The organism is Hymenobacter daeguensis (assembly GCF_054780555.1).
Genome location: NZ_BAAGWC010000001.1, coordinates 682723 through 740393 on the forward strand (window position 1 = coordinate 682723; position 57671 = coordinate 740393).

The window sequence follows — 57671 nt, forward strand, 5'->3', positions numbered from 1 at the left end:
CCAGGCCATGGCCCTGGGCCTGGCCGAAGCCGGCGCCGACATCATCGGCGTATCGGCCACGCTGGCCCTGACCGGCAGCGACACCGCCCAAAAAGTGGAAGCCCTGGGCCGGAAATTCACCGCCTACCAGGCCGATTTCAGCCAGCGCCCCGCCGTGGATGCCTTCCTCACGCAGGTGCAGCAGGATTTCCCGCGCATCGACATCCTGGTGAACAACGCCGGCACCATCAAGCGCGCCCCTGCCGCCGAGCACGCCGACGAGCTGTGGGACGAGGTGCTGCACATCAACCTCGACGCGCCCTTCCGCATTGCCCGCGCCATCGGCGGGCAGATGCTGGCCAGCGGCTCCGGCAAAATCATTTTCACGGCCTCGCTGCTCACCTTTCAGGGCGGCATCAACGTGCCGGGCTACGCGGCCAGCAAGGGCGCCATCGGCAGCCTGGTGAAGGCCCTGGCCAACGAGTGGGGCGGCCGGGGCGTGAACGTGAATGCCATCGCGCCGGGCTACATCGCCACCGACAACACCACCGCCCTGCGCAACGACCCCGACCGCTCCCAGAGCATCCTGGGCCGCATTCCGGCCGGCCGCTGGGGCGAAACCGCCGACTTCAAAGGCCCCACCGTCTTCCTGGCCTCGGCCGCGTCCGACTACGTGCACGGCACCATCCTCACCGTCGACGGCGGCTGGATGGGACGCTAGGTGAATGAGCGAATGGGGGAATGGGTGAATGACTCCAGTTAGTTTGTTCATCGGTTTTACTCCGTTCGCATTTCTCATTCACCCATTCACTCATTCGCTCATTCACCCATTGACCACCATGACCCAGCGCTTTGCCATTGGCCCCCGCGAAACGGCCACGCTCAACACCACCGGAATCCGGGAGCACTTTCTGATTGAGAACATCTTCACCGCCGGTGAAATCGAGCTGACCTACACGCACTACGACCGCATGATTGTGGGCGGCGCGCAGCCCACCGGCGCGGCCCTCGCGCTGCCCTGCCCGGAGTCGCTGAAAGCCAGCTTCTTTCTGGAGCGCCGCGAGCTGGGCGCCCTCAACGTGGGCGGCGCCGGCACCGTGACGGTGGACGGCACCGTGTACGAGCTGGGCAACCAGGACTGCATTTACGTGGGCATGGGCGCGAAGGACGTGCAGTTTGCCAGCGCCGACGCCGCCCAGCCGGCCAAGTTCTACCTGCTCTCGGCCCCGGCGCACCACGCCCACCCCACCACCGTGCGCACCCAGGCCGAGGCCACGCCCGTGGAAATGGGCGCTTCGGAAACCGCCAACGAGCGCACCATCTTCAAGTACATCTACGCCGAGGGCATTCAGAGCTGCCAGCTGGTGATGGGCCTCACCCAGCTCAAAGCCGGCAGCGTGTGGAACACCATGCCCAGCCACACCCACGACCGCCGCATGGAGGCCTACCTCTACTTCAACATGAACCAGGGCCAGCGCGTGCTGCACCTGCTGGGCGAGCCCACCGATACCCGCCCGCTGTGGGTGAGCAACGAGCAGGCCATCCTGTCGCCGCCGTGGTCCATCCACACGGGCTGCGGCACGGCGGCCTATGCCTTCATCTGGGGCATGGCCGGCGAAAACCGCGAGTACACCGACATGGACGCCGTGCCGCTCGACACGCTGCGCTAAGGCGAAGCTTTACCAAAACCGATGCGCCCCGACATGGCGCCCGGCCGCTGGCCCTGCTGAATTCAGCAGGGCCAGCGGCCGGGCGCCAGGTTTTTTTTGCTCAAATCGGTTGCTCTGGAAAAATTTAATACCCTTGGCTGCATTCATTAATAAAATAAATATCTAAATTGCACAATATAAACCTCACTCACTGGCAGAAGCTGCGGCGCTCCACACGCTACCGGCGCGACTGCAACCGCAAATCGAGAGAGGCTTAGGAGGCCGCCCGGGCCTGATGCGTAACCGTTGAGAAGGAAAGCTACCCTCATTCCAGCCAAACGATATGCTGCTGCACGCGCTCAAAATCATTCAGACCGAACTCGAAACGCACCTGGCGGCCTACAGCCCGACGGGCGACGAAGAGAAGGTGCTGCTGGAAAACCTCTCGGAGGGCCTGGCCAGCAGCGGCGGCACCGTGACGCGCGACCGGCTGATATTCTCCTTCGTGAACTACCGGGAAGAAAAGGCCCTCAAGAACCTGCCCACCTACGCCCGCAACGACGCCACGCTCACGGCCCGCTACGAAAACCCGCCCGTGTTCCTCAACTTCCTGCTGCTGGTGACGGCCACTCACGTCAGCTACGAAAAGGCGCTGCTGTACCTCTCGCGGAGCATCCGGTTTTTTCAGTCGAAAAACGTGTTTACGCCCGACACGGTGGCCCCGGCCACGCTGCTGGCCGCGCAGCCGCTCAATGCGCTCGACCGGCTGGCAACCTTCAAGCTCATTCTCGACATCTACTCGCCTTCGCTGGAGGAAGTCAACCACTTATGGGGCACGCTGGGCGGCAAGCAATACCCGCACGTGCTCTACCTGCTGCGCCTGCTCGACCTCCGGTACGAGGCCATTGAGCGCGAAAGCGGGCTGATTACGGAAGTCGTCAGCGAATTCTACCACCGCAACCCCAGCACCAACTGACATGGCCGAGCGCGTGCGAAAGGGCTACCAGCGCCTGTTTGAAGTGCGGCTGCTCCACCACTACTGGCTGGACGAGGGCGGCACGCTGTTCGACCTGCTGCCCGATGCCACGCGCCGCCTGCTCACCTACGACCATCGGCCTTTTCTGCACCTCGCGCCCACGCCCGCCACGGCCCGGGTGCTGGCCGGCCTGGGCGGCGTGTACCGCGAAACGGCGCTGGGCGGCCTGGTAGCCGCGCCCGACGAGGCCGTGATTCCCGATGAGGCCGTGTTCGAGCTGGTGCTGACGGTGCGGCAGGCCGCTTTCCAGCACTACACGGCCCTGACGCTGCCGCCCCGCCGGATTTACGAGCTGTACTACGCGGCCGAGGACACCATTTACCGCTACAAGGAAAACGTGCCCGTGCTCTCGAACCTGACCGGCGTGCCGCGCGGCGCGGGCCCGACGCAGGCGCTGTACCTGTCGAGCGAGGTGCCCGCCCCCGCCCCTACCGACCGGGTGGAGGCGCTGGTGGCCGTGGCTGGCGCCCTGCAGCAGCTCACCAGCGACCCGCCCGGCGCAAGCACGCAGCAGGTAGCGGCAGCCGTGGGCAACGCGCCCGTGTTTGTGCACCAGGCCGATGCGCCGGTGCTGGTGCCGCCGCCCGGGCTGGCCGGCGTGCCCGGGCGCGGCCTGCGGCTCACGGCCGGCATTCCCGACGACGTGTTTGCGCTCGTGCGCATTGCGGCGGTGCGGCCCGGCAATGCCGCTTTCAGCTGCACGGTGGGCGGCAAGGCCCGCCCCGACTACCCGGTTTTTCAGGTGCGCTTCAAGAACCGCTCAACGGTGCGCCACTATTTCAACCGCGTGACGGGCGCGCCCACCACCACCGACGCCGGCCCGCTGCCGCTCACTTTTTCCGGCAACGCCGGCACCAGGCAAAAGCCCGCACCCGAGGCCATCCGCCTGACGCTCGACCCGGTGATGGCCGGCCGCATTACGGGCATTCAGTCGAACATCTACGAGTAGCTACTTCATCCCCAACCCTTTAAAAACAGATGGCATGGCAACACTATATAAAACGCCGGGTGTTTACATCGAGGAAATCCCGAAGTTTCCGCCCTCGGTAGCGCCGGTCGAGACGGCCATTCCCGCTTTCATCGGGTACACGGAACAGGCCAAGGAGTTCATGGCCGGCGACCTCACGCTGAAGCCGACGCGCATCAGCTCGCTGGTGGAATACAGCCGCCTGTTCGGCGGCCCGCAGCCCGAAACCGGCATCGACGTGAGCATCGTCGAGAAGCAGGATACCAGCGGGGCCGTCACGTCGCTGAGCACCTCGGCCACGCTCACGGAGGCCAACCGCTCGAAGCACATCATGTACTACGCCCTGCAGATGTTCTTCGCCAACGGCGGCGGGCCGTGCTACATCGTGTCGGTGGGCGGGTACAAGGCGCTGGGGGGAGCACTGGTAGAGAGCGAGCTGGAAGACGGCCTCGATACGCTGCAGAAGGTGGATGAGCCCACGCTGCTGGTGTTTCCGGAGGCGCAGTTTCTAGGGGCCATTGCCGATTTCAAGACCCTGCACGACCTGGCGCTGGCCCAGTGCCAGCTGCTGAAGGACCGGTTTGTGATTATGGACGTGCACGGCGACGACGTTTCGCTGGACGACCCGACGGCCAACCTGCTCAGCGCCATCGGCAACTTCCGCGACGACGGCATCGGCACCAACAACCTGAAGTACGGCGCCGCCTACGCGCCCAACCTGGAAACCGTGCTCGACTTTGCGGTGGACGAAACGGCCATCGACGTGAGCTACACGCTGAACACGAACCCGCCCGCCGCGGCCAAGCTCAACACCCTGGCCACCACCGACAACCGCAAGTACGAGCTGGCCCGGGCCGCCATTCGGGACATGGCCTGCAAGCTGCCGCCCAGCTCCACCATCGCGGGCATCTACGCGGCCGTCGACAACAGCCGCGGCGTGTGGAAGGCGCCCGCCAACGTGAGCGTGACGGCCGTCGTCAGGCCCACCATCGACTTCACCAACGCCGAGCAGGACGTGATGAACGTGGATGCCACGGCCGGCAAATCGGTGAATGCCATCCGGCCCTTCACGGGCAAGGGCACGCTGGTGTGGGGCGCCCGCACCCTGGCCGGCAACGACAACGAGTGGCGCTACGTGAGCGTGCGCCGGCTGTTCATCTTCGTGGAAGAATCGGTGAAGAAAGCCACCGAGCAGTTCGTGTTCGAGCCCAACGACGCCAACACCTGGGTGCGCGTGCAGGCCATGATTGAGAACTTCCTGAACACGCTCTGGCGGCAGGGCGCGCTGCAGGGCATCAAGCCCGAGCACGCCTTTTACGTGGCCGTGGGCCTGGGCAAAACCATGACGGCGCTCGACATTCTGGAAGGCCGCATGCTGGTCGAAATCGGCATGGCTGCGGTGCGCCCGGCCGAGTTCATCGTGCTGAAATTCTCGCACAAGATGGCGGAATCCTGATTCGGTTAGAACGCCACCGTGGGCCGTCATGCTGAGCGGAGGCGCAGCCGCAGTCGAAGCATCTCTACCGCGCCAGTAAATCAATGCCGCTGCAATGAAGCGGTAGAGATGCTTCGGCTGCGCTCAGCAGACCGTTCTTATTCAGCAGCCCGCCCTTCTCCATTCACCTCCAAATCCTCTCATTCTCATGGCACAAGAATATCCATTGCCCCGCTTCCACTTTCAGGTGGACTGGGGCGGCGCCAAAATCAGCTTCACCGAAATCACGGGCCTCGACATGCAGGTGGAGGTGATTGAGTACCGGCACAGCGACAGCAAGGACTTCAACAAAATCAAGATGCCGGGGCTGCGCAAGTTCAGCAACATCACCATGAAGCGCGGCAAGTTCGAGGCCGATTTCGACTACAACGACTGGCTCGACGCCATTTCGAACGACCGGGTGGGCGGCCGGCGCGACGTCGTGATTCGGCTGCTGAACGAGAAGCACGTGCCGGTGGCGGCGTGGTCGGCCACGCGCTGCTTTCCGGTGAAGGTGACCGCGCCCGACCTCAAATCCGACGCCAACGAAATTGCCGTGGAGACGATTGAAATCGCGCACGAAGGGCTGAAGCTGATGAAAATCTAACGCGCCGCTACCGTCATGGTCGACTACTACCCGCCCTGGGGCTTCTACTACAAAGTGGAGTTCAGCATCAGCAAAAACAAGAACGACGTGCGGTTTCAATCGGTGTCGGGCCTGTCGGTGGAGTACGATGTGGAGGAGTACAAGGAAGGCGGCGAGAACCGCTTCACCCACAAGCTCCCCGGCCGCACCAAGTACGCCGACCTGGTGCTGAAGCGCGGCATGCTCACCGACTCGGAAGTGACCAGCTGGTGCCTGGCCGCCTTCCGCGACCGGGACTTCAAGCCCGCCGACATCAACGTGATTCTGATGAACGAGCAAGGCGAGCCGCTGCGCACCTGGAACGTGGCCCACGCCATCCCTAAGAAATGGCTGGTGACGGATTTGAATGCCAACGACAATGCCGTGGTGATTGAAACGCTGGAATTGATTTACCAATACTTCACCATTAAGTAACCTCACCCCCGGCCCCTCTCCCGCGGAGAGGGGAGCCAGACGCGAGAATCGTTGAACGCACCCCCTCTCCGCGGGAGAGGGGCCGGGGGTGAGGTGAAACGTCAGAACATACCAATGCCCATCGAAATCAAAGAGCTGCACATTCGCGTCACGGTGAATGCCCCCGCAGGCGGCGCGGCCGGCGCGGGCGCACCCGCGGCCCCGGGTGCCGCCGCGCCCGCGCCGGCCGGTGGCGGGGCGGGCGATAAGGAAGCCCTGGTGGCCGAGTGCGTGGAACAAGTCCTGGCTATTCTTCACGAAAAAATGGAACGCTGATGGCTGCCGGGGGAAAACTCGAAAAGATGCTCATTCTGGGCTTCGCGGACTCGAAGAAGGCCGAAACCGGCGGCAAGGCCGACGCGGTGGGCTTCGTCGAGGTGCTGATTAACCCGGAAACCTACGCGCACGAGTACAAGCTCAAGTACGCCGAATCGGGCCAGGGCCAGGGCACCAGCGGCAAGGAGTTGAAGTACGACAAGACCGAGCCGGAGGAAATGACCTTCGAGTTTCTGTTCGACAACACGGGCATCATCGACGGCAAGCCGCGCGAAAGCATTGCCGACGAGCTGGCCGCTTTCAAAGCCCTGCTCATTGAGTTCAAGGGCGACGCCCACCAGCCCAACATCATCAAGCTGGTGTGGGGCGACAACCCGGTTTTCAAGGGCCGGGTGCTGGAGCTGAGCATCACCTACAAGCTCTTCACGCCCAACGGCCAGCCCATTCGGGCGGTGGCGAAAGTCAAGCTGCAGGGCACCGTGGAGGAAGAAAAGCGGGCCCGCAAGGAAGACCGCCGCTCGCCCGACCTCACCCACATCCGGCAGGTGAAAGCCGGCGACACCCTGCCCCTGCTCTGCCACCGCATCTACGGCGACTCGCGCTACTACCTGCAAGTGGCGGCGGTGAACAAGCTCGGCAATTTCCGGAAGCTGGCGCCGGGGATGCAGCTGGTTTTTCCGCCGGTGGCGGGGTGATAATGGAACGTCAGGCAGAGCGCAGCGAAGCATCTCGCTCGCGCCGCCTGACGCCGGAACCTCACCCCTGGCCCCTCTCCCCAGGAGAGGGGAGCCTGATGAAATTTCTTCCATTTCTACTCTCCCACCAAACTTACCCGCGCCGCCGCGGCTCCCCTCTCCTGGGGAGAGGGGCCGGGGGTGAGGTCAAACATCAGCACATGCAACCCACCGCCGCTCCTGCCACCATCCCAACTCCCGCCACGCCGGACGTGTGCACGGCGCGGCTGCTGGTGGACGGCACCGAAGTGCCCGGCACGGTACAACTCGTGTCCATTGCCGTGGTGCGGGAGCTGAACCGGATACCGTCGGCCACGCTGCACATTGCGGATGGCGAGGCGGCCAGCGGCACGTTTGCGGTGGGCAATGCCGACTATTTCATCCCCGGCAAGAAGGTGGAAATCAGGCTCGGCTACCGGGCACAGGAGGAAACGGTTTTCAAGGGGCTGGTCATCAAATACAGTGTCAAGATTCGGAATAGCGGCAGCTTCCTGATTGTGGAATGCCGCGACGAAGCCGTAAAAATGACTTCGGGCCGCAAGAGCCACTACTACACCGACCAGAAGGACAGCGACATTCTGGAGGAAATAATCGGACGCTACAGCCTCACGGCCGACGTGGCCGCCACCAGCGCCACGCTGCCCGAAGTGGTGCAGTACGACGCCACCGACTGGGATTTTGCCCTCTGCCGCGCCGAGGCCAACGGCCTGCTGGTGATGGTGGAAGACGGCACCGTGCGTATGGCCGCGCCCGATGCCGGCCAGTCGCCGGTGCTCGCCGTGGCCTTCGGGACCACGCTGCTCGAATTCGATGCCGAAGTGGATGCGCGCCTGCAAAGCCCCGGCATTAAGGCGCACAGCTGGAACGCCGCCGACCAGGAGCTGATTGAAGCCGACGCCGCCGAGCCCAACCTGCCCGGCCCCGGCAACCTCACGCCCACCGACCTGGCCGATGTGCTGGGCGGCACCCCGCACAACCTGCGCCACGGCGGCCACCTCGCCGCGCCCGAACTGCAGGCCTGGGCCGACAGCCGCCTGCTGCGCGAGCGACTGGCCAAGGTGCGCGGCCGGGCCCGGTTTCAGGGATTTGCGGGGGTGCTGCCGGGCAAGGTGATTGAGCTTGGCGGGGTGGGCGACCGGCTGCAGGGCAAGGTGCTGGTGGCCGGCGTGCGCCACCAGGTTGTGGGCGGCAACTGGGAAACCGACGTGCAGTTCGGCCTCAATCCTGAGCCGTTTGCCGAAACCTTCAACCTGCGGCCCATGCCCGCCGCCGGCCTGCTGCCCGCCGTGAGCGGCCTGCACACCGGCATCGTGACCAAGCTGGAAGGCGACCCCGACGGCGAGGACCGCATCAAGGTGCGGCTGCCGCTCATCGGCGCGCAGGACGAGGGCACGTGGGCCCGCATTGCCACCCTCGATGCCGGCAAGGACCGGGGCACCTATTTCCGGCCCGAAATCGGCGACGAGGTCATCGTCGGCTTTATGCACGACGACCCGCGCCACCCTGTGGTGCTGGGTATGTGCCACAGCAGCAATAAGCCCGCCCCCAAGCCGCCCGCCGACGACAACCACGAAAAAGGCTACGTGTCGCGCGCGAAGCTGAAAATGACCTTCGACGACGACAAGAAAGTCATCGCCTTCGAAACGCCCGCCGGCAATAAGCTCACGCTGTCGGAAGATAATAAAAGCATCACTCTCGAGGACCAGAACGGCAACAAGCTCATCCTCGACGACAGCGGCATCACCCTGGACAGCAGCAAAGACATCATCCTCAAAGCCGCCAAAGACCTAAAAATCGAAGGCCAGAACCTCGGCCTGAAAGCCCAGATGAGCTTCAAGGCCGAGGGCAGCAGCAGCGCCGAACTGTCGTCGGGCGCGAGTGCCACGGTGAAGGGCGGCGCGACGACGACGATTAAAGGCGGCATTGTGCAAATCAATTGATGACCAACCCATGCGGGGGCATCACCCCCGGCCCCTCTCCCGCGGAGAGGGGAGCCTGACGATTGAAGCCGCCTGCGCCGCCGTGGCTCCCCTCTCCATCGGAGAGGGGCCGGGGGTGAGGTCCCCTGCCAGAACGAAAACCCCAGAACAACCACTATGCTCCCAGCGGCCCGCGTTTCCGACCTCATCATCAGCCCCGCCACCGTCGGGGTTCCCACGCCCATCATCCCACCCGGCGCGCCCACGGTACTCATCGGCGGGCTGCCTGCCGCCCGCATGGGCGATAGTTGCGGGGCCGATATCATCGTGAAAGGCTCGGCCACGGTACTGATTGGCGGACTGCCCGCCGCCCGCATTGCCGATATCACGGCGAGCGGCGGAACGGTGATGCCACCGGGCTGCCCCACGGTGCTCATTGGCGGTTGAAATCCAGTCTTACTACTTGCTACCAACTACTTATTACTTCCCATGAACAAGCCCTTTCTCGGTCGTGGCTGGTCGTTTCCGCCCTCGTTCACTGCGGGGCTGGGCGGCGTGGAAATGCTGGAAGAAGAGGCCGACATTGCCTCCAGCCTGGAAATTCTGCTCACCACCATGCCCGGCGAGCGGGTGATGTTTCCCGACTACGGCTGCAACACCGAGGAGCTGGTGTTTGAGAGCCTCGACACCACTACCAAAACCCTGATGGCCGACAAAATCGAGTCGGCCATTCTGTACTACGAGCCGCGCATTGCGCTCGAAAAAGTGCGCCTCGATACCAGCCGCGAGCTGGAAGGCGTCATCCTCATCGAGGCCATTTACCGGGTTCGCACCACGAACTCGCGGTTCAACTTCGTCTTCCCCTTCTACAAGCAGGAAGGCACCGACATCAACCAGCCCGGCGGCCCCGCCGAGGCCACCCTCACGCCCCTCCCCGACCTGCGCTAGCCATGCCCGCCGACTGCACCCAGAACACCGACCCGCTCAAGCTCGTGCGCGAAGGCACCAGCCAGCAGCAGCGCGTGCTGGCGGCGCTGGCGCCCGCCTCGGCGCCGCTCAACGAGCGCACGCCCGCGCACAGCATGTTGTTTGCGCAGGCCTACGCCCGCTACCTGAACTACGACGACGGCAGCGGCGCACTGCCGCTGGGCACCTGGGAGAAGTTTTTCGGCGACGACGTGTCGGTGCAGCTGGCCGTGGCCGCTGTGCAGGATGTGGAGCAGTACAAAGTCCGCAACACCGAGGCGTTTGGCTTTCTGAACAACCTCGATAATCAGGGCGACGCGGTGGGTTTGCAGCAGCGGCTGGGCTTTCTGTTCAGCGCCGTGGGCACGCTGGCGGCGCGGCTCGATGCCCTGCAAACAGCTTTGCCGAACGATATTTCGCTCAAGGGGCTGCTGTTGAATCTGATTCAAAGCCAGCTGGCGACGGGCCTGGGACGGCTCATTGCTTACCACAAGGGCGGCGTGGCGCTGGGCTTGATTGACGAGTCAGCCTTGCCGGCGGAGGTGGCCATTCTGGGCGGGCCGCTGGGGTCGTTTCTGTCGGTCAGGACCAAGGGCCTGTCGGCCGCCTGGTGGCCGGCGGGCGCTACCGATTGGGCTGGCTACGAAGCCGGCATTGCCGCCGACCAGGGCACGTATGGCGTGGGTTCCGACTTCGAGCGCATCAACCGGCTGTCGACGCACAACCTGTTTACCAGCGTCTTCGACCAGTTCCTGAAAGTGTATGCCCGCGTGGCCGCCGAAGGCCGGGCGGCGCTGGAAAACACCCTCACCAACTGGGACGGGCACGCGCCGCACTACGCGCTGTTTCTGGCGTTTTTGCGGCTGAACGAGTACGCCCGGCAGGAAACCAACACCCTCACCCAGCGCCACCTCGACTTCTACTACCGCGACATTCTGCGGCTGCGCGAAAAGCCCGCCGAGCCCAGCCACGCCCACCTGCTGCTGGAGCTGGCCAGGCACGTCAAAGCCTACGCGCTGGAGCCGGGCGAGCTGTTCAAGGCCGGCAAAGACGCCCTGGGCAAACCCGCGTTTTTTGCCAGCGACCAGGAATTGGTGGCCAACCAGGCCCAGGTCACGGCCCTGAAAACGCTGTACCGCCACGGCCCCGAAGCGCCCGGCAGCGGCTGGACCGGCGGCCCCGCGCCCACCGGCCGCCTCTACGCCGAGCCCGTCAGCAATTCCGACGACGGTTTGGGCGCGCCCCTGATTTCACCAGACGGCTCATGGCACCCGTTCTACCACAAAATCTACGTTGATGGCGTCTTGACCGAAATCAGGATGCCCACGGCGGAAGTGGGTTTGGCCCTGGCCTCGCACTACCTGTTTCTGGCCGAGGGCACCCGCACCGTCACGGTTGATTTCACCGTTACCGGCACCTTCCCTGACCTGGCCGGCGACGTAGTTTGCCAGCTCACCACGGCCGAGGGCTGGTTTGAAAAGCCCGCTTCGAGCTTCGAAACTGTAAGCGGTAAGCTGCGGCTGGTCATCGAGCTGACGGGTGCCGACCCGGCCATTGTGGCATACAGCGCCAAAACCCACGGCTACACCTTCGCCACCGCGCTACCGCTGCTGCTGCTGAAGCTCAAGCAACAGGCCACGACTTACCAATACGCGCAGCTGCAGGACGCGAAGCTGAGCGCCATCACGCTGAGCGTGGCGGTGACGGGGCTGCGCACGCTGGCCGTGTCCAACGACTTTGGGCCGGTGGATACGTCCAAGCCGTTTCAGCCGTTCGGCGCCCTGCCGGTGGCGGGCAGCTCGCTCACCATCGGCTCGGCCGAGGCGTTCCAGAAAACCCTGACCAGCGCCTCGCTCGACGTGACCTGGCAGACCGCACCCGCGCCCTACGGCACCGCCCCAACCGTAGCCGTCGATTTCCTGACCGAAGGGCAATGGGCCGCTTCCGGCGCAGCCGCCAGCGCCGTGAGCGCCACGCACTTCGCCCTGGCGAATGGACTGGACAGCACCGTGGTGGAACAGCCCAATGCCCAGCCCACGGAGCCCTACAACACGACTTCCCGAAACGGCTTCGCCCGCCTGCGGCTGACCGGGAGCTTCGGGCAGGTGGCCTACCAGACGGCGCTGCTGGCTTTCCTCAGCAAAACCAGCACCACCAATCCCGGCGCCCCACCCACCGGCCCGGTGATGAGCGCGCTGGTGCTGAACTACGAAGCCAGTCAGACCATTCCGCTGGCCTCGGCCGATGCGGCGGCGTTTGGGGCGCGGGTGGCGCGGTTCTACCACGTCGCGCCGTTTGGGCAGGCTGAGCAGCATCCGTTTTTAAAGATTGATGCGCCGGATAACGCGCTGTATCTGCTGCCGCAGTTCAAGCACTTCAACGCCAACGACCCCAGGCTGCCGGCCCGCCAGCCGGTGCCGCACGAGGCCGAATTCTACATCGGCATCAGCGCCCTCACGCCGCCCCAGAATCTGGCCCTGCTCTTCCAGGTGGCCGATGGCACGGCCGACCCGCTCACCCAAAAGCCCTCACCGCACCTGAACTGGAGCTACCTGCGCCGCAACGAGTGGGTGGAATTTCCGCGCGATGCCGTGGCCGACACCACCGGCGAGCTGACCCGCTCCGGCATCGTGACGCTGGCCGTGCCCCGCGACGCCAGCGCCGACAACACCCTGCTGCCCGGCGGCCAGCACTGGCTGCGCGTGGCCGTGGCCGAAAAAAGCGCCGCCGTGTGCCAGCTGCTGCGCGTGGCGGCCCAGGCCGTGCGCGTCACCTTCCGGGACCAGGGCAACGACCCGGCTTTTCCGGCCCAGGTGACGCCGGCCGGCACCATCACGAAAATGGCCCAGCCAGTAGTCGCCGTGAAGAAAGTCGAGCAGCCGTTCGACTCGTTTGGCGGGCGCGGCAGCGAGGCTTCCGACGCCTTTTACACCCGCATCAGCGAGCGGCTGCGGCACAAGGACCGCGCCATCGCGCTCTGGGACTACGAGCATCTGGTGCTGGAGGCTTTTCCGCAGCTCTACAAGGTGAAGTGCCTGAACCACACGCACTACGAATCGAGCGCCGACGGCACGGGCATCTACCGCGAGCTGGCGGCCGGCCACGTCACGCTGGTGGCCATTCCGAGCCAGCAGCTGTGCAACCTGCGCGACCCGCTGCGGCCCTACACCAGCCTGGGCCTGCTGCAGGAAATCAGCGCCTTCTTGCAGCAGCGGCTGTCGTGCTTCGTGAAGCTGCACGTCAAAAACCCCGAGTTTGAGGAAGTGCGCGTGGCGTTTCGGGTGCGGCTGCGCGAGGGGTTCGATGAAACCTTCGCCGTGAAGCAGCTGCAGCAAAGTATCACGCGGTTTTTGTCGCCCTGGGCCTTTGCCGAAGGGGCGGGGCCGTCGTTCGGTGGCAAAATCTACAAGTCGGTGCTCATCAACTTCATCGAAGACCAGCCCAGCGTCGATTACGTCACCGATTTTCAGCTGTTCCACCCAGTTTCCGGTCCGGCCGACCGCACCGAAGTAAGCGGCACGAAGGCCGTTTCCATCCTGGTTTCGGTGCCCGCCACGCAGCATAGCGTTCTGGTAATCAACCCCGCGGAGGAAGAAGCGCCCCACGAAAACTGCCCCTGCACCGCATGAGCCGCCAACCCGTCGTCCTGCTGAAACAGCCCACGCTGAAGCCCGCCGAAGACTTTTTCCGCCTTCGCCGGGAAGGTATTGGCTTTATCGAGCAGATGGGCAGCCAGCAGTGGACGGATTACAACGCCCACGACCCCGGCATCACCATTCTGGACCAGCTGTGCTATGCCATCACGGACCTGGCCTACCGCCTCGGCTGGGACATCAAGGACCTGCTGGCCCCGGCCGTGCCCGCGGCCGACCCCGCGCAGCCATACCCGCACCAGGCGTTTTTCACGGCGCGCAATATCCTGACCGTCAACCCGGTCACGCCCGACGATTTCCGCCGCCTGCTCATCGACCTGGACCGCGTGCGCAACGCCTGGGTGCTGTGCAAAGCCTGCGGCTGCGACCTGCCCTACTACGCCTGGTGCGAAAACGACGAGTTGCACCTCTCCTACCGCAAGCCCGCCAACCCCGCCCTCGCGCCCCAACCCGTGGAGCCGCTGGGCCTTTACGAAATCCGCGTGGAGCTGGAAGCCGACCCGGATTTGGGCGATTTGAACGACCGGAAAATCGAGCAGACCTACACCGTGTTCGACGACGACGGCCAGCCGCAGCCCGTGACGGTGGAGCTGCATTTTCCGGAATGGGGCCTCGAAAAAGGCGCGGAATGGGACCTGTTTCTGGCCAGCGAGGATGCGTTTGCAGGTGCTAATGGCGAAAGTATCAGCCTCACGCTCATCAAGTTCAACCGCAGCAACAACCCCGCCGACCAAAGCGCGCTGACCGACGACGCGCTGCGGCGCAACTGGAACAACCTGTTCTACGCTACTTTCGAGCTGGAATTGCTGCCCGGCGGGCCGAAGCTAACCATTGAAAACGTGACCTTGCGCCTGTTCGGCAGCATGGCGGCCAAAAACCTGACCACCGTAGCCCCCGGCGGCGCGCCCGGCACCGTGGGCCTGCAAGCGCTGCTGGCCGATGCCACCGCCACCGGCCCGCTGCCGCGCTACCGCCGCAAGCAGCTGCGCGTAGCCGCCGCCGTGCAAACCGCCAAAGCCGCCCTGCACCAGCACCGCAACCTCGACGAAGACTACTGCCGCGTGAGCCGCGTGGATGTGGAGGACGTGGCCGTGTGCGCCGACGTGGAAGTAGCGCCCGACGCGGATATTGAGCGCATTCAGGCCCACATCTGGTTTGAGATTGAGCGGTATTTCAACCCACCGGTGCCGTTCTACTCGCTGCCGGAGCTGCTGGCCGAGGGCTTACCGGTGGAGGAAATTTTCAACGGTCCCGAGCTGGCCAACGGTTTTATCAAGGCTGAAGAGCTGGCGGCGGCTGGCCTGAAAAGCGTGCTGCGCGTGTCCGACCTCATCAACAGGCTGATGGACATCGACGGCGTGGTGGCGGTGAACAACCTGCTGCTGAGCAAGTACGACGCCGCCGGCAACCAGGTAAAGGGCGCAGCCGACCCCATCTGGACCAACGGCCTGCCGGTGTTCGACCCCACCAAAGCCAGCGCGGCCTGGCTGCTGTTTGTGAGCAACCAGCACCAGCCCCGGCTGCATTTCCACCTGTCGCGCTTCCTGTTTTACAAGAACGGGCTGCCGTTTTTGCCGCGCCGGGCCGAGGCGCGGGCCACCCTCACCCAGCTGCGCGGCGAGGCTGAGCGCGCCAAAGTGGCCCACGCGCCCACGGATTTGGACGTGCCGCCCGGCAATTTCCGCGACCCCGAGGGCGATTACTCGCCGCTGCAAAACAGCTTCCCGCGCACCTACGGCATCGGGCCGGAGGGCCTGCCGTCCACGGCCTCGCCGCTACGCCGGGCCCAGGCCAAGCAGCTGAAGGCGTACCTGTTGGCTTTTGAGCAGCTGCTCGGCAACGCATTCGCGCAGGTGGCGCACACCGCCGACTTATTCTCGCTCGACCCCGCCATTTCGCAGACCTACTTCAGCCGGCAGTTTAGCGACGCCGTGCTGGGCGGCTACTCCGATTTGGTGAACGGGCTGACGCCGGCCGTGCTGGGGAATCTGACCGAGACGCCGGCCGAGTTCCGGGAGCGCCGCAACCGCTTCCTCGACCACTTGCTGGCCCGGTTTGGCGAGTCGTTTCAGGACTATGCGCTGCTGCTCACCAGTCTGGAAGGCCAGCAGGTGAGCCAGCAGCAGCTCATTGCCGATAAAATTGCCTTCCTGGAAGCCTACCCCGTTATCAGCCACGACCGGTTCCGGGCCTTCAACTACGCCGAAAATCCCGCCGACCCGGCCAACGTGCCGGGCCTGAAGCGCCGGGTGAGCCTGCTGCTGGGCTTCGCGCCGGGCTCTGATTTGGACCGGTTTATCGTGGTGGAGCACCTGCTGCTGCGGCCCAAGTTTCCCGGCGATGCGCTGTTTCCGGCCTGCTCCGATGGCGGCTGCACCACCTGCGGCGACGAGGACCCGTACTCGTTCCGGCTCACGTTTGTGATGGCGGGCTGGGCCGCGCCGTTCAGCGAAAACCTGGATTTGCGCGGATTTGCCGACCGCACCGTACGGCAGGAAACACCCGCGCATCTGCTGGCCAAAATCTGCTGGGTGGGCAATGACGGCTTTGTCGAAAACCCCTGCGACCCGGTGGTGGCCGAGCTGGCCGACCTGCTGGAAGCCAGGGGCCTGACTGCCGACGGAACGCGGCCCGATTCGGCCGAGGCCTGCGCCTGTTCGCTGGCCATCTACACGGCGTTCAGCGCGGCGTTCCGCACTTGGTACGAAGACAAAACGCTGACCTACACCCAGGCCGATGCCCTGCGGGCCGCGCTGGAGCAGGAATTCACCGACCAGATTACGCCGGCCGGGCTGAGTTGCGCCACCGTGCTGGACGCCGCGCTGTGGGCCGAAATCATGCCCCGGATGGTGAAGCATTTTCAGTTCATTGCGCTGTACGGCTGGCAGTTCGAGCGGTTTGAGGACGCCTGGCGGGGCTGGCTGACGGCCAACGCCGCCCTCGACTGGCCGGCCGAGCGGCTGTCGGAGCGCGTGGAGGCCATTTTGCGCAGCAACCTGCTGGCCGCCCCGCCCACCACGAACGTGGACGACGAGCTGTGCCGCCGCGCCACGGCCATCCTCACGCAGTTTGGCCTGAATTTCTACGACTGGCTGGAGGCCAACCTCACGGCCGGGCGCACCCTGCAAAATCTCACGGCTTTCGCGCCGCAGCCGGTGGTGCTGGCGCCCGGCCTCAGCTTCCGGCCCGGCACGGCGGCGGCCCTCGAAACGCTGCTGAAAGCGCGCTACGCTACTTACGTGGAAGTTTCGTACCGCCTGCGCATGGTGGTGAGCCTGCTTGGCAAGCTGCGCAATACCTACCCCGGCGCCACCCTGCACGACTGCGACGACGGCAGCGACCAGAATCCCGTGCGTCTGGGCAGCACCGCCCTCGGCAACTACCCGCTGCGCCGCCAGCTGGTGCCCGCGCCCGACACGCCAGCCGCTACCGACCCCGAGGCCTCGCCCTCGACGCCGGCCCCGGCCGCGAAAACGCCCAAGCCGCGCCGGCCCCGCAACGCCTGATTCGTCATCCTAACTGTTTGAATAACCGCCACCTGCCATGCAAGCGCTACAAGATACTTACCCCGTCTTTGAGGCCAACCAGGTGCTCACCAACGCCCACCTGAACCAGGTTTTCGACTACCTCGACGAGCAGGAGCGCCTGACGCGGGCCAACCTCATTGGCATCGGCATTGTGTGCGGACTGGAAATCCGGCTCGAAACCACGGCCGGCGTCAGCACCATTCACCTCGGGCACGGCTGCGGCATCACCTCGGCAGGCTACCTGATGCTGGAGCCGGACGACGTGGCGCTGGTGGCGTACCGCGACAATTACACGGTGCCGCCGGAGCCCGGCTACGCGCCCTTTCTCGACCCGGTGACGCACGCGCAGTACCCGCTGTGGGAGCTGTTTCCGGCCGGCGAGCCCAACGTGAAGCCGCTGGCCACGCCCGCCAATTTCCTGCAGGACAAGGCCGTATTGCTGTTTCTGGAGCTGAAAAAGGAAGACCTGCGCAATTGCAGCCCCATCAACTGCGACGACAAGGGCGCGTCCGTGAGCGTGACCGTGCGCCGGCTGCTGGTCACGGTTTCGGACCTGGCCAAAATCATTGCCGCCGCCAATCAGCTCAGCACCACGCTCACCGGGGCCGACCTGGAAAGCGCCCTGCTCGGCCGCCTCAACCTGCCCGACCTGCGCCTGCCGCGCTTCGACGTGCCCAACACCCTCCCGGTGACGAGCGAGGAAGTGCTGAGCGGCTTCCACTCCGTTTTCTATGAGGAAAAACTGGTGCAGCGCACGGCCGCGGCCCTCACGGCGGCTTACAATGCTTTCCGGCCGGTGGTGCAGGCTGATTTTGGCACCAATCCGTTTGCCGGCTTCAGCGCGAAGTTTGGCTTTCTGGATGCGGCCCCAGCCACGACGGCGCAGGTGCGCTTTCTGCCCTATTACTACGACTTTTTTGGCGACCTGCTGCAGGCCTACGACGAGTTTCGGTGGAAGGGCGCGGAGCTGCTGTGCGCCTGCTGCCCCGACGAGGACCTGTTTCCGCGCCACCTGATGGCGGGCGTGCTGGTGCCGGCCTCGGTGCCCAATCCGGGCCTGTACCGGCAGCGGTTTCTGGGGTCGGCGGCGGTGAGCGGCTGCGAGGAGCTGAGCGCCGAGCTGCTGCAGCTGTTTCGGCGGCTGGTGGAAATGGTGGCGCGCTTCACGGCCACGCCCCCCCTCACGCCGGCCAACGCGGCAGCGGAGCAGATTCGCCTCACGCCCAGCAAGCTGGCCGACGTGCCGCTCTCGGACAAGGCCATTCCCTATTACTACCTGCAAACCGGCACGCCGCCGCTCTACCAGCTCTGGAACCCGCAGCGCACCCGCCGCAACCGCGCCAACCAGAACCTGGGCTACCGCGCCGCCGAGTACCAGCCCACGCCGCCCGCCTTCGTCACCAACCCGCTGCGCTACGACCTGGAGCCCTACAACTTCCTGCGCGTGGAAGGCCACCTGGGCAAGGGCTACCAGAGCACCCTGGCCACGCTGCTCACCCTGAAGGAGCGCCACCGCCTGCCCATCGACATCATCGCGCTGCGCACCGGCGCTTTCGATGAGAAGATGACGGTGGACCTGACCAGGGAATCGGCGAAGTTTCAGGACCTGGAGGCGCTGTATGACACGCTCCGCGAGGAAATGCTGACCGGCCTGGCCGAGGGAGCCCGGCATTTCTACGGCGTGCTGATGCCCAAAGGCGTGGACCTGGCCGGCGTGGCCAGGCTGCCGCTGCTGGCGAAATACGCGCCGGGCCTGCCCTACGCGAAGGGCTCGGTGGGCGCGTGGTTCGAGAAAAACCTGACCACGCTGCTGGGCCTGCCCTACATCGACGTGGACCAGACCCGCGTGAGCGACAACACCATCTGGACGGTGTTCTGCCTGCTGTTTCAGCACGCCGCCGCGCCGCAGCCGGAGTTTTACCCGCACGTCGTGGCCATCTACTACTTCCAGAAGCTGGCCGATGTGCTGCCCGCCAGCCTGAACGCCGTGGGCTTTGAGGACCTGCAGAACAAGTACGAAGACCTGCTGGCCCTGGCCCGCTACTTCCGCAGCGAGGCCGTGGAGAACTTCCCCACCGACCTGGCCAGATTCCTGCCCCAGGAAGACCTGATTGACCAGTTCGATGCCGTGCTCTACTCAGCCCGGCTGAGCGCGCTGCTGGCCCTGCGCGAAGAGTACAAGCGCCGCCTGCGCGAGCTGAAGCAGCAGCAGTTCCTGAGCTATTTTCTGAGCCAGCACCCCGGCATTCAGCACAAAGCCGGCGTGCCGATGGGCGGCACCCTCATCCTCGTGTACCACGACGACCCCGACCCGGTAACAGCCGGCACGGCAATAATTGGAACGCTGGGCGGGCTGCTGACGGGTGCGGGCACCGGCATCAGTGTGCTCAACGCCGCGCCAGGCACCGTGCTGACGCAGCCCGCCCTGCCCAATCTGAGCCAGCCCGGTGTGCGCCTGCTGGAACGCCGCGAGACCGGCCCGGCTGAGGAAGTGGCGGCGGAGAAAGACACGTTGGACATCAACGAGAAAAACCCCTCGGCCACCGACAGAAAAGGCGTGCTGGAAGCCGCACTGGAAGCCGCGCTGGACCGCATCGGGGCCAACGCGGCCTTCAAGGACGACCCCGATGTGCGCCTGCTGCTCGGTGCCCTGACCGGCGGGGCCGCGCCGCCCATCCGGCTGCAGCTGCCGGGCCTGCGCGGCGCGGCGGCCGATAAAATCATCCGGCAGGCGGTGGACGAGCTGGCCGACGGCACCATCATTGCCGATTTTTACCTGCCCTACCTGGTGAGCAGCGGCGGCGGGGTGCAGTTTGTGCTGCCCAAGCCGCCGCCCACGTTCACGTTCACCATCGGCTGCACCGGTGCCGACCAGCAGGCCGCCGTCACGCTGGCGCCGGCCGGGGGCATGCCGCCCTACAGCTACAAAACCGACGACGGCACCTTCCAGCCGCTGAAAGGCTCGTTCCCGCTGGGCGCGGGCGAGCACCAGGTGGTGGTGCGCGATGCCGAGGCCAGCGAATCGGCGCCGCAGACGGTGGCGGTGATGGGGCCGCTGGCGCTGGGCGAGGCCAGCTTCGAGTGCGTGGGCGACGGCAACGAGTACCTGCTCACGGCGAACATCAGCGGCGGCACGGCGCCCTACACGGCCAGCCGGGGCAGCGTGGCGGGCACGCAGTACCAGAGCGACCTGCTGCCCGGCAACCAGGACGTGGCCATCACCATCACCGACAGCAGGCAGTGCAGCATCACGCAAAGCTTCAGCCATTCGTGCCTGCCGCCGCTGGGATTCACCACCCAGGCGGGCTGCACTGCCGGCAACGAGGCCTCGGTGCAGGTGTTGCCGACGGGCGGCACCGCGCCCTACGGGGTGCGCGTAGATTCCACCAACGGACGGTTTACGCCCCTGACCGGGCCGCTGACGCTGACCGTGGGCACGCACACGGTGTATGTGCGCGACGCGGCCGGGGTGGTGACGCCGCCGCAGTCGGTGGTGGTATTTCCGCCGCTCACGCTCACGGCCTCCGATTTCGTTTGCGAAGAGCTGGCCACCTACACGGCCACTGTTCAGATTTCGGGCGGGCAGCCACCCTACCTTTTCAACGGCGCGGCTGTGGCGGGCATCACCGTTACCACCGCCCCCACGCCCAGCGGCCAAACCGTGCGCGTGGAGGTGATGGACGCCAACAAATGCACCGCTCAGCTCGAACTGACGCACACCTGCCAGGAGCCCTGCAACCTGCCCTGCGACGGGCAGTCGCGCCGCTGCGCCTACCGCCTGTGGGTGCAGCCCCCCGCGAAGGGCCACGAGTACGAAGCCTACGACACGGCCAACTCCCGCATCATTTTGCGCTACAACGGCACGGCCTTCACCCTGCCCGGCAGCCTGGTGGCCATGCCGACGCAGGGCCTGAACGGAGATTTCGACAACACCGTTGGCAGCATGGTGAAGCGGCTGAACGAGGCCATTGCCCAGGAAATAGGCCCGGGCCGGGTAGAGCTGAGCTTCCGGCCCGATGCGAAAGACCCGTTTGCGCTGCTTCGCATTGAGCATTTCGTGTGCGAAACCTTCAGCCTGGGTTTCAACTACCTGGCCGCTACGCCCCAGCCGCTGCTCACGCTGAGCGTGGAATACACCAACGAGCCGGAGCCCAGCGGCGCGCCCTTCGACGGCGTGACGTTCCTCAACCGCCGCGCCAACAACCAGCGCACCCAGGTGCCCGCCTTCGACTGCGCCGAGCGCAACCAGTGCACCGGCACCGAGTTGGAGCCGCTGTGCAAGGGCTCGAAGGCCCGGGCCGACATCAAGGAAGCTTCGCTGACGTTCACCGGCGGCGTGGGCGGCGTGGCCGAAAGCACCATCGTGGCTTGGGTGTGGGACTTCACGAGCGCACCCGCCGGCAGCACCTTCTTCACCGGCAAGGTGGTGACGCCCGGCGTGAGCAGCGACGGCACGGCCCGCCTCACGGCCATCACCAACCGGGGCTGCTTCGCGGTGGCCGAAGCGGAGTATAAAGCCGGGAAGCCATGACGCACCACATTCGGCAATACCACCTGCACGTGGCCCTGCACGGCACCGAGGCCGACGGGCTGATGCTGCAAAGCCAGCTCAGCCGCCTCTGCGCCGACTACCTGCTGCCCGCCCTGGCGCAGGTGCTGGACCGCTGCGCCCCGCCCGGTGTGCACCTCGTCCTCGACCGGCTCGACCTCGAAGCCGGCCCCCTCGCGCTCGACCGGCTGGAGCAGGACGCGCCCGCCCTCCTCGCGCAGGCCGTCGAAAAAGCCCTGCAGGAAAAAACGGCGCAGCTGCCGCTGGCACCGCAGCCGGCGGCGGCCGACCTGCAAGTAAAAACCACGCCCCAGACCGTGGAGGAGGCCTTTTTTCACTTCCTGAACACCGGCCAGCTGCCCTGGGCCTTCCGCCTGCCGGAAGGCCGGCAACTCGAGCAGGCCGTGCTCGGCGCCTGGGCGGCCGTGGCCGGGCCGGCGGCCATTACCGGCCGCGTGCGGGAGGCATTGCGGCGGGCGCTGGCGGCGGCCACGGTGCGGCAGCGGCTGGCGTGGCAGTTTTCGGCTGCTTTTCGGGAGAAGCTGATGGCTACGCTCTGGCCGGAAAGCCAGCGGACCCTGGCCGCGGTTGGCGGGGTGCTGCAGCTGGCCGGCAAGGCATTCGGGCCGGCTTTGGATGAAGCGGTGAGCGGGTTCGAACGGCTGCTGTGGGAGGTCGCGCTGACGCACATTGCCCGAGGCGCAGCCCCGAACGCCGATGAGGCAGTGCGTGAAGCCTGGCTGCGGCTGCCCGCTTCGGCGCGGCAGCAGACGGGGCTGCAAGCCGTGCTGGAAAAGCACTGGCCCGGCAGCACGCAGCCACCAGCTGCGGCTGGTTCGGCGGCGGCAGCGGCGGCTACGCGGGCGGCAAGCCCTGAAGCCGGGCCCGCCGAAACGCCAGCCACCGGGGCAGGAAACCTCCCGGAGCTCAAACAGATTTCCTACCTCGACAACGCCGGCCTGGTGCTGCTGCACCCCTTTCTGCCGCGCTTTTTCGAAGGGCTGGGCCTGACGAAAAACAACCAGCTGCTGCAGCCCGAGCGGGCGCTGTGCCTGCTGCATTTCCTGGCCACCGGCCAGCGCAGCGCCCCCGAATACGCCCTGGCCCTACCCAAGCTGCTGTGCGCCGTGCCGCTGGGCCAGCCCGTGGCTACCGACCTGCCCCTGACCGCGGCCGAAATCGACGAAGCCGAAGTGCTGCTCCAAGCCGTGGTGCAACACTGGACGGCGCTGCGCAGCACCTCGCCCGACGCCCTGCGCGGCACCTTCCTGGCCCGCGCCGGCAAGCTCGCCTACCGCCCCCAAAGCGCCGACTGGCTGCTGCAGGTAGAGCCCATGAGCTACGACATCCTGCTCGACCAGCTGCCCTGGGGCGTTTCGATGATACAGCTGCCCTGGATGCCCCGGCTGCTGCGCGTGGAATGGGGCTGACGTCCGCTCAACCCCTCATCCTGAGTGCAGCGAAGGACCTTATGCTTGATGAACCGCTTACAGCAAGCCAAACGTGATAAGGTCCTTCATCGCGCTCAGGATGACAGGTGACATTACGACCACCTGACGGTCTGACCACCTCGCTACCACATACCCCGTGCCAACAGCACCATGAAAGCCACCGCCGAAAAATCGCCCACCACCACCCCGACGCCTGCGAAGCAGCCGTCGGGCCAGCCCTTCTTTGCGAAGGCAGGCGGGGGCAATTTCTTCGAGCCGGCCCCGACTACGACCACCGCCGCGCCGCCCGTGCAGCTGAAGCTGACGGTGAACAAGCCCGGCGACAAGTTTGAGCAGGAAGCCGACCGCATGGCCGACAAAGTGATGCGAATGCCTGCCCCCGACGCACCCGCCGACAAGCTCCAGCGCGCCCCCGAAGAAAAGCTGCAGAAAAAGGACGACGACAAGCTTCAGAAAGCGCCCACCCCGGAGGAAAAAATTCAGCGGGCGGAGCTGAAAGACGATAAAATCCAGAAAAAGGAGGAGGACAAGCTGATGCGCAAGGGCGACGGCACGCCCGCCGTGGCGGCCACTACGCAGTCGGCCATCCGGCAGAAAACCAGCGGCGGGCAGCCCCTTTCGGCCGACGTGCGCAGCTACATGGAGCCGCGCTTCGGGGCCGATTTCAGCCAGGTGCGGATTCACAGCGACCCCGAGGCCGCCAGCCTGAGCAACCACCTGAGCGCCCGCGCCTTCACCCACCAGAACCACGTCTTTTTCTCGCGCGGCCAGTACCAGCCCGGCACCAGCGAGGGCAAGCAGCTGCTGGCTCACGAGCTCACGCACACCATTCAGCAGGGCCACGCCGTGCAGCGCAGCGCCGCGCCGGTGAGCACCACGGCCACGCCGCCGCCCGTGCAGCGCCTGGGCGTGCAGGACGCCCTCGACTACTTCGCCGATAAGGCCTACCACATTCCCGGCTACCGCCTGCTGACCATTGTGATAGGCTTCAACCCCATCAATATGCGCTCGACGGACCGGAGCGCGGCCAACATCCTGCGGGCCCTGGTAGAAGTGGTGCCGGGCGGCCACCTCGTGTCGCAGGCCCTCGACAACCACGGCGTGTTCAACAAGGCCGGGGCCTGGGTCGAGCAGAAAATGGCGGCCTTCGGCGACATCGGCGCGGAAATCGTGAGCGGGCTGAAACGCTTCATCGACTCGCTGAGCTGGACCGATATCTTCGACCTCGGCGGCGTGTGGGACCGCGCCGTTGGCATTTTTTCCGGCCCCGTGGGCCGGCTCATTTCCTTCGCGGGCAGCGTGGTGCTGGAGCTGCTGAAGATGGTGAAAGATGCCATTCTGAAGCCGCTGGCCGCCCTGGCACAGGGCACGGCCGGCTACGACCTGCTCCGCGTGGTGCTCGGCGAAGACCCCATCACCGGCGAGCCCGTGCCGCAAACCGCCGACGCGCTGATTGGCGGCTTCATGAAGCTCATCGGGCAGGAAGAAATCTACCAGAACCTCAAGAAGGGCAACGCGCTGGCCCGCGCCTACGCCTGGTTCCAGGGCGCGCTGGCGGGGCTGATGGGTTTCGTGCGCAGCATTCCGGGCCGCATCGTGCAGACCGTTTCCTCGCTCACGTTCCAGGATATCATTACGGTGGCGGGCGCGTTCTCCAAAATCGTGGGCAGCTTCGCCAGCATTGCCAGCGACTTTTTCAGCTGGGGCTTCCAGCAGATTATCGGCCTGCTCGAAATTCTGTTCTCGGTGGTGGCGCCGGGCGCCGTGCCCTACATCAAAAAGGCCCAGGGCGCGTTCCAGTCCATCATCAAGAACCCGGTGGGGTTTGTGGGCAACCTGGTGGCGGCCGGCAAGCTGGGCTTCCAGCTATTTGCGGCCAACATTGGCGAGCACCTGAAAAATGCCCTCATCAAGTGGATAACCGGGCCACTTGGCGAGGCCGGCGTGTACATCCCCAAATCCTTCACACTCACCGAAATCCTGAAGCTAGTGCTCTCGGTGCTGGGCCTGACGTGGCAAAATATTCGCGGTAAGCTGGTCAAAATCATTCCCGAGCCGGTGCTGGCGGGATTGGAAAAAACGGCCGGCATCCTCGTTACGCTGGTGAAAGACGGCCCTGCCGCCGCCTGGGAGCAGATAAAAGCCGAGCTGAGCGAGCTGAAAGACCAGCTCATCGCGCAGGTGACCCAGATGGTGACCAGCGAAATCGTGAAGGCCGCCATCACCAAGCTGGTGAGCATGCTAAACCCGGCCGGGGCCGTCATCCAGGCCATCATCGCCATCTACAACACCATCACCTTCTTCATCCAGAAAATCAGCCAGATTGGCGCGGTGGTCGGCGCGTTTATCGACTCCATCGCGGCCATTGCCGCCGGGCAGATTTCCGGCGCGGCTAAGAAAGTGGAGGCCACCATGGCCAGCACGCTCACCATTGTCATTGGCTTCCTGGCCAAGTTTGCCGGGCTGGGCAACGTGCCCGACAAGCTGGTGGGCATCGTGAAACGCATCCGGCAGCCTATTGATAAGGGGCTCGATAAGATTGTGGCCTGGCTGGGGGCTATGCTGAAGAAGGCCGGCAATGCAATTTCCAGCGCGGTCAAGTCCTTCTTCGCGCCCAAATCCTTCAAGGTAGAGGGCGACGACCACAGCCTCTACCCCGACGGCGCGGGCGAGCCGATGGTGGCCAGCAGCAACCCGCAGCGCCTGGCCAACGCGCTAACGGAGCTGGGCGGCGACGTCGGGCTGGCCACGGAGCTGAGCCGAATTAACAAGCGCCTGGCCGCCGCAACCGACCCAACCAGGCAAGCCGAAATTCAGAAGGAAGCCGACAAGCAAACCAGTAAAATTGTCACCGTGCTGGTGCAGCTGAAATATGGCAGAGGCACCAAGGACACGATGCCATTGGCAACGGTAGCGTTCAGCATTTCCGGCAATGCCGTTGAGTTCCGCCGCCAGATTGCCATGCAGGAAGCCGAGCTCAAAAGCATGAAAGTGGGCGACTGGCAGCGCAACCGGGCCAAATTCGTAGGTTTCGGCCGCGAAAGCCGGAGCATTGACACCGACGCCAAACGGGCCCAGGAATTTGCCAGCAAAATAATTGCCGACGTGAATGCCATCACCGGCCTTTCTACCGGCGACCGAAATTCGCTACTGAAATACGCCAATTCCAAAGGTCGAATTACGCAGCAAACCGGCAAGGATTTGGCGCTTTCCATTGCTGAGCGCCTGATTGGCCGGCGCTCCTCGTCGGGCAAAGCCGTGCTGCACACCGTGGACCAGGTGGCCGGCGGCAGCGCCACCGTGTATGGCGACGAAACCGGGGTTTTGGGCAGCTCGGCGGTAAATTCATCCATCGGCTCGCAGTGGAAAGATAAAATTGCCGATGTTGACACCAAAGCGAAAGGCGTGAAGGCAACCGCAACGGTCAATGTAAAACTAAGTGCCTAACTATGTGTAACCTCGACGACTTTCTGGCCACGAATCCCAGAACCAGAAAAATTAAATCGATTGACGAATCTGCTATTTCGGAATTAGCTGAATACCACACGCCGCCCGATATTATTGCGTTTTTACATACGGAGGGAATTGCGACTTTTCGCGACGATTTTTTCTGCTCTACCCTGCCCCGGGAGCATTTCGAAACCCTCTCGGAATGGGGACTAAAAGGCGAAGAATGCCACACGTTTTTAAAAACTGCTTTGGGTAGTCTCTGCTTTTCGCTGAAAGGAAAAATTTATCAATTAGAGCCCCTGAAAGGCATTGTGTATAAAGGCCGGTTTCCCTTCTGCGAATTCATGAATCTATTGGTTCCAATGGATTCCTTTATGGAAGGGTCTTATTTCGACATTTATCAGAAAATTAAGAGCAAGGTCAAGCTTCGGCCCGATGAAATTTATGGATTAACCCCTGCCCTGCCGTTGGGCGGCAGCCTGGAAACGTCAACATTTGAAGTAGTGAAACTGCGGGAGCATTTGGCGTTTCTGGCCCAGTTATTTGATAACAAGGCGCGGAAATTATAACGCAAATCCAGCATGTTTTCAACTGAATTTCAGACAACTGCACATGGCCTACTCTTTCAACATCAGCTCCAGCGTGTTACCGAATGGCCGCACGGCGTATTACGGCACGCGCCTGAATTCACCGGAAACCCGTTTTGTAATTGGCTATCGCACCAAATACGAGGATAATTTCGGGCTATTTAATATCGACACCGCGCCGGGACTGGTGTATTTGCCCGCCGATTACCGGGCTGCGCACGACGTTTGGGCCGACTTTATTTATCCCACGGCTTACGTGGAAAGCAAGGGCTCTTTTTTCTGCCTGAATACCTACGACCGGGCCCGGTTTACGTTCGGCTTTATGCAGTATGCGGCGCACGTGCCCAACGGCGACTTTGTGCGCCTGCTGCGGATGCTGCTGCAATTGCCGCTGGCTCCGGACTATTTTCCCCGGCTGGAGCTGAAAAACAAGCACATTTTCTATCGTAGCGACGAGCAGATTCTGACCCAACTGGAAGACGATAATTCCACGATGGGACTGATGAATTACCTTAACCCCACGCTGCTCGACATTGAAACCCAGGAAACCATTTGCGCGGCGCGCATGGTGCACTGGGCGCAGCACGACGCCAGGCACCGGGCCGCGCAGGTACAGTTGGCCATTGCCTTTTTTCAGGCCAATCTGCCGTACTACCACCAGCGCCTGGGCCTGGCCGGTGCGCCCATGAAAGTGTGCGCGGTGGTGTGCGATATTCTGCACCAGGGCCGGGGCACGTTTGCGCGCATGGCCGCCGCCCTCGACACCGGCGGCAACTGGGAGCGCGCCTACACCAACCTGCTCACCGTTGGCGCGGCCAACTACGCCGAGCGCATCACCGCGCTGAAGCGCAAAATAGCCGAAGGCGTGAGCTCCGGCGTGTTTAACAAGACCTACGATGCCGCCCACAACACTTTCGTATAAGCTATATGAGTGCTGAAAGTGGCCGGATTCCCAACTTCGCCAACCTGACCACGGCCCTCGCCTACCTGCGCACGGTGGTGGCCGGGCAGCTGCAGCAACGGGGTGGCCCGGCCGCAACCGTGCCCGACGACGGCCCGGCCTACCTGCGCGATGGCTCGCCGTTTGCCGAGTTCATGGCCCGGCACGAGCCCACGTTTGCCGAGTACGTGCTGCTGCTGCTGGCGCTGGCACCGCACGTGCAGCCGGCGTTTTTCAGCGCGTTATTGGCCGAGCATCTGCCCGAGGGCGGCGACTTTCCGGAGTTTGGCGGCGTGCGCGGCAGCAGCCACCGCGGCCTGCTGCCCACCGGCGAAACCGCGCAGTTCGTGCTGGCCGGCCCCGACCTCGAACAGCGCCTCGAAGTGCAGCGCCTGCTAAGTCCGGAGCACTGGCTGGCACGCAAAAACATCCTGCAGCTGGAGCCTGTGCGCGAGGGCGAGCCCCGCCTGAGCGGCCGCCTGCTGCTCGACGCCGAAGTGGTGGAGCAGCTCACCACCGGCACCGTCAGCAAGCCGCGCTTCAGTGCCGACTTCCCGGCCGAGGCCATCGAAACGGCCCTGGACTGGGCCGATTTGGTGCTGCACCCCGGCACCCGCCGCCAGATTCGGGAAATCGAAAACTGGATAACCTACAGCCCGACCCTGCTCCAGGAATGGGGCATGGGAAAACGCATAAAGCCCGGCTACCGGGCCCTGTTCTACGGCCCGCCGGGCACGGGCAAAACCCTCACGGCCACGCTGCTGGGCAAGCACACCGGGCAGAACGTGTTTCGCATCGACCTCTCGCGGGTGGTGTCGAAGTACATTGGCGAGACGGAGAAAAACCTCTCGCGCCTGTTTGATAAGGCCGAGAATAAAAACTGGATTCTGTTCTTCGACGAGGCCGACGCCCTGTTTGGCAAGCGCACCGGCATCCGCGACGCGCACGACAAGTACGCCAACCAGGAAGTAGCCTACCTGCTCCAACGCATTGAGGGCTACAACGGGGTGGTCATTCTGGCTTCCAACCAGCGGGCCAATATCGACGAGGCGTTTACGCGGCGGTTTCAGTCCATCATCCATTTCCCCATGCCCCGGCCCGAGGAGCGGCTGGCAATCTGGCGCAAGTCTTTTCCGCCCCAAATCCACATTGCCGCCGACGTGGACTGGCCCCAACTGGCTGCCCGCTACGAGCTGACCGGCGCGGGCATCCTGAACGTGGCCCACTTCTGCGCCATCGAGCTGCTGGCCGCCGGAGCCCCGGAAATGACGCTGCAGCGCCTTGAGGCAGGCATTCACCGGGAGCTGGTGAAGGAAGGAAAGTAGGCTGCCCCGGCCTGCTGCGCACGTCCGGGCATTGCTTTGGCTCAACAAAAAAAAGGCCTCCCCATGCAGGGAGGCCTTTTTCGGAGGCGGTTAGCGAAGCGCTATTCCAGCACGACTTTGCGGGTCAGAACCTGGGCACCAGCTGCTACGCGCAGGGTGTAGAGGCCGGCGGCGAGGCCGCGGGTGCTCAGGGTCTGCTCGGCGGTGCCGGTCAGGTTTTTGGTGAGCACCACCTGGCCCAGGGCGTTGAGCAGCGAAGCCTGGCCGGCGCCGCTCAGGCCGCTCAGCTTGAGGGTGAGCTGGCCGGTGCTGCTGGGGTTGGGGTACACCAGCAGGGCGTCGGTGTCGGCCTGAGCGCGGGTAGCGGTCGGCGTGGCCAGGTTCGTGCCGGCAATGGTGAACGAGCCGGTGGCATCGTTGCTGCCGTAGCCGCTCACGGCCACGTAGTAGCGCGTGCCAGCGGTGAGGCCGGTTACGTTCAGAGGAGTCGTAAGGGCCGTGTTGTTGGCCCCCGACGATGCGCAGGTCAGCAAGGTCAGCGTGGCCGAGCAGCTGGCCCCCGAGTACACCCGCACGGTGCCGGCCGGCGCGCCGGTCAGCGTGAGCGAGGTCGAAGTAGCGGTGGGCACAAAGCTGAACCACACGTCTTTGGGCAGGCTGGCAGTCGAGCAAACGGGGTTGGTGGGGCCGGCCGTGGTGGTGGCGCCCACGTTTGAGCCCGTTACGGCCGTGGTGCCGAAGGCCGTAGCGCCGCAGGGGTCGTCGTTTGAAGGCGGCGTGAGCGGCGTGGTGAAGCTGATGGGGCCGGCCAGCGTGCTGCTGCCGTTGAAGCTGCCGCACACCTGCTGCACGTAGAACTGGTAGGCCGTGTTGGGCTGCAGGCCGGTGATGGTCGTGCTCAGGCCGGTGATGCCGGTGAGCGTAGTGCTGCCCGTGCCCGTCGGCGGCGTGAAGCCCGAGGGACCGTAGATAACCGTGTAGGTGCTGCCCGTGGTGGTCGAAGTCCAGTTAACCACTGCCGACGTGTTGGTGATGGTGCCGGTGGCCAGGCCGGTGGGCACCGGGCAGTTGGGCACCGGCGTGGCGCAAATGGTGAAGTTGCCGAGCGTGCCGGTGGTGCTGTACTCGTTCACGCGGATGTAGTAGGTGGTGCTGGGCGTGAGGTTGCTCAGGTCGAGGTTCGGCGCAGCCGTGTTCGAGGCCGTGCCCACGCAGCTGATGTAGGTGAGCGGGCCGGCGCAGGCCGTGCCCGAGTAGGCGCGCACCACGCTGGCCGCGCCGCCCGTTACCGAGATGCGAACAGCCGTGCTGGTGGGGCCGGTAGCGGCCGTGGTGAAGGTAAACCACACGTCGCGCGGCGAGGTAATCGAGCCGCAGCCCGTGCCCTGGCCACCCGTGCCGTACACCGACGAGGCCGTGGTGGTGGCACCAAAGGTGGTAGTGGACAACGGCGTGCAGGTATTGTTGATGGTCAGCACGGTAGCGCCGCAGGGTTCGTCGTTCACAATGAGCGTGGTGAAGGACTGCGGGCCGGCGGTGCCGGAGTTGGTGCCCGCGCCGCAGTTGGCCGTCACGTAGAACTGGTAGGTGGTGCCGGGCGTGAGGCCGGTGAGAGCGTAGGGCGGAGCCGTCAGGCCGGCCACGGTGGTGTACACGTTGGTGGCCGAGGCCGGCAGCGCGGGGTTGAAGCCGGTGGGGCCATACACTACGGTGTAGGTGCCGGTGCCGCCCGTCAGCCACGAGAGCGAAGCGGTGGTCGTCGTCGTGGTGGCCGTGAGCGAGGCCGGCGTGAGGCAGCCCGTAGCCGATTCCAGGATGAGGTTATCGAGGCCGATATCGTTGCTGCCATAGTCGCCACGGCCCCGGAAACGAATGACCGAAGTAGCCGAAGTAGCCGTGATGGGCAGCACCTGCGTCACGAAACCAGCCCCCGTTACGCCGTAGCGGCCCAGACGCGAGTACGTAGTGCCGCCATTGGTGGAAAGCTCCACAATCAGGGAGTCGGTCCCGGCCGAGTTGTTGATGTCGAAGCTCAGGCGCTTGGCGCCGGCGGCGCTCAGGTCCACATACAGGTCGAGGGTGCCGAGGATGCCCGCCTGCACCCAGCCGCTGTGGAAGCGGGCCGAGCGTGCGCCCTGGCTGCTCACCGGGGTGTAGATATAGGCCGTGGGGCTGGTCCAGCTGGCGGCCGTGCCGTCGTCATCGCGCCGCCACGAGTTGTTGCCCGTTGCCGGCGTGGTGCGCCACGAAGCCGAAGGCACGTCGCGGGTGTTGCACGAGCTAATCCAGGTGCCTTCGAAGCTTTCCACCACGGGCAGCGTAGCATAGGTCGGGGCCGACGAGGAGATGGTAACCGCCGTGGAGTTGGCCGACTGGTTGGTGCCCGTGCAGGTCACGCGGGCGCGGTAGAGCGTCGTCGTCGTCTGGCCCGATACCGTGTAGGTGGTGCCGGTGGCACCGGTGATGTCGGTGTACGAGGTGCCGCCGTTGGTCGAAGCCTGCCACTGGTAGGCCAGGCCGCCATCGGTAGAAGCCCCCGTGAGCGATACCACGATGCCGGCCGAAGCGCAGGTGTTGGTGGCCGTGGCCGTGGCCGTGCCGGCCGTGGGCGTGCTGTTGCACACGGGGTTCACGCTGATGCCCATCACGTTGAGCACACCAGTCGTGGAGGTTTTGTTGAAGCTCACGCTCTGCACCGACTTGGCGATGTTGGCCGCCGAAATGGTGTAGCGGAACTCATAGAGGCGGGGGTCCACCGTGCTGTTTGTGATGCTGTTGTCGGCGGTGCTCACGCGGCCCAGGCCCACAATGGCCGCGCCGGTGCCACCATACCAGTCGCCCACCGAGGTGGAGGGGAACACCTGCGTGGTGCCATCGGTGAAGGTCACCGTGACCACCGCCGTGCTAACGCCGCTACCCGACGAAGCCAGCACGTAGATGTCGCCGGCCGTGCGGGGCGTCGTCAGCGTGAGGGCGCCGGTGCCGGCCGTGGCCAGGCGCAGCGAGTTGTTGGCCGTGTACGCCGCCAGCTGGAAGCTCAGGCCGCTGGTGTTGGCGCTGTTGATGAGGCCCGAAGCCGGCAGGCCCGAGGTAGCCACCGAACCAGTGGGGTTGGTGTAGCCCACCGCCATCAGGGCGTAGGAAGCGCCGTCGAAGTCGAGGGAAACCCGGGACAGCGCAGTGCCGGTGCCATCGGCTACTACGTCGGCGGTGTAGCCCGTCACGGCTACCGGGACCGGAGCGGCCTGAGCCGCACCCGCGATGCCCACGCCCAGGGCGCACAGCATCGATTTGTACGTTAAAGTAAGCAGTTTTCTCATTATAAAAATGGGGGTTTAGAGGGTAGCCCAAATGTAAAACAAAACCCAGGCTTAATTACCTTACCCAGTGTTCTTTCAGAAATTTTTATTAAAAAAAGCTGTATTGATTTACTTGATTTTTTGTTGTGAGTCCTCACTCATTCCGTATCATCATATCTTGCCAGGGTGCTACTTTGCCGGGCAGCCCCCCCGGCAAGGCCGAACAACACAAACGGCTCAGCTTTTCGTAGAGGCTGGCTTACTCCCCTTCGATGTCACGCCCCGCACTCGTGCCTGCTTCCGTACCCGTACTGCTCCCGTACGCCGCCCGCGACGATGCCGCCCTGCTGCAGGCGCTGCACCAGGATGATGCCCAGGCTTTTGCCGAGATATACCGCCGCTACGGCCTGGGCCTGCTCGAGCAGGCGTTTCGCAAAACCGGCTCCCGCGAGGCGGCCGAGGAAATCGTGCAGGATGTCTTTGCCGCCCTCTGGCACAAACGCGCCACGGCCGACATCCAGAAGCTCCCCGAATACCTGGGCACGGCCGTCAAATACCAGGTTATCAATCTCATCAAGACGCGCCTGACTCACGCGGGCTACCTGGCCTACTGCCGCACGCTGGCTTCCGAGGCCGACCACCGCACCGAGGAAGACCTGGCCGCCGCCGACCTGGCCGGGGCCCTGCGCTCCGGGCTGGCCCACCTGCCGGCGCACACCCGCGAAATCTTCCAGCTCAGCCGCGTAGAGCATCAAACCGTGCCGCAGATTGCCGGCCGGCTCAAGCTGTCTACCAAAGCCGTGGAATACCACATTACCCGGGCGCTGCGCCTGCTGCGCATCTCGCTGAAAGATTTTCTGCTGGTGCTGATTATTTTATTAACTAATTAGCGCACTTACTATCACCCGGTTACAGTCCTTTTCCGGTTGTTTATCGGGGCAACGAACGGCCGGCCTGCAAAAAATAAATCCTCCGGGCTTAGGGGGTAGCGCGGGTTGGCTGACTACTCCTTTACCCACCCCTCCGCGCCATGGCCAAGGACCAATCCGAGTTTCGTGATTTACTGCGTCGCTACCAGCGGGGCGAGTGTACGCCCGTGGAAAAGCAGCGGCTGGAGCGCTGGTATCACCAGCTTGGCGCGGGCCAGCCGCTCAACCTGGACGCTGCGGAAAAAGAAGCACTGGCGGCCACCGTCTGGCAGCGCATTGCCGACCAGACCACGCTGGGCCACCGCCCGGCTCCCCGCACCCAGGTCCTGCCGCTCTGGAGCTCCTGGCCGGCCAGTGTGCGCTGGGCGGCCGCAGCGGCCGTGGTAATAAGCACCGGCCTGCTCGGCGTGCAGCTGGGCTATGGGCCGCTGCGCTGGAACAATCTTACCCTGCAGCCCACCCCGCCGGCCAGCCGCCGCGCCGCGCCGGTGCAGTGGCAGGTGTACACCAACGCCTCGGCCTACGAAACCCAGATTGCCCTGCCCGACGGCAGCGCCGTGACCCTGGCCCCGGCCAGTACGCTGAAGTATTCGCGTGCCCTTCAGGGCTCGCGGCGCGTGGCTTACCTGCGGGGCGAGGCATTTTTTGATGTTTTTCACGATGCCCGGCACCCCTTCCTGGTGTTTACCGACAAGGTGGTCACGTCGGTACTGGGCACCAGCTTCGAGGTGGAGGCCTACGCCACCCAGCCCGATGTGCAGGTGCGGGTGCACACCGGCGCAGTGCGCGTGAGTGCCCGCGAAGCTGCAGCCGGCGCGGCAGCAGCCAGCGTGGTGGTGCTGCCCAATCAGCAGGCCGTGTACTCGCCGGCCCGGCACCAGCTGCGGCGCGATTTGGTGGCCCGGCCAGCATTGGTGGCGCCGCAGTCCTTCGTGTTTGTAGACCGGCCGGTGGCCGAAGTGCTGGCGGCCCTGGAGAAAGCCTACCAGGTTGATATTGTGTACGATAAAGCAGCACTGCAAAGCTGTACCCTCAACCTGACCCTGGGCAGCGAGCCGCTGTTTGAGAAACTCACCATCATCTGCGAAGCGCTGGGAGCCTCTTACGAGCAGGCCGACGGCCGCATTCTGTTTCATAGCCAGCCCTGCCAGGCTGAATAGTTGCTCACTTTTTTCAGCTGCCTATGCCTGCCCGTCCCGCAATCGATTCCGGAAACTAATCCATTTCCGCTTCTCCTGTCACCGCTGGCTGCGACCGTATTCGGCGCGCCGGCCGGCTTCCGACGATTCCCACCAAACCCCACTCCCTTTCTATGTCAACTCCCTTACAATTCTCACGTTTTTTGCGGCGGCTTCGGCCTCTGGTGCTGCTGCCGGGCCTGCTGTGCCTGCTGGCGGGCCTCGGCCCGGCCTCGGCCGCGCAGCCGGTGCTGGACCAGCCCATCACGCTCCAGGCCACCGACGAGCGCATGGCCACGGTGCTGAGCAAGATTGAGGCCCAGGCCAAGGTGCATTTTCAGTACAGCCGGCAGCTCATCGGGGCCAGCCGGCGCGTGTCGGTAAATGCCGTGGGCCTGCCCCTGGCGCAGCTGCTGAGCCAGCTGCTGGAGCCGCTGAAGATTGACTACAAGGTCATCAACGACGGCATTATCCTGCGGCCCGCGGCGGCGCTGGTCGCGCCCGGCGCGGCGGCAGCCCCGGCCGACGCGACGGTGACCGGCCGCGTGGTCGATGAAACCGGCGCGGGCCTGCCCGGCGTCAACGTCATCGTGAAGGGCGGCACCACGGGCACCCAGACCGACCCGGACGGCAGGTTTTCCATTGCCGTGCCCGAGGGCGCCACGCTGGTGTTCAGCTTCGTGGGCTACGCGTCGCAGGAAGTGGTGGTGGGCTCGCAAACGACCATCAACGTCTCGCTGGCGACGGATACCAAGTCGCTGAGCGAAGTGGTGGTTGTGGGCTACGGCACCCAGCGCCGGCAGGACCTGACCGGCGCGGTGGCCCGCGTGGAGGGCTCGGAGATTGTGAACCAACCCGTGCAAACCGCCACCCAGGCGCTGCAGGGCAAGGTGGCCGGCGTGCAGATTATCAGCGACGGCACGCCCAACGCCCAGCCCAAGGTACGTATTCGGGGCACGGGCACGCTGCTGGGCGGCGCCGAGCCGCTGTACGTGGTGGACGGCGTGCAAACCACCGACATCCGCAACCTGAGCAATGCCGACATTGCCTCGATTGACGTGCTGAAGGATGCTTCGGCCGCCGCCATCTACGGCGTGCGCGGGGCCAACGGCGTCATCATCGTGACCACCAAACAGGGCAAGCTGGGCAAGCCGGTGCTGAGCTACAGCGGCACGGTGGGCTTCAAGGAAGCAGCCAAAGTGGTGAAAATGGCCGACACCGGGCAGTATACCAGCTACCTAAAGGACGTGGCGCCCACGACGGTGATTCCGACCAGTCCGGCCAACACCAACTGGTACGACGAAATCCTGAAGCGCGGCACGTTCCAGAACCACAACCTGGCCGTGTCGGGCGCGTCGGAGAACGTGAAGTATTACTTCTCGGGCAACCTGCTGCAGGACGATGGCACGGTGATTAACAACAAGTTTCAGCGCCTGACGGTGCGCTCCAACACGGCGTTTACGCTCTCGGATAAGGTGACCATCAGCTCGAACGCCTCGTTCAGCCACGCCGATACGCGCATCGTGAACCTGAACGCCGCGTATGGCAACGCCTACCGCGCCGCGCCCATTATCCCGAGCAAAGTGAACGGCCTGTACGGCAACACCTCGGCGTTCGGCAACGTGGGCAACCCGGTGCTGGACATCGAGAAAAACGATAATAAAAGCCTCGACAACCGCCTGCAGGGCAACATCGGCCTCGACGTGCGGCCGGTGGAGTGGCTGACGCTGCGCTCGGCCATCAACGTGGATTTGATGTCGAACAACAACCGCACCTACGACTACCAGTACCTCAACGACGGGGCCACGTTCATCACCACCGGCGGCAACCAGCGCAACCCGCGCAGCAACCTGGCCGTGACGCAGACCAACGCCTACCGCTACCTCTGGGAAAACACGGCCACCTTCCAGCGCACCTTCAACGAGGACCACAACCTGACCGTGCTGGTGGGTACCGTGACCGAGGAAGGCATGACCACGCCCCTCTCCGGCAGCCGCAAAGACGTGCCCGCCGACCCCAACCAGTGGTACCTCAACACCGGCGACCCCACCTCGGCCACCAACAACCCCGTCGACCCCAACAACCCCGACCCCGGCCTGCCTTCCAAAGACCGCCGCATCTCCTTCCTGGGCCGCGTCAATTACGCCTACCGGGGCAAGTACCTGCTGACCACCAACCTGCGGCACGACGCCACGTCGAAGTTTGCCGCCAACCGGCGCAACGGCTTTTTCCCCTCGCTGGGTTTGGGCTGGGTGATTTCGGAAGAAGACTTTTTGAAGGAGAACAAGACGCTGAGCTTCCTGAAGCTGCGGGCCAGCTACGGCCAGCTCGCCAACGACCAGATTCCGGCCAACTCCTACGTGCTGACGGCTAACTCCAACATTCCCTACGTCTTCAACGGCACGAACGTGCTGGGTGCCACCATCACGCAAATCAAGGACGGCAACGTGCGCTGGGAAACCACCACGGAGTACGACGCGGCCCTGGAATTCGGCTTTCTCGACAACCGCCTGACCGGCGAGGTGACCTACTACAACAAGCGCACCACCGACGCGCTGATTCCGGTGAACATTCCCGGCATCCTCGGCGACCCCGACAACCAGCTCATCACCAACGCCGCCGACATCACTAACCGGGGCGTGGAAGCGGCCCTGAACTGGCGCGCCAGCATCGGCAGCAGCTCCGATTGGAGCTACAACATCGGCGCCAACGTGACCTTCAACCAGAACCGCATCGCCAACCTGAACGGCGGCCAGGCCCTGTTTGCCGGCACCAATCTGGTGACGAAATCCGACAACGGCGTGGCCGCCGGCAGCTTCTTCCTGCTCGACGCCATTGGGGTGTACCAGACGGCCGACGAAATCACGAGCGGGCCGCGCTCCACCTTCAACCCCAAAGTGGGCGACCTGAAATACGCCGATACCAACGGCGACGGCGTGGTTGACCTCAAGGACCGCAGCTACTTTGGCTCCTACCAGCCACCGGTGTATTTCGGCATCAACGGCGGGTTGAATTTCCGCAACGTGGACTTCTCCTTCGTGTTCTCGGGCAACCTGAACAACAAGGTCTACAACGCCAAAAAGCAGCTCCGCAACGCCATTACCGACAACGTGGAAGCCAGCTTCGCCAACGACCGGTGGACGGCCAGCAACCCCTCCAACACCACGCCCAGCGCCCTCACCCAGGGCATGCCCAACTCCACCTTCTTCCTGGAAAAAGGCGACTACCTGCGCCTCGCCAACCTGGTGCTGGGCTATACCGTGCCCGGCACGGCGCTGGAAAAAGCGCACCTGGCGTCGGTTCGCATTTACGCGGCTGCCCAGAACGTGTTTACGGCCACCAAATACACCGGCTTCACGCCGGAGCTGGCCGGCGGCCCGCTCGATTCGGGCATTGAGGCCAGCACCTACCCCACCAGCCGCACCGTGACCCTGGGGCTGAACGTCAACTTCAAATAAGCTACGCCGATGAAACCCAATTTCTCCGCCTTCTCCCGCCGCGCCGGCACGGCCGCGCTGGCCCTGACGCTGGCCCTCGGCAGCGGCTGCAACAACTTCCTGGACGTGCCGCCGCAGGGCCAGCTCAGCGAAGACGCCATTCGGACCGACCCGGCCGCCGCCCAAAAGCTGGTCGATGGCGTGTACAACGCCATGTACCTTGGTGGTTTCGGGCCCGATACACACGGTTTGCAGTTCGTCATTCTCACCGACATTGCCTCCGATGATGCCGACAAGGGCAGCACGCCCAACGACTACGGCGACGCCCTGACCATCGACAACTTCACCCTCACGCCCACCAACGGCACCGTGAACAACGCCTGGAATGGCTACTACCAGGCCATCGGCCGGGCCAACCAGGCGCTCGATAAAATCCCGCTCAGCCCGGCTTCGGATGCGGTGAAGAACAACCTATTGGGCCAGGTGCGCTTCCTGCGCGGCTACTTTTATTTCAACCTCGTGCGCCTGTTCGGCGGCGTGCCGAAGCTGGACCGTGTGCCGGCGGCTTCGGAAATCAACAGCCCGCAGTTTCAGCAGCGCGCCTCGGCCGCCGACATCTACGCCTTCATCATCAGCGACCTGCAGTTTGCCGCCGATAACCTGCCGCTGAAGGGCGCCACCGAAACCGGCCGCGCCACCAAAGCCGCCGCCCAGGGCCTGCTGGCCAAGGTGTATCTGTATCAGAAAAACTACCAGCAGGCCTTCAACCTGACCAATGAGATTGTGCAGGGCCGCTCGGGCTCCTACGCCCTCTACCCCACTTACGCCGACATCTGGCGCACGGTGGGCAACAACAGTTCGGAGTCGATTTTCGAGGTGCAGGCCGGCGTGAATGCATCGTGCGACAACTCGGCCATCCAGCTCTACACCGTGAGCCAGGGCCCGCGCTCCGGCGGCCGTGGCGGCTGGGCCGATTTGGGCTTTGGTTTCAACAACCCGACCATTGAGCTGGCCAATGCATACGAGCCCAACGACGTGCGCCGGGCGGGCAGCATCATCTTCATTCAGCCCACGGCCCCGGCCGGGCAGCGCTCCACCGGCACCGTGCTCTGGGACGGTTTCCGCATCCCGAGCAAGGACTCGGTGGAGAATTTCCGCTACAGCTACAAGGCCTACCATAGCCGCACCCGCGAGCCCAACTGCGGCAACAACGACTACCTGCCCAAGAACATCCGCATCCTGCGCTACGCCGAAATCTTACTCATCCACGCCGAAGCCGCTGCCCAACTCGGCAACGCCGCCGCCGCCCAGGCCGACCTCGATGCCGTGCGCGTGCGGGCGGGCCTGACGGCCGGTTCGCGCACCGCCACGGTGCCCAACATCTGGCTGGAGCGCCGCGTGGAGCTGGCCCTGGAACACGACCGGTTTTTCGACCTCGTGCGCCAGGAAAGCGTGACGCCGGGCCGCATCGTACCCATTTTCGCGGCCCAGGGCAAGACGTTTGTGCGCGGCAAACACGAGCTGTTCCCCATTCCGCAGGCCCAGATTGATTTGAGCGGCGGGCTGCTGACGCAGAATCCAGGGTATTGATTTTTTGCATTCACTAAAAAGAACGTCATGCTGAGCGCAGCCGAAGCATCTCTACTGCAGTAGTAATCCAATTGACTCAACGAAGCGGTAGAGATGCTTCGGCTGCGCTCAGCATGACGTTCTGCTATCCTGTCTCATGTCTATAAAACCGCTGCTTCTCGCGCTCCTGCTGCTGCCCGGCGTCCTCCAGGCCCAGCAAAAGCCCGCGCCCAAAAAAGCTCCTGCCTCCACCGCCAAGTTCGACCCGCGCCAACGCCCCCGCAACCTCACCGATGAGCAGCTGCTCGACCTCGTCCAGAAGCAGACCTTCCGCTACTTCTGGGACTTCGGCCACCCGGTTTCGGGCATGGCGCGGGAGCGCAGCAACGTGGCCTACGACTACGGCAACGAAGTGGTAACCACCGGCGGCACGGGCTTCGGCATCATGGCCATCATCGTGGCCGCCGACCGCAAGTGGATTACCCGCGAGCAGGCCGCCACGCGCCTCTACAAAATGGTGCGCTGGCTGGAAAAAGCCGACTGCTACCACGGCGTATTTCCGCACTGGCTGAACGGCGAAACCGGCAAAGTCATCAAGTTCGGGGCGAAGGACGACGGCGGCGACATCGTGGAAACTTCCTTCCTGATGGAAGGCCTGATTTGCGCCCGCCAGTACTTCACCGCCGATACGCCGGTGGAGCTCGACCTGCGCAACCACATACTTTGGATGTGGGAAAACGTGGAGTGGAACTGGCAAACCCAGGGCGGCCAAAACGTGCTCTACTGGCACTGGAGCCCCAACAACGGCTGGAGCATGAACCACCAGATTCATGGCTGGAACGAGTGCCTGATAACCTACGTGCTGGCCGCCTCGTCGCCCAAATACGCCATCGACAAGCCCGTGTACGACCAAGGCTGGGCGGTGGGGCCGGAGTTCAAAAACGGCAAGGAATACTACGGCATCAAGCTGCCGCTGGGGCCGGATTTGGGTGGGCCGCTGTTCTTCACACACTACTCCTTCCTAGGCCTGAATCCACACGGCCTCAAGGACCAATACGCCGACTACTGGCAGCAGAACCAGAACCACACGCTCATCAACTACCAGTACTGCGTCGAAAACCCCAGGCACTTCAAAGGCTACGGCGCCAACACCTGGGGCCTCACCGCCTCCGACAGCTACCAGGGCTACGCCGCCCACAACCCCAAGGAAGATTTGAGCGTGATTTCCCCCACCGCCGCCCTCTCGGCCTTCCCCTACACGCCGGAGCAGTCGATGAAGGCGCTGAAGCATTTCTACTTCGACCTCGGCGATAAAATCTGGGGCGAATACGGCTTCGTGGACGGCTTCAGCGAGGAGCACAGCTGGCAGGCCAAATCCTACCTGGCCATCGACCAGGGCCCGATTGTGGGAATGATTGAGAACTATCGGACGGGGCTGCTGTGGAAGCTGTTCATGAGCTCGCCTGATGTGCAGCGCGGGCTGAGCAAGCTGGGGTTTGAGAGTGGGGCGGTGAAGAAGTGAGAACGATGATGGACGAAATCACAGAACGTCAGGCAGAGCGCAGCGAAGCATCTTGCTCGCGCCGCCTGATGAAACCTCACCCCCTGACCCCCTCTCCAAAAAAGAGGGGGCACCGGTTTTGCGCAGACAAAAATTATCCGGCTCCCCTCTCTTTTGGAGAGGGGCCGGGGGTGAGGTTTCGGCGTCAGGTGGCGCGAGCAAGATGCTTCGCTGCGCTCTGCCTGACGTTCTTATTATTCGCCTTCCCCGCTCCCGCCCAAACTCGCCCCACCTACTGCAACCCGCTCAACCTCGACTACGGCTACACGCCCATCCCCGATTTCGCCACCGCCGGCCGGCACCGCGCCACCGCCGACCCGGTTATCACCCGCTACAAGGGCGACTACTACCTCTTTTCCACCAACCAGTGGGGCTACTGGTGGAGCCACGATTTGAACCACTGGAAATTTATTCCGCGCCACTTCCTGCGCCCCGAGCACAAGGTGTATGACGACCTGTGCGCGCCGGCCGTGTTCGTGCTCGGCGATACGCTGCTGGTGTACGGCTCGACGCACGAGAAGAATTTCCCCATCTGGATGAGCACCAACCCGAAGGCCGACGACTGGAAGGAAGCCGTGCACGACTTCCAGATTGGCGCCTGGGACCCCGATTTTTTCCTCGATACCGACGGGCGGCTCTACCTCTACTGGGGCAGCAGCAACACGCTGCCGCTCTACGGCCAGCAAATCAGCCGCCGAACCTTCCAGCCCATCGGCGAGCCCAGGGTGATGTTTGGGCTGAACGACCAGCAGTTCGGCTGGCAGCGCTTCGGCGAATACCTGGACAACACCTTTCTCGCCCCGTTCATGGAAGGCGCGTGGATGACCAGGCACGGCGGCAAATACTACCTGCAATACGGCGCGCCCGGCACCGAATTCAGCGGCTACGCCGACGGCGTGCAGGTGGCCGATGCGCCGCTGGGCCCGTTCGTGCCGCAGCCGCACAACCCGTTTGCCTACAAGCCGGGCGGCTTTGCCCGGGGCGCGGGCCACGGCAACACCTTTCAGGATGCCTGGGACAATTGGTGGCACGTTTCGACGATGGTGGTGAACGTGAAGAACAACTTCGAGCGCCGCCTGGGTTTGTGGCCGGCCGGCTTCGATGCCGAGGGCACGCTGTACTGCAACACCGCTTTCGGAGACTACCCGCACTACCTGCCCACCGGCCCGGCCAACCACCTGCAGCCGCAGTTCACGGGCTGGATGCTGCTCAGCTACCAGCGCCCGGTGCAGGTGTCGAGCACGCTGGGCGGCTACCTGCCGAACTACGCCGTGGATGAAAATATCAAGACCTACTGGAGCGCCGCCACGGCCCGGCCCGGCGAGTTTATTCAGACCGATTTGGGCAGCCTGAGCACCGTGCGCGCCATCCAAATCAACTATGCCGACCAGGACGCTCAGTTTCTGGGGAAGTCGCTGGGCGTATTCCATCAATACAAGCTCTACCACTCGCTCGATGGCAAAACCTGGCAGCTTTTAGTTGATAAAAGCCGGAACAAAACCGACGCGCCGCACGACTACATCGAACTACCGAAACCGGTAAAAACCCGCTTCATCAAGCTCGAAAACGGGCACATGCCCACCGGCAAATTCGCCATCAGCGGCCTGCGGGTGTTCGGCCTCGGCAGCGGCGCGAAGCCGGCGGCGGTGCAGAATTTCGTAGTCTTGCGCACCGAGAAGGACAAGCGCAGCGCCTGGCTCCGCTGGGCGCCGGTGGACGGTGCCTACGCCTACAATATTTACACCGGCCTCGCGCCCGACAAGCTCTACTCCTGCATCATGGTGCACGGCGCCAACGACTACACGTTCAAAGGCATGGACAAGGACCGGCCGTATTATTTCACCATCGAAGCCCTCAACGAAAACGGCGTTTCGGCCCGCACGCCGGTGGCGCTGGCAAAATGACCGAACGATGTAGAGACGCGACACTTCGCGTCTCTACATCGTTGAACGACCAAACCGCGACGCTTAGAAGAACAACATCAGCAACGACCAGACGCGAAGTGTCGTGTCTCTACACCCTGCCCAAAACCCGCTCCCATGAAACGAATTCCCCTCGCCTCACTTTTCCTCGCCTTGGCCCTCACGCCCGCCGCGCAGGCTCAGAAAAAGCCCGCGCCCGCCGCCACCGCTCCCACTGCCGACCAGAAGATGAAGCAGTACATCGACGCGCTGATGGCGAAAATGACGCAGGCGGAAAAAATCGGGCAGCTGAACCTGGTGTCGGTGGGGTTCGACGTGACCGGGCCGGTGGTGAGCCAGGGCGTGGACGCCAACATCCGCAAGGGCAACGTGGGCGGCGTGTTCAATACCTACACGCCCATTGCCGTGCGCAAGCTGCAGGAAATGGCCTTGAAAGAGTCGCGGCTGCACATTCCGCTCATGTTTGGCTACGACGTCATTCACGGGCACCGCACCATTTTCCCCATTGCCTTGGGGCTGGCGGCCAGCTGGGATTTGAAAGCCATTGAGCAAAGCGCCCGCATCGCGGCCGAGGAATCGACGGCCGACGGGCTGAACTGGGTGTTTTCGCCCATGGTCGACATTGCCCGCGATGCCCGCTGGGGCCGCATCTCGGAAGGCGCCGGCGAAGACCCCTACCTCGGCTCGCGCGTGGCCGAGGCCATGGTGCGCGGCTACCAGGGCCCCGGCAACGACCTCACCAAAGCCAACACCGTGATGGCCTGCCTCAAGCACTTCGCCCTCTATGGCGCCGCCGAGGCTGGCCGCGACTACAATACCACCGACATGAGCCGCCAGCGCATGTACAACGAGTACCTGCCGCCCTACAAGGCCGCCGTGGAAGCTGGCGTGGGCTCGGTCATGTCTTCCTTCAACGACATCAACGGCACGCCCGCCACCGCCAACAAGTGGCTGATGACCGACCTGCTGCGCAAGCAGTGGGGCTTCCAGGGGTTTGTGTGCACCGACTACACGGCCATTCCGGAAATGAAGGAACACGGCATGGGCACCGACGAACAGGTGGCCGCCCTGGCCCTGAACGCGGGCATCGACCAGGACATGGTGGGCGAGGATTTCCTGAAATACACCGCGCAGAATATCCAGTCCGGAGCCGTGAGCAAGGCCCAGCTCGACGCCGCCTGCCGCCGCATTCTGGAGGCCAAATACAAGCTCGGCCTCTTCACCGACCCCTACCGCAACGTGAGCGCCGAGCGCGCCGGCAGCACCCTGATGAAGCCCGAGTTCCTGGCCGCCGCCCGCGACATTGCCCGCAAAAGCATGGTGCTTTTGAAGAACGAGCGGAATGCGTTGCCGTTGAAGAAAACCGGCAGCATCGCCCTCATCGGCCCGCTGGCCAACCGGCAGCGCGACGTCATCGGCAGCTGGAGCGGGGCCGGCGACTGGCACCAGGCGGTATCGGTGGAGCAGGGCCTGCGCGCCGCCGCGCCCGGCCTGAAAATCACCTACGCCAAGGGCGCTAACATCGCCGACGACCCGCAGATGATTGACCGCCTGCAGGCCCACGGCGGCGAGCTCGAAATCGACAAGCGCAGCCCCGAGGACATGATAAAAGAAGCCGTGCAGGTGGCCCAGAATGCCGACGTGGTGGTGGCCGTGGTGGGCGAGAGCCAGGGCATGAGCGGCGAGGCCGCCAGCCGTGCCGACATCACCCTGCCCGGCCAGCAGCTGGCCCTGCTGAAGGCCCTCAAAGCCACCGGCAAGCCGCTGGTGCTGGTGCTGATGAACGGCCGCCCGCTGGCCCTGAGCTGGGAAAACCAGAACGCCGACGCCATGCTGGAAACGTGGTTTGCGGGCACGCAGGCCGGCAACGCCATCGCCGACGTGCTGTTTGGCTACTACAACCCGAGCGGCAAAATCACGGCCACCTTCCCGCAGGTGGTGGGCCAGGAGCCGCTCTATTACAACCACAAAAACACCGGCCGGCCCTACGGCGGCGTCAAGCTCGACAAGTACAAGTCGCGCTACCTCGACGTGAGCAACGAGCCGCTCTATCCCTTCGGCTTTGGCCTGAGCTACACCACTTTCACCTACGGCAAGCCCACGCTGAGCAAGTCCACCATCGGCCCCGCCGAAACCCTCACCGTGAGCGTGACCGTGCAGAACACCGGCCCCGTGGACGGCGAGGAAGTGGCCCAGCTGTACCTGCGCGACCTGGTGGGCTCCATCTCCCGCCCGGTTTCGGAGCTAAAGGGCTTCCAGAAAGTGCTGCTGAAACGCGGCGAGAGCAAAACCCTCACCTTCCGCCTCGCGCCCGACGCGCTGAAATTCTACAACAACGACCTGAAATTCGCGGCCGAGCTTGGCGACTTCCAGGTGATGGTGGGCGGCAACTCGCGCGACGTGCAAACGGCGCCCTTCAAGCTGGCGGCGAAGTAGCGACGCCATTTCCCAAAAGCACGTCATGCAGCGCGCAGCGCAGCATGACTGTTCAGGTGGCTTATTTCAAATGCTCGTAGCGCGGCGTGAGGGTGCGCTGCGCCTTTTTCACGTTCACGTAGCGGGCCAGGTCGCGCAGGGCTACTACGTTGTAGTGGTTGTCGCGCAGGTATTGCAGGTATTCTTCGAACAGTTTGGGGTCGGTGGTTACCCAGTCGTGGGCGGTGTCGGGCACGCCGTGCACCGTCAGCACCACGATGCGGCCGTCGCGGGCCTGGGCCAGGGCAGCCAGCACCTTTTCCCTGGGCAGGCCGGAGATGCTGAAGCTGGGAATGAGCGCCGGGTGGTCGGTGGCGGGGTCGTAGGCGCGGCTGCCGCCGGCGCGGGCAAACGGGTAGCCGCGCTGGGCCAGCACGGCCGTGGCCGTGGGGTGCACATCGTAGCCGGGATAGGCAAACGTGACCGGCTGGCGGATGCGCCAGCGGCGGCAGCGGCTTTCGATGGAATCCAGTTCGGCGCCAAATTCAGCGGCCGACATTTTGTTGACGTGCTTATGCGTGAGCGTATGGCTGCCCACTTCAAACCCCAGCTTATCCAGCTGTTGGATTTGCGCCCAGCTCATGTATTTGGTCTTATCCGCAAACGGCGGCTCGCGGAACTCGCACACGAAAAACGTGCCGCCGAAGCCGTATTTTTTCAGCAGCGGAGCCACGTAGGTGGCGTGGCTCAGCACGGCATCGTCGAAGGTGAGGACCACCAGCTTGTCCGGCACCGGGCGGCGTAGCACCTGCGCCTGAGCCCGGGCCGGGCAAAGGCCATTCAGGCCCAAAATCAACAGCAGAAAAAACCCGCGAAGGGGCAGCAGCAGCTTCATGCGCAAAATCAGGACAGCAGCGGTGAACAACGCGGCAAGAAGCTCAGGCGGCCGGCGCCAACTGTCCTGTACTGTGCGGCGTTAGCGGGGCAGCTGTGCGCTGGCGGCCTCGCCCACGTGCAGCGGCGAGCGCGAGGGCAGCCGGATTTCGAGGCGAATGCCGCCGGTGGTGTCTTCGGCCGGGGCCACCACGCCTTTTACCACGCGGGTGGGGCGGGCCGAAGCCCACACCTGCACCGAGTCGCCGGGCTGCACATGCGCTTTTCTGGCAGTCCGGCTACCGATGGGCACCTGCAGGTAGCCATGCTTCGTGATGGTGCTCACCTGCGTGGTGGGCGTCACGTACTGGCCCACTTCTACCTGTCGCGCGCCCAGAAAGCCATCGTGCGGCGCCAGAATGAAATTGTAGTCGGCCAGCTTGGCCACCACGGCCCCGCGCCGCACATACTCGCCGGGGCTGAAGTAGATGCTGCGGATGCGCCCTTTTTTGTTGGCCAGCACCGGCTCGCTGCCCCCGGCACCAATAAGGCTGGTAAACAACACGGTGCTCGTGTCCGACCGAATGGCAGCGGGCGCGGGGCCCGCCGCCAGGGCCGCCACTTCGGAGGTCGATTTTATCCACCACCGGCGGCCAAACACAACGACGGCAATCAAAACAAAGGCAAGACCAATGAGGAGAGGTTTTTTCATAAAGCTTAGAACCAGGCTGATGATGCAGGCGGCAACCCGGCCGCCTACCAAAGCTACCGGTTATGCCGACAGAGACGTTGCGCCACGCAAAATATTTGGCCATTGGGCGGGCCAACGGCCACTTTCAGCCTGGCCGCTGCTCCAGGCCGTTCGGCCTTTTCCTCACTACTGGCCGTCGGCCAGGAAATGGTCGTCGGCCTCGGGCGCGAAGGGCAGGTAGAGCCGCTCCCACACCTCGCCCTCCATCAGCTCCCAGGTATGGCCGGGGCCTTGCACATCCTTCGCCACGAGGATGATGCCGGGCTCGATGATGAACGTTTCGCCGCTGCTCACCGTGAAGCGCAGCCGGCCCCGCAGCGTGACGACGTACTGCGTGCGCGGCGCGGCGTGCGGCAGGTTTTCGTTGTCATCGTGGGTTGCGGCGAAGGCGTAGCTCACGGCCAGGTGCGTGCCGGTGGGCAGCCGGCCGGTTTCGAAAGCGCAGCCGCCGTCGGGCGTGTTGAGCAGGCGGATGGCGCGGAGGTAGGTGGGGGTGGGAACTGCGTTCGCGGGTGGTTGGGTCATGTGCCTGAATTGGTGCGGCTGCTTCTATTGTTTGTTTGACAAATTTTGGCGACACCGAAGCATAGAACCTGTTTAGGAAGTCTGATTTGCCTATACGTCTGTCATCCTGAGCGCAGCGAAGGACCTCATCACATTAGAACAACGCCTATTCTGACGTGATGAGGTCCTTCGCTGCGCTCAGGATGACAACGATTTCGACTTTTTAAGCAGCTTCATGGTGAGCTTAGCGCAGTATAAGTAGCATGATTGCAAAGAATGCCTGCCATGTGTGCCAGTAAGTCCTATGGGACAAAAATCTTGCGCTCTTTGCAAAGCAGAAGCAGGTCGCCGCTCAGCCGATTCCGATTGGCCCGCAGGAAGGCCGCTTTGCAGGGCTGGTCAATATTATACGAGAAATTATTCCTATCTGGAGGCCCGGTAATATGCCACTTGCCGTCCACCTGCGATATTGCCGGTCCTGGCGAATACCTTACATTGTTGCCGTCGAGCACTGAATCAATCAGCCCATCCTTGTTATTAACCCACACCGCCACTACCGGGCTAAACTGAGAGGCGTTTGGGGCATATTTGCGGCAATTATTAAAAAGCCCTTCTGCGGCACGGCCATGAAAATTCCAGTTAAAATGGAATTCCGTTTCCTCAGGCCCTTTGTTCACTCGCAGAAGGGTTCGATGATAGGAAACCAGTTGCTGTAATGCTGCACGTAATGAGTCGTGAAGCGGCTGTCGCTTGCATACGCTACTGTCCAGATAGCTGGTATAGGCGCACCAGAGCGCCGTCTTATAATGCGCCTGCTCATGCGCATCAACCACCATTTTGGGGTAGGGAAACGCCTTTTCCTGCTGCTGAGCACAGGCGGCCAGGGAAGCCCCAAGTGCCATAGCCGCTGCTACTTGTTGGTACGTCATTGCATCGTTTCTTTAGCAGCATGAGCTATGCTATTCCGGCTGGCGCGTCCCTACCCCTACTGGCGTGCGTCTGCGACGCGTGCCCACTGGCTTCGAGCCTGCGGCTCGGGCGTTGAACTAATGCCCCAAACGACACCACGACCCGAGCCACAGGCTCGAAACCAGTCGGCACGCGTCGCAGACGCGCGCCAGCACCGCCAGCCCGTGCCCCTACTCTACCCGCCGCACGCGCAGGTAATCCAGCATGGCCTGGTTCACTTCGCCGTTCATGTTCTGGTTGGCGGGCTCGTAGGCTAGCGTGAGGGTATTCCTGCCGGCTTCGAGGCGCACCAGGAGGGGGTTCGAGAAACCCCAGTTGCTCCATTCCTCCACGCCGCGCTGGGGCAGCACCACGGTGCCCAGCAGCTCCGGGCCGCGCCGCAGCGTGCGGATGGCGCACTTGTTATTGGTGTTGATGGGGCCGTTGCCGTTGGCGTAGCGGAAATCGAGGGCGTAGAGGCCGGCCTCGGGCACCGTGACGGGGATGGTGAGGGCCTTGTTTTTTGTGGTGCTGATTTCGATGAAGCCCTTGCCCGTGTAGCCCTTGTAGGGCAGCGCGGCTTTCGGGGCTACGGTTTCGAGCTGCACCTGGGGCGCAGCAGCCACGGCCGCGCCGGTTTCCAGGGGCTCGCTGGCGAAGGACTCGCGGCCGGCATCGTCCACGGCAATGACCTGATAGACGGCAAAGGGGCCGGCCGGCACCACGTATTCCGTGGCCTTGATGGTGGTGATGAGCGCGCCGTTTTTCAGCACCAGAAACTCGTCGGCGTTTTCGTCTTTGGTCCAGGTCAGGCGGCCTTTGGCGAAGGCGACGGTGGGCGTTTCGGGCGAAACGCGGTCGGGCACGCGGTTCACGGGCTGGGGGGCCGGGGCCTCGCTGCTCAGGGCGATGACAACCTTGTGGCGGCCCGTGAGGCCGGCCGAAATGGCGGCATCCGCCAAGGGCTGGCCATCGAGCGTAATGCTTTGGATAGCGTTGCCGAAGCCGGTCATCTCCACGTCGAGCACCGCCTTGCGGTAGCGGAAGCCGTCGAGCCGGCGCTGCCCGGCAAACGCCTGCGGCACAAACGGCCGAAATACCAGCTTATCGCCCTGGTACTGCATGCCAAACAGCACCTTATACACCAGGCTCAGGCTGCCCGAAAGGCTCCAGAGCATGTTCGAGGAGTTGATTTGGGTGCCCGCGAAGTCGCCGTTGCGGGCCACGAAATTCTCCTTGTTGGTCAGAAACAGCGCCGCCGGCCGGTAGATGGCGGCCATGCTTTCCATAAGCGAGGCCTCGTTGCCGGCCCTGGCGGCGGCCAGCGCCCAGAAGCTCTGCACAAAGGGCCACACGGCATCGTTGTGGTAGGCCGGAATGCCCGGAATCTGCGGGTAGATGCACGAAATGCCGTAGGGCGTGGTCGGCGTTTTGCTCACCACCTGCTGCGCCCGCTCGCCTTCGGCAATGCCGAAGAGCACGCACAGGGCCTCGCCCAGCGCCTCGGCTTTGGGCGAGAGTACCAGCGCGGTACGGCCATACAGGTACTGGCCATAATAGCCCTTGTCGGTCTGCCACAGGTGCTGGTTGATGCCGAACTTGATGGCCTCGGCCTGGCGCTTGTACTGCGCCGCCACGCCGGGCTGGCCAAGCTTGGCGGCCATCTGGGCCAGCACGATGTTGCCCTGGTAGTGGGCGGCGTTGGTGCCCAGGTTTTCGCTCTGGTAAATGTCCACCGGCTGCATCCAGCGCGGGTAGGTTTGCTCGCGCCAGTCCAGAAACGACGACTCGCCGCGCACCAGGCCGGTGGCGGGGTCGTAGGCGTTCTGCACGTCGTCGGCAATGCTTTGCCGGATGATGGGGAACACCTTGCGCAGCCAGGCCTCGTCGCCGGTGGCCTGGTAGATTTCCCACGCCGCCGTGGCCCAGATAATGCGGTCCGTGGAGCACGGATACGCGCCGCCCGTGCCGGTGTCCTGAATGATGCGCCCGCTCGGGCTCACCTTGCGCATGAGGCTGTTCATGGCCACTTTGGGCTGCAGGGTGGCCTGCGCCAGGATGATGCTGTAGCTCACATCGCGGGTCCACACACCGGCCCACTCCTTGCCGGTGCGGAAGGTGCTGTCCGGCTCCACGGCGCGGCGGGCTTCTTCCAGGGCCAGGTTGTAGAGCGCATCGGCCAGCGGATAGTCGGAACTGTACTGCGGGAAATCCGACGTTTTAACGCTCTTTTTCCAGCTCTGCGCGGTGGTTTTGGCAGCGGCGGGCTGGTTCAGCGTCAGCGTCACTTCGTAGATGCCGTCGCCGTCGGCATCCTTCATTTCCAGCTCGGGCTTGTTGGTCAGGTTGTCGAAATCCCAGCTCAGCGGCGCGGTGCCGCCGGCAATGTACACGTGCTTGAAATCCTGCTGGTACAGCTTGTCGCCCTTGAAGGTGGTGTAGAAACCGTCCTTCTTGAACGCCGCCAGCACCGGCCGCATATCCAGCCGGATTTTTACCGGCGTGTTCGGGGCCAGGTAGGTGGTGGCGGTGGCCGGCGTGGCATCGGCATAGCGCTTGCCAAATACGATGGGCGGCGTCTCGATGGGCCCGCCGCCGGGCCGGGGCACGGCCAGCAGCAGGTGGTTGAGGCCCGGCGCCATTTCGTTGTCCTTGCCGTTGATGCTGAACTTGAACTCCACGCGCGGACTCTGCTGGTCGTTGGCGGGGCTCACGTAGTTGGAAACCAGCTCGGTGCTGGAGAGGGCGCGGGCTTCGTACTTGCCCTGCACCACTTTGTCGCGATACAAAGTGTAGGCGTCGGATTGCCAGATGGGAGTTTGCACAACGGGAGCAGCAGTAGTGGCCACGGCGGGCTTCTGCGTCTGGCAGGCGCTGAACAGGCCGAGGGAAAGCAGGAAGCCGGTGGCGAGAATGGGGGATTTCATCAAGAAGTAGGAGCGGCGAAAAGGACGCGGGCATGCAAATTACGGCGTTTTCGGCCGGCCGGGTTGGATGCCGGGACGCCTGCTTGCGGCTCGGCGTAGGCGCCGTTCCGGCAAACTGTTCAACGTTGAGATGCCCGGATGCGTCTTTGCATCAGCATCCCCTTCCGCGCCATGAAACCTCTGCTGCCCCTCGCCGCCCTCCTTCTGCTGAGCCTGCTCACCCTCACCGCCCAAACGCCCAAACCCATGCCCCTGGAACAAACCCTGCGCGAAAGCCGCTGGAAGAAGCGCGTGCTGCTGGTAGCGGCCCCCGATGGCGACTACATCGATGTTAAAACGCAGAAAGCCCTGCTGGCAACAAAGCAAACGGAATTAGCTGAGCGCGATTTTCTGGTGCTGGAAGTGCTTTACGACCACCTTTCCGCCACCGACCAGCAATTTCTGACCCGAAAGCTTGGCGTGCAGCCCCCGAAGTTCGCCGCCATACTCATCGGCAAAGACGGCGGGGTGAAGGAGAAAAGCAGCGTACCCATCCTGCCGGACGACCTGTTCCGCACCGTGGACAAGATGCCCATGCGGCGCGAGGAGATGCGCAAGAAGTTCTAGCGCCCCCCTACCCCAACGACTTGGTGAAGCCCACTTTAATCTTCAGCTGAAAGTCCGAAATCACCTTGAAAATTTCCTTCAGCGTCACCTGTTCCACCTTCGTCAGCGTTTTGGGGTCGAGGAAGTTATCGGGCACCACGTTGTCGCTGATGATTTGGACGGCCTGCTTTTTCAGGCGCACGCCCATCAGGTAGTAGTAGGCTTGCAGCAGCTCCTGGGTTTCGCGCTCGGTGAACACGCCGAGGGTTTTCAGCGCGTCCAGCCGCTCGCCGGTATTGGTGGCGAAGATGCGGTGCTTGAGGGCGTACATGCGCACCAAATCGACGATGGGCGACATGGTGCGCTTGAGATTGAAGACCTGCTGCGAGCCGTGCGTGAAGGTGCGGATGTTGTTGAAAAACGTGAGCGGCGGCTCGTACTGCAGCGCGTTCACGGCCATGTAGTGGAAGAAGCGGTCCACGGGCTTTTGCAGCTCCACGGCCAGAAATTCGTGCAGCTCGTCCATGATGGTGGCGTCGCCGTAGAGGTAGCGGCAGTCGAAGGAGGCGGCGAACTGCATGCCGGTTTCGGGGTTCGAGTCGGTCATCCACTCCACGTAGTTGCGCTTCCAGTGCGAGAGCGAGTGCGTCCACTTCGGGTTTTTGGCCATGAAGCCGCCCTCGCAGTAGCTGAACCCGATTTCGTTGAGCTGGTCGCTCACCATCTCGGCAAATTGCAGGAAGTAGTCGCGCACCAGCTCGCGGTGCTCGTTGGCCTTGTCTTCGTAGATGATGGCGTTGTCCTGGTCGGTGAGCAGGGTTTGCTCCTTGCGGCCCTCGCTGCCCAGCACCATGTACACGAACTTGGCCGGCGGCGGCCCCAGCTCGGCAATGGCGCCCTCAATCACCTTCAGCGCAATGGTATCGGACACGGTGGTGATGACCTGGTTCACGATTTCGGGCTTCACCCCCCGGTTCAGGAGCTGGTACACCATTTCGGGCACCTGCTCCCAGCGGCGCTTCAGCTCGGGCACGGCCTGGGCCTGCTTCACGCTCTGAATGAAGATGAACGGCGACTCGGCCTGGTCGTCGGTCAGCAGCTTGTTGCGGCTGATGAAGCCCACGTACTCGCCGTCGGTTTCGACCAGCAGGTAGCGCGTCTTGGTCCGGAACATCAGCAGAATGGCCTCATACACAAAGGCCCGCGAGCTGATGCTGACCACCGGCGCATCCATAATGGTTTCGACCGGCTGGCTGGCATCGGCCTGCACGGCCACCACTTTGTCGCGCAGGGTGATGTCCGTCACGTAGCCGATGATGTGGCCGTCCACGTCGGCATTGGTGATGAAGTAGCAGCTGGTGCGGGCCTCGGCCATGCGCCGCGCCACTTCCGAGATGGGCGTGTAGGCCGCGCACAGCACCGCCGGACGCAATTCCAGCGTCTCAATCCGGCGCGAAAACAGCTGGTCCGACGCCAGGTAGCTTTGGTTGGAGCTGGTGGCGGGGCGCACAAAATGGGCGTATTCCTCGTTCAGCATCCGCTGGCCGTAGCGCATCGTGAAGAAGTGGAAAAACGCCTCGTAGCCCTGGCACAGCGCCAGAAACTCGCGCCGGTGCAGGAAATACACGCGGGTGTTTTTGCGGGCCAGCACCGTGCGGAGCGACTTCTTCCGGTTCAGCAGCAGCGACACGCCGCCGTAGCAGTCGCCGCGCCGGCTGTGCTCTACCACGCGCCGGTTCTGCTGGCTGTCGTAGAAAAACGTCTCGTACTCGCCCTCCACGAGGATGTCGAGCCCGCGCAGTTTCGTGGCGTCCTGGTAGTAGATAATGGCCTCGCGCGGGTGGCGCACTTCTTCCAGGCCCTCGGCCACTTCGGCCAGCACGTCCTCGGGCAACAGGTTGAAGGGCGTGACGGTGCGCAGAAAATCGAGCTTGTCGGACATGGGAGGCGGCAGGTGGTGGGCGGGTAAAGGTAAAACGGCTGGCTGAACGTTCTTAAAAAAGCGTCATGCCGTGCGTCCCTTGCCACAATTACTTCCTCGCTTACGCAATCAGCAAAAACGCCAGCAGCACCAGCACCACCGTGCCCACCAGCAGCCACGGGGCCACACCGATTTGCAGCTTGCGGGCAGAGGACATCGGCTGCTGCAGGCCCACGGGCGGGCCCTGTTTGCGCATGGTTTCGTCGGTGATGATGCCCTGGCGGCGCATCTCGAAGTAGCAGCGGGCCGCGGCGCGCGAGTCGACCAAGGCATCGTGCGCGTTTTCCAGCGTTTCGTGAAACAGCCGCTGGTACAAGTCGCCCAGCCGCAGAAAGCCTTCCGTGGCGGGGCGCAGCAGCGGGCCGGTGGCGCGCATGGTGCAGAACATGGGCAGGCCCAGCATGGGGTTGGTGAGGCCGGCGCGGTGGAACCCCACGCCCACCATGTGAAAATCGAGCTGCATGAAGTGAGCCACCACCTGCGGCTTGTAGCGCAGCAGGTCCTTGTGCAGCAGCTGCATCACGGCGTGGCGCGACTCGCCTTTTTCGCGCAGAAACTCCAGCGTGAGGCCGTGCACGCTGCCGGCGGCCGGGTCCATGTCGTAGTCGTTGGGCTGGATGTAGTGGTTTTCGGCCTTCACTTCCTGGCCGTCGGGGGTGCACACCACCCAGGCCAGCTGCGCGATGTGCGGCCAGTTGCTGCGGCTGGAATACGGCTTGTTCCAGTCGCGCGGAATGCCCGAAGTTTCGGTATCGACAAACAGCAGGTAGTCTCTCACAGCGCAGGCAGCAGGGCGGCGGAATCAGATAACAAAATTCGTCACGAAATGACTTGGTTTCGGAGGTAATTGTTTTTCCCTGTCATCCTGAGCGCAGCGAAGGACCTTGTCACGGCTGAACGGGTTGTTCGAACGCGACCAGGTCCTTCGCTGCGTTCAGGACGCCGCACGATTCAGCGCCCTTCCTGCGGGCCCTGCGACGACTCCCGCGTCATCAGTTTGGGCTGAATCACAATCTTCCGGGGCGCAATGTCGTGGCCGCGCTCCTGCACCATTTCCAGCAGCAGGCGCATGGCGGCCTGGCCCATGGGCTCGCAGCACTGGTCCACGGAGGTGAGGCGCGGCTCGGTGAGGGAGCAGAAGCTCTCGTTGCTGAAACCGGCCAGCGCAATGTCCTGCGGAATGCGCAGGCCGCGCTCCTTGAGCACCAGCATGGCCCCCACGATGGTGAAGTCGCTGGCCGAGAACACGGCATCGGGCGGGTTGGGCAGGGCCAGCAGCTGCTTCATGCCCACGTCGCCGTCTTCCTGCCACATGTCGCTGAAAATCACCAGCTCGTCTTCCACCGGCAGGCCGTATTCTTCCAGGGCCTTGCGGTAGCCGCCGAAGCGGTTGATGTAAATCTGGAGGTGCTGGGGGCCGCCGAAGTGCGCAATGCGGCGGCGGCCCTGCTCCAGCAGGTGCTTCGTGGACTGGTAGCCGCCCTGGAAGTCGTCGAGCTCCACGGCGTTGAACTTGTCGCTGTCGAGAATGCGGTCGAAAAACACCAGCGGGATGTCGCGCTTCGCAATCTTGTCGAAGTGCCTGAAATCGTGCGTGGGCCGCGCTATCGACACCATAATGCCGTCGACCTGCGCGTTTATCATCGTGTCCACGTTTTTCTGCTCCTGCTCATAGTCTTCGTTCGACTGGCAGAGCAGCACGTTGAAACCGGCCTTGTTGGCCACGGCCTCGGCCCCCTTCATCACCTGCGAAAAGAAGTGCCCGTCGATGTGCGGCACAATCACGCCCAGCGTGTTGCTGCGGCCCTTGCGCAGGGCGGCGGCCAGGGCATTGGGCTGGTAGTTGAGCTCCTCGGCCAGCTTCCATACCTTTTCGCGCGTGGCGGCGCTGATGCGGGCGTGGCCGCTCAACGCCCGCGAAACCGTCGAAACGGCCAGGTTAAGCTCTTTGGCAATATCGGAAATGGATGCGCGCTTGTGGGACAAGTCGAGAAGAGGTTGGTGAGTGGGTGGTCAAATGTATATCAGAAGCTCGTTATGCCGAGCATATGACAGTAGCGCGAACTTTGTAGTTCGCGTACCCGCGCCGTCAAAGCCGCGCGGGTTAAAAACGTTCTGCCACGCGAACTACAAAGTTCGCGCGACTGACCGCGCTACTCCTGCCACACGGCCACGCCGCCGGGGGCCACCTCGCGGGTGCCTACCAGCAGCTTAGCCCCGGCCGGAGCAGGCACGGGCTGCTTCTCGGAGCCGAAATTGGTGGCCACCCAGAAGCCGTCGCGCCAGTTCACCACAAACTGGTCGGCCAGGGTTTCCACGGGCACGTTGGCGGCGGCGTACACGCGGCGCAGCACGTCGCGCTCCAGGTCGCCGGCCAACGATTCTACGCCCACGTAGGTCACGGTGCCTTTGCCCAGGCGGCGGGTCGTCACGGCCGGGGAGCCGGCGTAGAACTGGTCGGCGTAGCTGGCCAGGGCGGTGGTGCCGGGGTTGGGCGTCAGCAGCTCGGCCCAGGAGCCCCAGCCGTAGCTTTTGCCATTGAAGCTGACCTGACCTTGCAGCTGGCCGGGCAGCATGTCGAAGGGCCGGTCGTTGAACTTCGCACCGATGAGGTCGAGGATGGGGGCGGCCCAGGGGCCTTCCCAGAGCATGCCGCGCCGGTCCTTCTGGCCCGTGCGGGCCGTGAGGACGAGGTGGCCGCCGGCCTGCACGTAGCTGGTCCAGCGGTCTACCAGGGCTTTGTCGAGCAGCTGGTAGGCTGGCGCTACCAGAAACGGGTATTTGCTGAAATCCTGGTCTTCGGTGATGACGTCGACCGGGCAGTTCAGGGTTTTGAGGGCGCCGTAGTAGCGAAACAGGTGCCCCATCGTGTTCCAGCGCGTGGTGGAGGGGTGGTTGTCGAGGTCGTAGCGGTTGTCGTAGCTGTAGAGCACGGCGGTGCGGCGGGCCGCATAGCGGGCCGGCATCACGGCGTTGGGCTTGCGCAGCTTCCGCAGCTGGTTGATTTCCTGCATGGCCTGCGCGTATTCGAGGCCACCGGGCAGGGGCGTCACGCCATCGGGCCCCACAAAACCGTAGTGGTACAGCTCGCTGCCGGCGCGGGGCTGCCGGTAGCGGTAGGAGCAAATCAGCTTCGCGCCCGAGCCGAATGAGTGCATCAGCCACATGTGCACCGCGCCGGGCAGCGGCTGCGGGTTGATGTCGCCCCAGT

The 57671-nt window shown here is 64.0% G+C and carries 38 protein-coding genes (2 of these 38 only partly in view); 28 read left to right on the forward strand and 10 right to left on the reverse strand.

What is annotated here, in order from left to right; genetic code table 11:
• From ACYVHT_RS02895 to ACYVHT_RS02990, 20 genes are all read left to right on the forward strand, one after another.
• Positions 1 to 700, forward strand: the 3' portion of a protein-coding gene (locus ACYVHT_RS02895; protein ID WP_460547753.1) for an SDR family NAD(P)-dependent oxidoreductase. 71 nt of this gene lie to the left of the window's left edge; only the last 700 of its 771 coding nucleotides appear in the window; its start codon lies off the left edge, out of view; it ends in the stop codon at positions 698 to 700.
• Positions 701 to 818: 118 nt separating this feature from the next.
• Positions 819 to 1649 (forward strand): 5-dehydro-4-deoxy-D-glucuronate isomerase, encoded by an 831-nt coding sequence (gene kduI / locus ACYVHT_RS02900; RefSeq protein WP_460547755.1) that lies wholly within the window; start codon positions 819 to 821, stop codon positions 1647 to 1649.
• A 322-nt stretch (positions 1650 to 1971) separates the two neighbouring features.
• Positions 1972 to 2604 (forward strand): Pvc16 family protein, encoded by a 633-nt coding sequence (locus ACYVHT_RS02905; protein ID WP_460547757.1) that lies wholly within the window; start codon positions 1972 to 1974, stop codon positions 2602 to 2604.
• A gap of 1 nt (position 2605) precedes the next feature.
• Positions 2606 to 3613: a hypothetical protein gene (locus ACYVHT_RS02910; protein ID WP_460547759.1), complete on the forward strand. Its 1008-nt coding sequence runs from the start codon at positions 2606 to 2608 to the stop codon at positions 3611 to 3613.
• Positions 3614 to 3647: 34 nt separating this feature from the next.
• Complete coding sequence (locus tag ACYVHT_RS02915) at positions 3648 to 5087, forward strand: phage tail sheath family protein (RefSeq protein ID WP_460547761.1); 1440 nt, start codon at positions 3648 to 3650, stop codon at positions 5085 to 5087.
• A gap of 187 nt (positions 5088 to 5274) precedes the next feature.
• A complete protein-coding gene (locus ACYVHT_RS02920; protein WP_208177259.1) occupies positions 5275 to 5712 on the forward strand; it encodes a phage tail protein in 438 nt (145 codons plus the stop codon).
• A 15-nt stretch (positions 5713 to 5727) separates the two neighbouring features.
• Positions 5728 to 6165 (forward strand): phage tail protein, encoded by a 438-nt coding sequence (locus ACYVHT_RS02925; RefSeq protein ID WP_460547764.1) that lies wholly within the window; start codon positions 5728 to 5730, stop codon positions 6163 to 6165.
• A gap of 114 nt (positions 6166 to 6279) precedes the next feature.
• Positions 6280 to 6480, forward strand: coding sequence for a DUF5908 family protein (locus ACYVHT_RS02930; protein ID WP_460547766.1), 201 nt, complete (start codon positions 6280 to 6282; stop codon positions 6478 to 6480).
• Positions 6480 to 7175, forward strand: a complete 696-nt coding sequence (locus ACYVHT_RS02935) for a CIS tube protein (protein ID WP_460547768.1) — start codon at positions 6480 to 6482, stop codon at positions 7173 to 7175. Before ACYVHT_RS02930 ends, ACYVHT_RS02935 begins: the two co-directional genes overlap by 1 nt.
• Positions 7176 to 7375: 200 nt before the next feature.
• Positions 7376 to 9154: a type VI secretion system Vgr family protein gene (vgrG, locus tag ACYVHT_RS02940; protein WP_460547770.1), complete on the forward strand. Its 1779-nt coding sequence runs from the start codon at positions 7376 to 7378 to the stop codon at positions 9152 to 9154.
• 72 nt (positions 9155 to 9226) lie between these two features.
• Positions 9227 to 9580: a PAAR domain-containing protein gene (locus ACYVHT_RS02945; protein WP_460548064.1), complete on the forward strand. Its 354-nt coding sequence runs from the start codon at positions 9227 to 9229 to the stop codon at positions 9578 to 9580.
• 42 nt (positions 9581 to 9622) lie between these two features.
• Entirely contained in the window at positions 9623 to 10081 is a 459-nt protein-coding gene (locus ACYVHT_RS02950) for a GPW/gp25 family protein (protein WP_460547772.1), read from the forward strand.
• 2 nt (positions 10082 to 10083) lie between these two features.
• Entirely contained in the window at positions 10084 to 13728 is a 3645-nt protein-coding gene (locus tag ACYVHT_RS02955) for a baseplate J/gp47 family protein (RefSeq protein ID WP_460547774.1), read from the forward strand.
• On the forward strand, positions 13725 to 17258 hold the full coding sequence (locus ACYVHT_RS02960; protein WP_460547776.1) for a hypothetical protein: 3534 nt from the start codon (positions 13725 to 13727) through the stop codon (positions 17256 to 17258). The genes ACYVHT_RS02955 and ACYVHT_RS02960 overlap by 4 nt, the downstream gene beginning before the upstream one ends.
• A gap of 37 nt (positions 17259 to 17295) precedes the next feature.
• The gene (locus tag ACYVHT_RS02965; RefSeq protein ID WP_460547778.1) at positions 17296 to 21810 is read left to right on the forward strand and encodes a hypothetical protein; all 4515 of its coding nucleotides are present in this window, start codon (positions 17296 to 17298) and stop codon (positions 21808 to 21810) included.
• Positions 21807 to 23258 carry a contractile injection system tape measure protein gene (locus ACYVHT_RS02970; protein ID WP_460547780.1) on the forward strand — a complete coding sequence of 484 codons (1452 nt, stop codon included), beginning with the start codon at positions 21807 to 21809 and terminating at the stop codon, positions 23256 to 23258. Before ACYVHT_RS02965 ends, ACYVHT_RS02970 begins: the two co-directional genes overlap by 4 nt.
• Before the next feature lie 171 nt (positions 23259 to 23429).
• Positions 23430 to 26726, forward strand: a complete 3297-nt coding sequence (locus ACYVHT_RS02975; protein WP_460547782.1) for an eCIS core domain-containing protein — start codon at positions 23430 to 23432, stop codon at positions 26724 to 26726.
• A gap of 2 nt (positions 26727 to 26728) precedes the next feature.
• On the forward strand, positions 26729 to 27298 hold the full coding sequence (locus tag ACYVHT_RS02980; RefSeq protein WP_460547784.1) for a T6SS immunity protein Tdi1 domain-containing protein: 570 nt from the start codon (positions 26729 to 26731) through the stop codon (positions 27296 to 27298).
• Positions 27299 to 27341: 43 nt separating this feature from the next.
• Positions 27342 to 28238: a hypothetical protein gene (locus tag ACYVHT_RS02985; RefSeq protein ID WP_460547786.1), complete on the forward strand. Its 897-nt coding sequence runs from the start codon at positions 27342 to 27344 to the stop codon at positions 28236 to 28238.
• A 5-nt stretch (positions 28239 to 28243) separates the two neighbouring features.
• Positions 28244 to 29581, forward strand: a complete 1338-nt coding sequence (locus ACYVHT_RS02990) for an ATP-binding protein (protein ID WP_460547788.1) — start codon at positions 28244 to 28246, stop codon at positions 29579 to 29581.
• Between the two features lie 101 nt (positions 29582 to 29682).
• On the opposite strand, the gene ACYVHT_RS02995 is transcribed toward ACYVHT_RS02990, so the two are convergent.
• The gene (locus ACYVHT_RS02995; protein ID WP_460547790.1) at positions 29683 to 32901 is read right to left on the reverse strand and encodes a fibronectin type III domain-containing protein; all 3219 of its coding nucleotides are present in this window, start codon (positions 32899 to 32901) and stop codon (positions 29683 to 29685) included.
• Positions 32902 to 33170: 269 nt separating this feature from the next.
• On the opposite strand from ACYVHT_RS02995, the gene ACYVHT_RS03000 reads away from it, so the two are divergent.
• The 7 genes from ACYVHT_RS03000 (at position 33171) to bglX (ending at position 45912) form a co-directional block, all read left to right on the forward strand.
• Positions 33171 to 33770: a sigma-70 family RNA polymerase sigma factor gene (locus ACYVHT_RS03000; RefSeq protein ID WP_460547792.1), complete on the forward strand. Its 600-nt coding sequence runs from the start codon at positions 33171 to 33173 to the stop codon at positions 33768 to 33770.
• 140 nt (positions 33771 to 33910) lie between these two features.
• Positions 33911 to 34969 (forward strand): FecR family protein, encoded by a 1059-nt coding sequence (locus tag ACYVHT_RS03005; RefSeq protein WP_460547794.1) that lies wholly within the window; start codon positions 33911 to 33913, stop codon positions 34967 to 34969.
• A gap of 152 nt (positions 34970 to 35121) precedes the next feature.
• Positions 35122 to 38445 (forward strand): SusC/RagA family TonB-linked outer membrane protein, encoded by a 3324-nt coding sequence (locus ACYVHT_RS03010; protein WP_460547796.1) that lies wholly within the window; start codon positions 35122 to 35124, stop codon positions 38443 to 38445.
• Between the two features lie 9 nt (positions 38446 to 38454).
• Complete coding sequence (locus ACYVHT_RS03015; RefSeq protein ID WP_460547798.1) at positions 38455 to 40014, forward strand: RagB/SusD family nutrient uptake outer membrane protein; 1560 nt, start codon at positions 38455 to 38457, stop codon at positions 40012 to 40014.
• A gap of 136 nt (positions 40015 to 40150) precedes the next feature.
• Entirely contained in the window at positions 40151 to 41515 is a 1365-nt protein-coding gene (locus ACYVHT_RS03020; RefSeq protein WP_460547800.1) for a glucoamylase family protein, read from the forward strand.
• A gap of 188 nt (positions 41516 to 41703) precedes the next feature.
• The gene (locus tag ACYVHT_RS03025; RefSeq protein ID WP_460547802.1) at positions 41704 to 43458 is read left to right on the forward strand and encodes a family 43 glycosylhydrolase; all 1755 of its coding nucleotides are present in this window, start codon (positions 41704 to 41706) and stop codon (positions 43456 to 43458) included.
• A gap of 135 nt (positions 43459 to 43593) precedes the next feature.
• Entirely contained in the window at positions 43594 to 45912 is a 2319-nt protein-coding gene (gene bglX, locus ACYVHT_RS03030) for a glycoside hydrolase family 3 protein (RefSeq protein ID WP_460547804.1), read from the forward strand.
• Positions 45913 to 45973: 61 nt separating this feature from the next.
• Here the strand turns inward: bglX and ACYVHT_RS03035 are convergent, their stop codons facing one another.
• The 5 genes from ACYVHT_RS03035 to ACYVHT_RS03055 form a co-directional block, all read right to left on the reverse strand.
• Complete coding sequence (locus ACYVHT_RS03035) at positions 45974 to 46786, reverse strand: polysaccharide deacetylase family protein (RefSeq protein ID WP_460547806.1); 813 nt, start codon at positions 46784 to 46786, stop codon at positions 45974 to 45976.
• 81 nt (positions 46787 to 46867) lie between these two features.
• A complete protein-coding gene (locus ACYVHT_RS03040) occupies positions 46868 to 47476 on the reverse strand; it encodes a hypothetical protein (protein ID WP_460547808.1) in 609 nt (202 codons plus the stop codon).
• Positions 47477 to 47641: 165 nt separating this feature from the next.
• Positions 47642 to 48040 (reverse strand): cupin domain-containing protein, encoded by a 399-nt coding sequence (locus ACYVHT_RS03045; protein WP_460547810.1) that lies wholly within the window; start codon positions 48038 to 48040, stop codon positions 47642 to 47644.
• A 281-nt stretch (positions 48041 to 48321) separates the two neighbouring features.
• Positions 48322 to 48948: a hypothetical protein gene (locus ACYVHT_RS03050; protein WP_460547812.1), complete on the reverse strand. Its 627-nt coding sequence runs from the start codon at positions 48946 to 48948 to the stop codon at positions 48322 to 48324.
• A gap of 210 nt (positions 48949 to 49158) precedes the next feature.
• Positions 49159 to 51894: an MGH1-like glycoside hydrolase domain-containing protein gene (locus ACYVHT_RS03055; protein ID WP_460547814.1), complete on the reverse strand. Its 2736-nt coding sequence runs from the start codon at positions 51892 to 51894 to the stop codon at positions 49159 to 49161.
• 171 nt (positions 51895 to 52065) lie between these two features.
• On the opposite strand from ACYVHT_RS03055, the gene ACYVHT_RS03060 reads away from it, so the two are divergent.
• Positions 52066 to 52500: a DUF4174 domain-containing protein gene (locus ACYVHT_RS03060; protein WP_460547816.1), complete on the forward strand. Its 435-nt coding sequence runs from the start codon at positions 52066 to 52068 to the stop codon at positions 52498 to 52500.
• Between the two features lie 7 nt (positions 52501 to 52507).
• On the opposite strand, the gene ACYVHT_RS03065 is transcribed toward ACYVHT_RS03060, so the two are convergent.
• From ACYVHT_RS03065 to ACYVHT_RS03080, 4 genes are all read right to left on the reverse strand, one after another.
• On the reverse strand, positions 52508 to 54421 hold the full coding sequence (locus tag ACYVHT_RS03065) for a DUF294 nucleotidyltransferase-like domain-containing protein (protein ID WP_460547818.1): 1914 nt from the start codon (positions 54419 to 54421) through the stop codon (positions 52508 to 52510).
• A 100-nt stretch (positions 54422 to 54521) separates the two neighbouring features.
• Positions 54522 to 55238 (reverse strand): 3'-5' exonuclease, encoded by a 717-nt coding sequence (locus tag ACYVHT_RS03070; RefSeq protein ID WP_460547820.1) that lies wholly within the window; start codon positions 55236 to 55238, stop codon positions 54522 to 54524.
• 173 nt (positions 55239 to 55411) lie between these two features.
• Positions 55412 to 56446 carry a LacI family DNA-binding transcriptional regulator gene (locus ACYVHT_RS03075; protein ID WP_460547822.1) on the reverse strand — a complete coding sequence of 345 codons (1035 nt, stop codon included), beginning with the start codon at positions 56444 to 56446 and terminating at the stop codon, positions 55412 to 55414.
• A 167-nt stretch (positions 56447 to 56613) separates the two neighbouring features.
• Positions 56614 to 57671, reverse strand: the final stretch of a protein-coding gene (locus tag ACYVHT_RS03080) for a beta-galactosidase (protein ID WP_460547824.1). It continues 1099 nt past the right edge of the window; the window shows 1058 of its 2157 coding nt (coding positions 1100-2157); its start codon lies off the right edge, out of view; its stop codon occupies positions 56614 to 56616.

Bases quoted from the DNA above. Each gene is read 5' to 3' on its own strand.
- vgrG (WP_460547770.1), top strand. From the start codon at position 7,376: ATGCAACCCACCGCCGCTCCTGCCACCATCCCAACTCCCGCCACGCCG.
- ACYVHT_RS03010 (WP_460547796.1), top strand. From the start codon at position 35,122: ATGTCAACTCCCTTACAATTCTCACGTTTTTTGCGGCGGCTTCGGCCT.
- ACYVHT_RS03005 (WP_460547794.1), top strand. From the start codon at position 33,911: ATGGCCAAGGACCAATCCGAGTTTCGTGATTTACTGCGTCGCTACCAG.
- ACYVHT_RS02995 (WP_460547790.1), bottom strand. From the start codon at position 32,901: ATGAGAAAACTGCTTACTTTAACGTACAAATCGATGCTGTGCGCCCTG.
- ACYVHT_RS03065 (WP_460547818.1), bottom strand. From the start codon at position 54,421: ATGTCCGACAAGCTCGATTTTCTGCGCACCGTCACGCCCTTCAACCTG.
- ACYVHT_RS02910 (WP_460547759.1), top strand. From the start codon at position 2,606: ATGGCCGAGCGCGTGCGAAAGGGCTACCAGCGCCTGTTTGAAGTGCGG.
- ACYVHT_RS02920 (WP_208177259.1), top strand. From the start codon at position 5,275: ATGGCACAAGAATATCCATTGCCCCGCTTCCACTTTCAGGTGGACTGG.
- ACYVHT_RS02980 (WP_460547784.1), top strand. From the start codon at position 26,729: ATGTGTAACCTCGACGACTTTCTGGCCACGAATCCCAGAACCAGAAAA.
- ACYVHT_RS03045 (WP_460547810.1), bottom strand. From the start codon at position 48,040: ATGACCCAACCACCCGCGAACGCAGTTCCCACCCCCACCTACCTCCGC.
- ACYVHT_RS02915 (WP_460547761.1), top strand. From the start codon at position 3,648: ATGGCAACACTATATAAAACGCCGGGTGTTTACATCGAGGAAATCCCG.
- kduI (WP_460547755.1), top strand. From the start codon at position 819: ATGACCCAGCGCTTTGCCATTGGCCCCCGCGAAACGGCCACGCTCAAC.
- ACYVHT_RS03050 (WP_460547812.1), bottom strand. From the start codon at position 48,948: ATGACGTACCAACAAGTAGCAGCGGCTATGGCACTTGGGGCTTCCCTG.
- ACYVHT_RS02975 (WP_460547782.1), top strand. From the start codon at position 23,430: ATGAAAGCCACCGCCGAAAAATCGCCCACCACCACCCCGACGCCTGCG.
- ACYVHT_RS02925 (WP_460547764.1), top strand. From the start codon at position 5,728: ATGGTCGACTACTACCCGCCCTGGGGCTTCTACTACAAAGTGGAGTTC.
- ACYVHT_RS02950 (WP_460547772.1), top strand. From the start codon at position 9,623: ATGAACAAGCCCTTTCTCGGTCGTGGCTGGTCGTTTCCGCCCTCGTTC.
- ACYVHT_RS03055 (WP_460547814.1), bottom strand. From the start codon at position 51,894: ATGAAATCCCCCATTCTCGCCACCGGCTTCCTGCTTTCCCTCGGCCTG.
- ACYVHT_RS02965 (WP_460547778.1), top strand. From the start codon at position 17,296: ATGCAAGCGCTACAAGATACTTACCCCGTCTTTGAGGCCAACCAGGTG.
- ACYVHT_RS02905 (WP_460547757.1), top strand. From the start codon at position 1,972: ATGCTGCTGCACGCGCTCAAAATCATTCAGACCGAACTCGAAACGCAC.
- ACYVHT_RS02985 (WP_460547786.1), top strand. From the start codon at position 27,342: ATGGCCTACTCTTTCAACATCAGCTCCAGCGTGTTACCGAATGGCCGC.
- ACYVHT_RS02960 (WP_460547776.1), top strand. From the start codon at position 13,725: ATGAGCCGCCAACCCGTCGTCCTGCTGAAACAGCCCACGCTGAAGCCC.
- ACYVHT_RS03040 (WP_460547808.1), bottom strand. From the start codon at position 47,476: ATGAAAAAACCTCTCCTCATTGGTCTTGCCTTTGTTTTGATTGCCGTC.
- ACYVHT_RS03015 (WP_460547798.1), top strand. From the start codon at position 38,455: ATGAAACCCAATTTCTCCGCCTTCTCCCGCCGCGCCGGCACGGCCGCG.
- ACYVHT_RS03060 (WP_460547816.1), top strand. From the start codon at position 52,066: ATGAAACCTCTGCTGCCCCTCGCCGCCCTCCTTCTGCTGAGCCTGCTC.
- ACYVHT_RS02990 (WP_460547788.1), top strand. From the start codon at position 28,244: ATGAGTGCTGAAAGTGGCCGGATTCCCAACTTCGCCAACCTGACCACG.
- ACYVHT_RS02930 (WP_460547766.1), top strand. From the start codon at position 6,280: ATGCCCATCGAAATCAAAGAGCTGCACATTCGCGTCACGGTGAATGCC.
- ACYVHT_RS02935 (WP_460547768.1), top strand. From the start codon at position 6,480: ATGGCTGCCGGGGGAAAACTCGAAAAGATGCTCATTCTGGGCTTCGCG.
- ACYVHT_RS03035 (WP_460547806.1), bottom strand. From the start codon at position 46,786: ATGAAGCTGCTGCTGCCCCTTCGCGGGTTTTTTCTGCTGTTGATTTTG.
- bglX (WP_460547804.1), top strand. From the start codon at position 43,594: ATGAAACGAATTCCCCTCGCCTCACTTTTCCTCGCCTTGGCCCTCACG.
- ACYVHT_RS02970 (WP_460547780.1), top strand. From the start codon at position 21,807: ATGACGCACCACATTCGGCAATACCACCTGCACGTGGCCCTGCACGGC.
- ACYVHT_RS03020 (WP_460547800.1), top strand. From the start codon at position 40,151: ATGTCTATAAAACCGCTGCTTCTCGCGCTCCTGCTGCTGCCCGGCGTC.
- ACYVHT_RS02955 (WP_460547774.1), top strand. From the start codon at position 10,084: ATGCCCGCCGACTGCACCCAGAACACCGACCCGCTCAAGCTCGTGCGC.